The 54319-nt window shown below is 59.4% G+C and carries 62 protein-coding genes (1 of these 62 cut by a window edge); 24 read left to right on the top strand and 38 right to left on the bottom strand.

The annotated features are described in order from the left end of the window. From MWU38_RS00310 to argB, 5 genes are all read right to left on the bottom strand, one after another. Window positions 1-42 carry the beginning of a MarC family protein gene (locus tag MWU38_RS00310; protein ID WP_247270030.1) on the bottom strand. 585 nt of this gene lie to the left of the window's left edge, so only the first 42 of its 627 coding nucleotides appear in the window; its start codon is at window positions 40-42; its stop codon lies off the left edge, out of view. A 19-nt stretch (window positions 43-61) separates the two neighbouring features. Continuing rightward, the gene (locus tag MWU38_RS00305; protein WP_247269838.1) at window positions 62-826 is read right to left on the bottom strand and encodes a hypothetical protein; all 765 of its coding nucleotides are present in this window, start codon (window positions 824-826) and stop codon (window positions 62-64) included. A gap of 26 nt (window positions 827-852) precedes the next feature. Continuing rightward, complete coding sequence (folD, locus tag MWU38_RS00300; RefSeq protein WP_247269837.1) at window positions 853-1746, bottom strand: bifunctional methylenetetrahydrofolate dehydrogenase/methenyltetrahydrofolate cyclohydrolase FolD; 894 nt, start codon at window positions 1744-1746, stop codon at window positions 853-855. After that, the gene (locus MWU38_RS00295; RefSeq protein WP_247269836.1) at window positions 1743-2039 is read right to left on the bottom strand and encodes a YggT family protein; all 297 of its coding nucleotides are present in this window, start codon (window positions 2037-2039) and stop codon (window positions 1743-1745) included. The genes folD and MWU38_RS00295 overlap by 4 nt, the downstream gene beginning before the upstream one ends. A gap of 146 nt (window positions 2040-2185) precedes the next feature. Next, a complete protein-coding gene (gene argB, locus MWU38_RS00290; RefSeq protein ID WP_247269835.1) occupies window positions 2186-3091 on the bottom strand; it encodes an acetylglutamate kinase in 906 nt (301 codons plus the stop codon). A gap of 213 nt (window positions 3092-3304) precedes the next feature. Here argB and MWU38_RS00285 point away from each other — a divergent pair, with 213 nt between their 5' ends. From MWU38_RS00285 to MWU38_RS00270, 4 genes are all read left to right on the top strand, one after another. Next, the gene (locus tag MWU38_RS00285; RefSeq protein ID WP_247269834.1) at window positions 3305-3655 is read left to right on the top strand and encodes a DUF2282 domain-containing protein; all 351 of its coding nucleotides are present in this window, start codon (window positions 3305-3307) and stop codon (window positions 3653-3655) included. A gap of 204 nt (window positions 3656-3859) precedes the next feature. Continuing rightward, complete coding sequence (locus MWU38_RS00280) at window positions 3860-4321, top strand: hypothetical protein (RefSeq protein ID WP_247269833.1); 462 nt, start codon at window positions 3860-3862, stop codon at window positions 4319-4321. A gap of 68 nt (window positions 4322-4389) precedes the next feature. After that, window positions 4390-4770 (top strand): hypothetical protein, encoded by a 381-nt coding sequence (locus tag MWU38_RS00275; RefSeq protein WP_247269832.1) that lies wholly within the window; start codon window positions 4390-4392, stop codon window positions 4768-4770. A gap of 91 nt (window positions 4771-4861) precedes the next feature. Beyond that, complete coding sequence (locus MWU38_RS00270; RefSeq protein WP_247269831.1) at window positions 4862-5548, top strand: hypothetical protein; 687 nt, start codon at window positions 4862-4864, stop codon at window positions 5546-5548. A gap of 151 nt (window positions 5549-5699) precedes the next feature. Here the strand turns inward: MWU38_RS00270 and MWU38_RS00265 are convergent, their stop codons facing one another. The 5 genes from MWU38_RS00265 to MWU38_RS00245 all read right to left on the bottom strand — a co-directional run bounded on the left by MWU38_RS00265 (window position 5700) and on the right by MWU38_RS00245 (window position 7693). Continuing rightward, window positions 5700-6005: a hypothetical protein gene (locus MWU38_RS00265; protein ID WP_247269830.1), complete on the bottom strand. Its 306-nt coding sequence runs from the start codon at window positions 6003-6005 to the stop codon at window positions 5700-5702. A 63-nt stretch (window positions 6006-6068) separates the two neighbouring features. After that, window positions 6069-6353, bottom strand: coding sequence for a hypothetical protein (locus MWU38_RS00260; protein ID WP_247269829.1), 285 nt, complete (start codon window positions 6351-6353; stop codon window positions 6069-6071). Window positions 6354-6608: 255 nt separating this feature from the next. Continuing rightward, window positions 6609-6839 carry a hypothetical protein gene (locus MWU38_RS00255; protein ID WP_247269828.1) on the bottom strand — a complete coding sequence of 77 codons (231 nt, stop codon included), beginning with the start codon at window positions 6837-6839 and terminating at the stop codon, window positions 6609-6611. Window positions 6840-6889: 50 nt separating this feature from the next. Next, window positions 6890-7144 carry a YdcH family protein gene (locus MWU38_RS00250; protein WP_247269827.1) on the bottom strand — a complete coding sequence of 85 codons (255 nt, stop codon included), beginning with the start codon at window positions 7142-7144 and terminating at the stop codon, window positions 6890-6892. A gap of 252 nt (window positions 7145-7396) precedes the next feature. After that, a complete protein-coding gene (locus MWU38_RS00245; protein WP_247269826.1) occupies window positions 7397-7693 on the bottom strand; it encodes a DUF1294 domain-containing protein in 297 nt (98 codons plus the stop codon). Between the two features lie 124 nt (window positions 7694-7817). Between MWU38_RS00245 and MWU38_RS00240 the strand changes: the two genes are divergently transcribed. Both MWU38_RS00240 and MWU38_RS00235 read left to right on the top strand, forming a co-directional pair. Beyond that, window positions 7818-8786, top strand: a complete 969-nt coding sequence (locus MWU38_RS00240; RefSeq protein WP_247269825.1) for a hypothetical protein — start codon at window positions 7818-7820, stop codon at window positions 8784-8786. Next, on the top strand, window positions 8764-9177 hold the full coding sequence (locus MWU38_RS00235) for a DUF559 domain-containing protein (RefSeq protein ID WP_348646851.1): 414 nt from the start codon (window positions 8764-8766) through the stop codon (window positions 9175-9177). Before MWU38_RS00240 ends, MWU38_RS00235 begins: the two co-directional genes overlap by 23 nt. A 146-nt stretch (window positions 9178-9323) precedes the next feature. On the opposite strand, the gene MWU38_RS00230 is transcribed toward MWU38_RS00235, so the two are convergent. The 3 genes from MWU38_RS00230 to MWU38_RS00220 all read right to left on the bottom strand — a co-directional run bounded on the left by MWU38_RS00230 (window position 9324) and on the right by MWU38_RS00220 (window position 11413). After that, a complete protein-coding gene (locus MWU38_RS00230; RefSeq protein ID WP_247269823.1) occupies window positions 9324-9497 on the bottom strand; it encodes a hypothetical protein in 174 nt (57 codons plus the stop codon). 245 nt (window positions 9498-9742) lie between these two features. Then, complete coding sequence (locus MWU38_RS00225) at window positions 9743-10342, bottom strand: hypothetical protein (RefSeq protein WP_247269822.1); 600 nt, start codon at window positions 10340-10342, stop codon at window positions 9743-9745. 30 nt (window positions 10343-10372) lie between these two features. Then, window positions 10373-11413 (bottom strand): ribonucleotide-diphosphate reductase subunit beta, encoded by a 1041-nt coding sequence (locus MWU38_RS00220; protein ID WP_247269821.1) that lies wholly within the window; start codon window positions 11411-11413, stop codon window positions 10373-10375. Between the two features lie 298 nt (window positions 11414-11711). Between MWU38_RS00220 and MWU38_RS00215 the strand changes: the two genes are divergently transcribed. The 5 genes from MWU38_RS00215 to MWU38_RS00195 all read left to right on the top strand — a co-directional run bounded on the left by MWU38_RS00215 (window position 11712) and on the right by MWU38_RS00195 (window position 15191). After that, complete coding sequence (locus tag MWU38_RS00215; protein ID WP_247269820.1) at window positions 11712-12257, top strand: hypothetical protein; 546 nt, start codon at window positions 11712-11714, stop codon at window positions 12255-12257. A 140-nt stretch (window positions 12258-12397) separates the two neighbouring features. Next, entirely contained in the window at window positions 12398-13069 is a 672-nt protein-coding gene (locus tag MWU38_RS00210; RefSeq protein ID WP_247269819.1) for a CDP-alcohol phosphatidyltransferase family protein, read from the top strand. After that, a complete protein-coding gene (locus tag MWU38_RS00205) occupies window positions 13066-13677 on the top strand; it encodes a lysophospholipid acyltransferase family protein (RefSeq protein WP_247269818.1) in 612 nt (203 codons plus the stop codon). The genes MWU38_RS00210 and MWU38_RS00205 overlap by 4 nt, the downstream gene beginning before the upstream one ends. After that, complete coding sequence (locus MWU38_RS00200; RefSeq protein ID WP_247269817.1) at window positions 13674-14633, top strand: phosphatidate cytidylyltransferase; 960 nt, start codon at window positions 13674-13676, stop codon at window positions 14631-14633. The genes MWU38_RS00205 and MWU38_RS00200 overlap by 4 nt, the downstream gene beginning before the upstream one ends. A 12-nt stretch (window positions 14634-14645) precedes the next feature. Continuing rightward, window positions 14646-15191 carry a hypothetical protein gene (locus MWU38_RS00195; protein WP_247269816.1) on the top strand — a complete coding sequence of 182 codons (546 nt, stop codon included), beginning with the start codon at window positions 14646-14648 and terminating at the stop codon, window positions 15189-15191. Here the strand turns inward: MWU38_RS00195 and MWU38_RS00190 are convergent. From MWU38_RS00190 to MWU38_RS00160, 7 genes are all read right to left on the bottom strand, one after another. Next, window positions 15188-16543 (bottom strand): GntP family permease, encoded by a 1356-nt coding sequence (locus MWU38_RS00190; protein WP_247269815.1) that lies wholly within the window; start codon window positions 16541-16543, stop codon window positions 15188-15190. The genes MWU38_RS00195 and MWU38_RS00190 overlap by 4 nt on opposite strands. A gap of 43 nt (window positions 16544-16586) precedes the next feature. Beyond that, the gene (locus MWU38_RS00185; protein ID WP_247269814.1) at window positions 16587-16874 is read right to left on the bottom strand and encodes a hypothetical protein; all 288 of its coding nucleotides are present in this window, start codon (window positions 16872-16874) and stop codon (window positions 16587-16589) included. 13 nt (window positions 16875-16887) lie between these two features. Further along, on the bottom strand, window positions 16888-17073 hold the full coding sequence (locus MWU38_RS00180) for a hypothetical protein (protein ID WP_247269813.1): 186 nt from the start codon (window positions 17071-17073) through the stop codon (window positions 16888-16890). A gap of 82 nt (window positions 17074-17155) precedes the next feature. Beyond that, window positions 17156-17521: a PilZ domain-containing protein gene (locus MWU38_RS00175; protein WP_247269812.1), complete on the bottom strand. Its 366-nt coding sequence runs from the start codon at window positions 17519-17521 to the stop codon at window positions 17156-17158. Between the two features lie 170 nt (window positions 17522-17691). Then, a complete protein-coding gene (locus MWU38_RS00170; RefSeq protein ID WP_247269811.1) occupies window positions 17692-19710 on the bottom strand; it encodes a ribonucleoside-diphosphate reductase subunit alpha in 2019 nt (672 codons plus the stop codon). Between the two features lie 529 nt (window positions 19711-20239). Further along, complete coding sequence (locus tag MWU38_RS00165; protein ID WP_247269810.1) at window positions 20240-21166, bottom strand: alpha/beta hydrolase; 927 nt, start codon at window positions 21164-21166, stop codon at window positions 20240-20242. 67 nt (window positions 21167-21233) lie between these two features. Then, window positions 21234-22238: a TraB/GumN family protein gene (locus MWU38_RS00160; RefSeq protein WP_247269809.1), complete on the bottom strand. Its 1005-nt coding sequence runs from the start codon at window positions 22236-22238 to the stop codon at window positions 21234-21236. Window positions 22239-22569: 331 nt separating this feature from the next. Between MWU38_RS00160 and MWU38_RS00155 the strand changes: the two genes are divergently transcribed. Both MWU38_RS00155 and MWU38_RS00150 read left to right on the top strand, forming a co-directional pair. After that, window positions 22570-23061, top strand: a complete 492-nt coding sequence (locus MWU38_RS00155; RefSeq protein WP_247269808.1) for a hypothetical protein — start codon at window positions 22570-22572, stop codon at window positions 23059-23061. 28 nt (window positions 23062-23089) lie between these two features. Further along, window positions 23090-23332 carry a hypothetical protein gene (locus MWU38_RS00150; protein WP_247269807.1) on the top strand — a complete coding sequence of 81 codons (243 nt, stop codon included), beginning with the start codon at window positions 23090-23092 and terminating at the stop codon, window positions 23330-23332. A 63-nt stretch (window positions 23333-23395) separates the two neighbouring features. On the opposite strand, the gene nadB is transcribed toward MWU38_RS00150, so the two are convergent. The 3 genes from nadB to MWU38_RS00135 all read right to left on the bottom strand — a co-directional run bounded on the left by nadB (window position 23396) and on the right by MWU38_RS00135 (window position 27100). Next, a complete protein-coding gene (gene nadB / locus MWU38_RS00145) occupies window positions 23396-25009 on the bottom strand; it encodes an L-aspartate oxidase (protein ID WP_247269806.1) in 1614 nt (537 codons plus the stop codon). 58 nt (window positions 25010-25067) lie between these two features. Beyond that, window positions 25068-26063: an acyltransferase gene (locus tag MWU38_RS00140; protein WP_247269805.1), complete on the bottom strand. Its 996-nt coding sequence runs from the start codon at window positions 26061-26063 to the stop codon at window positions 25068-25070. Between the two features lie 89 nt (window positions 26064-26152). Next, a complete protein-coding gene (locus tag MWU38_RS00135) occupies window positions 26153-27100 on the bottom strand; it encodes an ABC transporter ATP-binding protein (protein ID WP_247269804.1) in 948 nt (315 codons plus the stop codon). A 117-nt stretch (window positions 27101-27217) separates the two neighbouring features. Between MWU38_RS00135 and MWU38_RS00130 the strand changes: the two genes are divergently transcribed. The 4 genes from MWU38_RS00130 to MWU38_RS00115 all read left to right on the top strand — a co-directional run bounded on the left by MWU38_RS00130 (window position 27218) and on the right by MWU38_RS00115 (window position 29279). Further along, on the top strand, window positions 27218-27793 hold the full coding sequence (locus tag MWU38_RS00130; protein ID WP_247269803.1) for a DUF4402 domain-containing protein: 576 nt from the start codon (window positions 27218-27220) through the stop codon (window positions 27791-27793). A 72-nt stretch (window positions 27794-27865) separates the two neighbouring features. Next, entirely contained in the window at window positions 27866-28108 is a 243-nt protein-coding gene (locus MWU38_RS00125; protein ID WP_247269802.1) for a zinc-finger domain-containing protein, read from the top strand. 68 nt (window positions 28109-28176) lie between these two features. Next, on the top strand, window positions 28177-28722 hold the full coding sequence (locus MWU38_RS00120; RefSeq protein ID WP_247269801.1) for a DUF4402 domain-containing protein: 546 nt from the start codon (window positions 28177-28179) through the stop codon (window positions 28720-28722). A 92-nt stretch (window positions 28723-28814) separates the two neighbouring features. Further along, the gene (locus MWU38_RS00115; RefSeq protein WP_247269800.1) at window positions 28815-29279 is read left to right on the top strand and encodes a hypothetical protein; all 465 of its coding nucleotides are present in this window, start codon (window positions 28815-28817) and stop codon (window positions 29277-29279) included. 120 nt (window positions 29280-29399) lie between these two features. On the opposite strand, the gene MWU38_RS00110 is transcribed toward MWU38_RS00115, so the two are convergent. Then, on the bottom strand, window positions 29400-30446 hold the full coding sequence (locus MWU38_RS00110) for a nitronate monooxygenase family protein (protein WP_281494451.1): 1047 nt from the start codon (window positions 30444-30446) through the stop codon (window positions 29400-29402). Between the two features lie 18 nt (window positions 30447-30464). Here MWU38_RS00110 and MWU38_RS00105 point away from each other — a divergent pair, with 18 nt between their 5' ends. After that, window positions 30465-31430, top strand: coding sequence for an oxidoreductase (locus MWU38_RS00105; RefSeq protein WP_247269798.1), 966 nt, complete (start codon window positions 30465-30467; stop codon window positions 31428-31430). On the opposite strand, the gene nth is transcribed toward MWU38_RS00105, so the two are convergent. The 6 genes from nth to MWU38_RS00075 form a co-directional block, all read right to left on the bottom strand. After that, the gene (gene nth, locus MWU38_RS00100) at window positions 31404-32093 is read right to left on the bottom strand and encodes an endonuclease III (RefSeq protein ID WP_247269797.1); all 690 of its coding nucleotides are present in this window, start codon (window positions 32091-32093) and stop codon (window positions 31404-31406) included. The genes MWU38_RS00105 and nth overlap by 27 nt on opposite strands. Before the next feature lie 87 nt (window positions 32094-32180). Beyond that, on the bottom strand, window positions 32181-33131 hold the full coding sequence (locus MWU38_RS00095) for an alpha/beta hydrolase (RefSeq protein ID WP_247269796.1): 951 nt from the start codon (window positions 33129-33131) through the stop codon (window positions 32181-32183). 52 nt (window positions 33132-33183) lie between these two features. After that, complete coding sequence (locus MWU38_RS00090) at window positions 33184-33897, bottom strand: endonuclease III (protein WP_247269795.1); 714 nt, start codon at window positions 33895-33897, stop codon at window positions 33184-33186. Window positions 33898-33908: 11 nt separating this feature from the next. After that, complete coding sequence (locus MWU38_RS00085; protein ID WP_247269794.1) at window positions 33909-34520, bottom strand: YceI family protein; 612 nt, start codon at window positions 34518-34520, stop codon at window positions 33909-33911. Between the two features lie 71 nt (window positions 34521-34591). Further along, a complete protein-coding gene (gene guaA / locus MWU38_RS00080; RefSeq protein WP_247269793.1) occupies window positions 34592-36166 on the bottom strand; it encodes a glutamine-hydrolyzing GMP synthase in 1575 nt (524 codons plus the stop codon). Window positions 36167-36730: 564 nt separating this feature from the next. Continuing rightward, window positions 36731-38290, bottom strand: coding sequence for a class I adenylate-forming enzyme family protein (locus MWU38_RS00075; RefSeq protein ID WP_247269792.1), 1560 nt, complete (start codon window positions 38288-38290; stop codon window positions 36731-36733). A 120-nt stretch (window positions 38291-38410) separates the two neighbouring features. Here MWU38_RS00075 and MWU38_RS00070 point away from each other — a divergent pair, with 120 nt between their 5' ends. After that, window positions 38411-39382, top strand: a complete 972-nt coding sequence (locus MWU38_RS00070; RefSeq protein WP_247269791.1) for a PIG-L family deacetylase — start codon at window positions 38411-38413, stop codon at window positions 39380-39382. 3 nt (window positions 39383-39385) lie between these two features. Here MWU38_RS00070 and MWU38_RS00065 read toward each other — a convergent pair whose 3' ends face one another. Then, window positions 39386-40090, bottom strand: coding sequence for a zinc transporter (locus tag MWU38_RS00065; protein ID WP_247269790.1), 705 nt, complete (start codon window positions 40088-40090; stop codon window positions 39386-39388). A gap of 122 nt (window positions 40091-40212) precedes the next feature. Here MWU38_RS00065 and gyrB point away from each other — a divergent pair, with 122 nt between their 5' ends. From gyrB to MWU38_RS00050, 3 genes are read left to right on the top strand one after another with little or no spacing between them, the layout of a single operon-like run. After that, complete coding sequence (gene gyrB / locus MWU38_RS00060; protein WP_247269789.1) at window positions 40213-42759, top strand: DNA topoisomerase (ATP-hydrolyzing) subunit B; 2547 nt, start codon at window positions 40213-40215, stop codon at window positions 42757-42759. A gap of 46 nt (window positions 42760-42805) precedes the next feature. After that, complete coding sequence (locus MWU38_RS00055) at window positions 42806-44005, top strand: AI-2E family transporter (RefSeq protein ID WP_247269788.1); 1200 nt, start codon at window positions 42806-42808, stop codon at window positions 44003-44005. A 3-nt stretch (window positions 44006-44008) separates the two neighbouring features. Next, the gene (locus tag MWU38_RS00050) at window positions 44009-44797 is read left to right on the top strand and encodes a M50 family metallopeptidase (RefSeq protein WP_247269787.1); all 789 of its coding nucleotides are present in this window, start codon (window positions 44009-44011) and stop codon (window positions 44795-44797) included. A gap of 24 nt (window positions 44798-44821) precedes the next feature. Here MWU38_RS00050 and MWU38_RS00045 read toward each other — a convergent pair whose 3' ends face one another. The 6 genes from MWU38_RS00045 to MWU38_RS00020 form a co-directional block, all read right to left on the bottom strand. Then, the gene (locus MWU38_RS00045; protein ID WP_247269786.1) at window positions 44822-45463 is read right to left on the bottom strand and encodes a hypothetical protein; all 642 of its coding nucleotides are present in this window, start codon (window positions 45461-45463) and stop codon (window positions 44822-44824) included. A gap of 156 nt (window positions 45464-45619) precedes the next feature. Next, on the bottom strand, window positions 45620-46249 hold the full coding sequence (locus MWU38_RS00040) for a lysophospholipid acyltransferase family protein (protein ID WP_247269785.1): 630 nt from the start codon (window positions 46247-46249) through the stop codon (window positions 45620-45622). 64 nt (window positions 46250-46313) lie between these two features. Then, window positions 46314-46958: a hypothetical protein gene (locus MWU38_RS00035; protein WP_247269784.1), complete on the bottom strand. Its 645-nt coding sequence runs from the start codon at window positions 46956-46958 to the stop codon at window positions 46314-46316. Continuing rightward, window positions 46958-48565, bottom strand: a complete 1608-nt coding sequence (locus MWU38_RS00030) for a carboxyl transferase domain-containing protein (RefSeq protein ID WP_247269783.1) — start codon at window positions 48563-48565, stop codon at window positions 46958-46960. Before MWU38_RS00030 ends, MWU38_RS00035 begins: the two co-directional genes overlap by 1 nt. Before the next feature lie 9 nt (window positions 48566-48574). Continuing rightward, complete coding sequence (locus tag MWU38_RS00025; protein ID WP_247269782.1) at window positions 48575-48877, bottom strand: alkylphosphonate utilization protein; 303 nt, start codon at window positions 48875-48877, stop codon at window positions 48575-48577. After that, window positions 48874-50043, bottom strand: coding sequence for an isovaleryl-CoA dehydrogenase (locus MWU38_RS00020; protein WP_247269781.1), 1170 nt, complete (start codon window positions 50041-50043; stop codon window positions 48874-48876). The genes MWU38_RS00025 and MWU38_RS00020 overlap by 4 nt, the downstream gene beginning before the upstream one ends. A 133-nt stretch (window positions 50044-50176) precedes the next feature. Here MWU38_RS00020 and MWU38_RS00015 point away from each other — a divergent pair, with 133 nt between their 5' ends. Both MWU38_RS00015 and MWU38_RS00010 read left to right on the top strand, forming a co-directional pair. Continuing rightward, window positions 50177-50965, top strand: a complete 789-nt coding sequence (locus tag MWU38_RS00015; protein WP_247269780.1) for an ATP-binding cassette domain-containing protein — start codon at window positions 50177-50179, stop codon at window positions 50963-50965. Continuing rightward, the gene (locus MWU38_RS00010; protein ID WP_247269779.1) at window positions 50962-52500 is read left to right on the top strand and encodes an ABC transporter permease/substrate-binding protein; all 1539 of its coding nucleotides are present in this window, start codon (window positions 50962-50964) and stop codon (window positions 52498-52500) included. Before MWU38_RS00015 ends, MWU38_RS00010 begins: the two co-directional genes overlap by 4 nt. Here MWU38_RS00010 and MWU38_RS14965 read toward each other — a convergent pair. Continuing rightward, window positions 52497-54319 (bottom strand): SAM-dependent methyltransferase (locus tag MWU38_RS14965; RefSeq protein ID WP_348646850.1); only part of this gene is annotated, 1823 nt, incomplete at its 5' end. The genes MWU38_RS00010 and MWU38_RS14965 overlap by 4 nt on opposite strands.

Below are 54319 nucleotides of genomic sequence, written 5' to 3'. Positions count from 1 at the left end.
TACAAAAAGCGTCACAAAGGCAGAGATAAAAAGTTCAGAAATCATCAGCCGCCCTTGCCCATCATTCGCTTGGGGATGCAAGGTTTTCTTCGATTGCCATCACCCATTCGCCATCGAAATAATAGTCGGCGGTCACGTATTTGGTGCCGCCCTCGCGGTGCTCCCAGCGCCAGCGAAGCGTGCCATCGCGAGAGATCTGCGCTGCTGATGCGCCGCCCTCACCTGCCGGAATGGGAGGCGGCGGCGGAGTTGGCTCGCCTTCGCGCGGACAGGTGGCCACAAGGCCCTGCACCACATCCAGAGCGGTCACCACGATATCACCATCCTCGAACTGTTTGCGCGGCGGTGGCTGCGGAACATCAGGGCCGGCTGCATCGTAGGTCCATTTGTAAGCACCATCGGGCTGGCGCGCCCAGGTGGTGACATAATTGCCGACCACTCCGGCTTCATCGACATAGCGCCCTTGCGAAAGCGCGAGTGAACCATCGCAGCTTTTCACCACGAGGCGCGGCCCCCATTGCGGCTCCACACCTGCGGCTGCGAGCCGATCGGCCACAGCTTGCGCTGACACCACGCCATCGGGCGTATGCATTTGCGCGCCGGGGGCTGCATATTCCAGCATGGCGGATGCAAACCCTTGCGCCTTGGCAGCCTTTGCATAAGCGATCTCGGTAGAGACAATCGTGCTTGGCTGAGCCTTGCCGGGAGCAGTTGCGAGCACGCGGTCTATCACCTTTTCGGATGGACCGCGCGGGGCAGACGAGGCACACGCGCCCAGCCCCACCGCGAGTGCTGCGATCATGCCGAATGTGAACGCCTGCTTCATGTGTAGTCTCCTCGGTTGTGAGGCTCCTAGATACCCTCGGGAACGCTTAACCCAGCATTGCGGTGTGCTGCGACGAGGGTGTTGCGAAGGAGCACGGCGATGGTCATCGGGCCAACGCCGCCCGGGACAGGCGTAATCGCGCTCGCCACTTCGCTTGCCTCGTCAAAGGCGACATCACCCACAAGCTTGCCTTTGTCCTTGCCCGGTTCAGGCGGCAGGCGGTTGATGCCAACGTCAATTACGGTCGCGCCGGGTTTGAGCCATTCCTTGCGCACCATGTTCGGGCGACCGACCGCAGCGACCACGATGTCTGCGCGCGCGACCACCCCGGCCAGATCTTTCGTCCGGCTGTGCGCGATGGTGACGGTGGCGTTCGCATCGAGCAGCAGCTGCGCCATCGGCTTGCCCACAATGTTCGAACGGCCAATGACGACAGCCTCAAGACCAGACAGATCGCCCAATTGGTCGGTTAAAAGCATCATGCAGCCAAGCGGCGTGCAAGGCACAAAGCCCGACTGCCCGACGCTCAAACGCCCTGCGTTGATCACATGAAAGCCATCGACGTCCTTGTCAGGGCTGATCGAGGCGATGATGGATTGTTCATCAAGGTGATCGGGAAGCGGGAGTTGCACCAGAATACCGTCGACCGCATCGTCGTGGTTGAGCTTTTCGACCAGTGCCAACAGCGTCTCTTCGCTGGTGTCATCGGGCAGGCGATGCTCAAAGCTTTCCATATTGGCAGCAAGGGTCGCCTTGCCTTTGGAGCCGACATAGACCTGGCTTGCGGGATCATCGCCGACCAGAACCACCGCGAGCCCGGGCTTGCGCCCTGCTTCGTTCGCAAAATCGAGTGCATGGGCGCCGACCCGTTCGCGAAGGCGCGCAGCGAAAGCTTTGCCGTCAATCCGCGCTGCGGTCATAGCGAGCGCCCGATCGAGCTGAGTACGATGAGGACGATCTGCGCCACCACGATCACAACCAGAGGCGAAAGATCAAGCGCGCCGGTTTGCGGCATGATGTTGCGCACGGGGCGCAGAACCGGCTCCATCAGGCGATTGATCGATTCGTAAACCTGCGCCAGAAACTGGTTCGATTGGTTCACCACGTTGAAGGCGAACAGCAATCCGATGACGAATTGCACGATCACCAGCATGACAAAGACATTTACCAGCAGTGATATGATCTGAATGAGCGTGTCGATGAGCGTTGGCATTGGGTTGTTATACCTTGTCGATTTACGCGAGGCAGAATTGGCCGCCCGCGCCCGTTTGAGTCCCTTGGCTGGCGTATTAGCCGACTAACACGCCCTTTTCTAGTGGTGGCCCTTGCTCCGGTAAAAAGCCGTCAGTCACTCAACCGTTAAGCACGCACCAGTGTTCCCGCGCCGCGTGCGGTGAAGAATTCCAGCAGCATTGCGTGGGGCACCCGCCCGTCGAGCACAACCGCCGCTTCGCAACCCGAATTGACCGCCGTCACACAAGTTTCGAGCTTGGGCACCATGCCCCCGTTGACAACGCCATTGCGAATGAGCCTTGCAACATCGCCCGGCTCAAGATCGCTCAAAAGCTTTCCGTCACCATCGAGCACCCCTGCCACATCGGTCAGCAGGAACAGCCGCGCCGCGCCAAGCGCCGCCGCAATCGCGCCCGCCATCGTGTCGGCGTTGATGTTATAGGTCGCGCCGTCTTCGCCCCCGGCAATTGGTGCAATCACAGGGATCATGCCGGCGTTGACTGCCGTGTCGATGACCGAGGTATCGACATGGGCAGGTTCGCCAACAAAGCCCAGATCCACCGCGCGCTCGATCAGGCTTTCGGGGTCTTTGGTCGTCCGGCTTACCTTGCGCGCCGTCACGAGCCCGCCGTCCTTGCCCGACAGGCCCAGCGCCTTGCCGCCTGCGCTCGAGAGCCAGCCGACGAGTTCCTTGTTGATTGCGCCTGAAAGGACCATTTCGGCAACTTTCGCGGTCGCTTCGTCTGTGACGCGAAGACCATCGACAAAGGTCGTCTCAACCCCCAGCCGTTTGAGCATATCGCCGATTTGCGGACCGCCGCCATGGACGACAACCGGGTTGATGCCCACCGCTTTCAACAGCACGATGTCTTCGGCAAAATCGCGCGCGGCCTTTGGATCGCCCATTGCGTGCCCGCCATACTTCACCACGAAAGTGCGGCCAGCGTAACGCTGAAAATACGGCAGCGCCTCAATCAGAACCTCGGTTTTCGCAAGGTCTACCCTTGCATCATTGCCCTTGGATGGAGCCATGGATTTGTCTCGCTTTATCGCGCAGCGCGCCGCTGCCTCAATTCGCACCGGCGCTTAGCGGTTTGGGAGGGTTGAGGAAAGCGTCTGTGACGTTCGCTATCAATTTTTGCCAATCGGACTGTAACCGTTTAGCTTCGCCTCGCGAATTTGCCGGCAAGGCCCCTATCAGGTTTTGCCAAAAGGGGTCTTCGCAAATTGGACGGAGGACAGATTATGAACACGGCGCGTATTAAAGGGTCTATCGCACTGGCAGCGGCCGCAGGCTTGGCCGCGGCTTGCGGTGGCGGGGCAGAGGCTCCGGCATCAACCAGCGAAGAGGGCGCAGCGAACACCGAGGCAGAGGCTATGGCGGCCGCTGGCGAGGGCGAAAAAGAGAAATGCTATGGTATCTCGCTCGCTGGTCAGAACAGCTGTGCAGCGGCGCCGGGCATGAGTTGTCAGGGCACTTCGGTGATTGATTACCAAGGCAATGCGTGGACCTATGTCGATGCGGGCACGTGCGAAAGCATAGAGCGGCCCGACGGCACATTCGGCTCGCTCGAAGAGACCGAGAACATCGGCTAACCGCCCCCCTAAATAGTTTGATACAAGGGCTGCTCAAGCGAAAGCTGGGCGGCCCTTTTTCATGTGCTTGCCCCTTCTCATTTGACCTTCGCGTGCTAGCATTCGCGTTCCATGCCGCGCGCTCCATCCCGCCCCCGATTTCGCAGACGCCCCCGGCATAGCTCTTCTGGCACTAAACGGCGGCGTCTTGTGTGGCGCGTCCCTGTGCTCGCCGCCATTGCCATTGGGCTGTGGTGGTTTGCGGTTCACCCTGCTGTGACCGAACACGGTTGGGTGCGCGTCACTGATCCTTTTGCCCTTTGCGGCGAAGGCAATCGCGCAGCTGGCTGCGTTATTGATGGCGATACACTTTTCCTCGGCTCGCGCCCCAACCACCGCCGCATCCGCCTTACCGGCTTTGATGCGCCCGAACTCAATGGCGCATGCGAGGAAGAGGTCCTGCTCGCCCGCGCTGCCCGCCTGCGGCTTTACCAATGGCTCCAAGAAGGCGCGTTCGAATGGGACGGCGCCGATGAGCCACCGCGCGACCAATATGGCAGGGAACTGCGCGCCGCACGCCGCCAAACCGAAGGCGGTCACGAAACATTGGCCGATGCGATGATTGAAAGCGGCCTTGCTTCGCCAAGCGGCTGGGGAACAAGCCCGGTCGACTGGTGCGCAAAATAGCTTCCATCACTGCGTAGCTTTGCTTAGACTGCCCCAATTCGAAGACGGCCATCAACGGGGGATCAGACATGACCGAACCAGTAAAACCAGACGACAACCGCCAAGTTGCACCCAATTCAGGGTTCGATTTCAATCAGCCGACGATTATTTCGCTGTGCTATCTTGCAAGCTTTATCACCGGCATCACCGGACTTGTCGGCATCGTTCTGGCTCACGTGTGGCAGAACGAAAACCAGCCGGCGTGGGCTGCATCGCACTTTGATTATCTCATCCGCACGTTCTGGTTCGGCTTTGCCGGCTTCGTTGTCGCAGGCGTCCTGTCGGTCGTCTTTATCGGTATCCTTCTTATGCCATTGATCGCCGTCTGGGTTGGTGTGCGCAGCGTTCTGAGCCTGCTCAAGGCGCAGCGTCAGGAACCCATGCCCGATCCCAAGACCCTGCTTTTCTAGGCATCGCATAGCACTCGCAGCGCCGAACGCGGATTGCGCTGTCGGTTTCGGGCTCTAGGCAAGCGGCAGCCTTGCGCTATACCGCTTGCCTATGAGGCATTTTACCAAATTCGCCGCCCCACTGTGCGCAGGCATCACACTCGCATCCTGCGGGGCTGAACCGACAGGCCCTGTCCCACCATCGCCTCAAGACGAGTTCTGGCAGGCCCTCTCCAGCCATTGCGGCAAGGCCTATGCCGGCGGCCTTGTGAGCGAGGATGCAGCGGATGCGGACTTCGTCGGCGCTGACATGATTATGCACGTATCGGAATGCTCAGACGATCGCATCGCAGTGCCCTTCCATGTGCAGTTGGACGGCGAATGGGACCGCTCGCGCACATGGGTAATCACCCGCACCTTTGTGCCTCATATGAACGGTGAAGGCGAAACGCCCATCGGCCTGCGGCTCAAGCACGATCACCGTCACGAGGACGGCGAGGAAGACAAACTCACCCAATATGGCGGGGACACCGTCGATGAAGGCACAGCGCGCGCTCAGAGCTTTCCCGTCGATCAATACAGCGTCGATATGTTCAAGGCTCAGGGCTATGATGCCTCGGTCACAAATGTCTGGTCAGTTGAGGTCGATCCAGCGGGCGGTGACATTGCGACATTCGCCTATCAGCTCAAGCGCACCAAGGAGGGCGGCGCGCCCGAAGATCGCCTGTTCCGCGTGGAGTTCGACCTTACCCGAGAAGTCGAGCCGCCAGAGCCTGCGTGGGGACACGGGGGAGAGTAGCACCTGCTCCTTGCTCGGATAATGCCGGATACATCCGCACCCCGAACCTGCCTTTTCTGCTTCGAAAAAACATAACGCGCGCCGAGCGGAAAGGGCTGGCGCGCGCTGTTATGTATTATTGGGCGAGCCAGGCTCGCACCGGTGAAGTGGCTTACATATCGTCCAGCTCAGGCGGCTCTTCGTCAATATCGCGAAATTCGGCGTTTTCTTCATCACCAAGATCAGCCGTGTTGGGGCTGGTGCCATCCGGATTGGCTTCCTCGATGCCAGGCACAGCTTCTTCGATCTGCTCGCCGGTGATATCGTTGGTTGCAGGCTCACCCACACTGTCTGGCCTGTCATCGGAGCCAGCATTCACGCTGTCAGCCTCGCTCGTGCAGGCGCCAAGGCCAAGCGCAAGACCAGCAGCCATCGCGGTAGCGCGGGCGAGATCAGATTTGCGAAACGGGACATTCATGAGCAATTCCTTTGTCGATTGCCAGATTAGGTGAAATTCTGGAGTAAGAGCGCGCATCGCGCCTTATTGGTATTCGATATTGTTGGTCGGTTCGGCGCCCGATGGCGGGGTCGGTTCTTCGGTGTTCGTGTCGCCGTAGACGTCTTCACCCGGCACGGCGGTCGAAGGCTCGGCATCGCCATTTGGGTTTCCAGCGCCAACGCCAGGAGCTGTCGCATCGACGACAGTGCTCTCTTCAACGGGCGCCTCTTCGATGACCTCCGGCTCGGTGTTGCAACCAGCAAGGCCAAGACAAACCGGCGCTGCAATCAGGATTGCAAGGGGGGCTTTGGTTTGCGTTTTAGTCATCGCCTTGAGGACCTTTCGTGTCTGCGGTTGCAGCTACTACGCCCGGACCATCATTTGCGTTCCGAGAAATCGCGCAGGTCGGGAAAGGTTGCGATGACAAACCGGGTTCATGAGCGCGATTTTCGCGGCGCGATGAACCGGTAAAAAAGATGAACCTCCCGAACATAAAGCGGCGCGCGCTTTTGTCCGGGAGGCCCTTAATGTCTGGACTTTTAATGGGGCAGGTCAGAACGCCTGCAAAGCGTTTGCTTACGCTTATTGCTCACTCATCTCTTCGCCTTCCGCTTCGGGATCGACGTTCTTCATCGGTGTCTCGGGCAGGTCGACGGGCACTTCGCCTTCCTGCGGATCGGCAACCTGCAATTCGCCGCCGCCCACATCTTCGGCATCGACTTCGTAGGTCGTTTCTTCGGCCTCCTGCGCACAGGCGGCAAGAGCGAGCGCAGATACAGCAAGAGCGGGCACGGCGGCTTTCAGGATGGACATGGCGTTATTCCTTTCAATGCGTTGGTCGAAAATGGCATTTACCGATCATTCTAAACCGCCTCGCGCGCTTTGCCAACGATAGCGGTGATCTGGTCCAGCAACGAAAGGCGCTGTTTCTTGAGCGTTTCAAACCGCTCATCGCTCGCCGCATCGGTTTCTGCTTCGATCCGGTGCACTTCGCGGTTCACCTCGTGATACTCCTCGGCAAGGCGGGCAAAATGCGCGTCCTCGCCTTTAAGCTTCGTGATAAGATCGCGGTCGCGTTTGAAGATTTCGGTGAGCTCGTTTGGTGTGTGCTGTGACATTTTGGGCCTCCCTTTGGTGATGTGGGCAAGATTAGGCGCGCGGGGCCTGTTGGAAATTGATCTGTATCAATCCCCTGAGAAATCGCGCGAAATCACACGTTTTGAGACACTTGAGACAGTGTTCAGGGGCAGAAAAGACTGTCGCCCGCAGCGCACCGTTTGAGGAGGGCAAAACAATTGGGGCGGGCGCTTCGTCATGGGCTGTGAGTTAGCGTGCGGCGGAACCTGTAGGAAAGCTCACCCCCCACTCGGCTACCAGAAGAACACGACCGCAAAGACCGCTGTCAGAAGCTGCAGGAATGCAATGGTGTGCAAATGGCGGTTAAAGGGCTGCTTTCGCGTCTTGTGCCGGAAAAGCGCGCGCCCCGCATATGCCCCGCCAATCCCGCCAAAGAATGCCAGATTGAGCAAAGCCGCTTCAGAAATGCGCCGCGCCCCGTTTTCCGCCAGCGACTTATCAATTCCAAACGCCGCGAAGCTTGCGAAATTCATTGCGAGAAGCGCGGTGATGATGTTGGCCGGATCAAGCAACCAATGAAGATCGATCATCCACGCAAGGTGGCCTGCAAAGCTGTAGGAAAGATAAACTCTTCAGGCCCATCGCCAAATTCGATGCTTTTTCTTGGCCCCGTTATGAAGTATCCATAGCCGCGCAATTGGGGGGATAATATAAATGCGTTTTTCAGCACACCTGGTCGTGGGTCTTGCCGCCTGCATTGGCCTTGCCAGTCTTTCTGCGCAATCGGGACTTGGCGCTAGCAGTCTCAAGGCGGATGGCCTTAACTATGAAAGCGAAGTGCAGGCGATTTATCTGGGCGATTTTGCCAATGCGCGGCTGGAGCCAGAGGGAAACGCCTACGCCTTCCTTTTGCAAAACTACATCGACGCCTTTTCGCGCAAATGCCCGCGCGCTTTGCCGGCTAACAGGGTTGAAATCACTGCGCAGCGATGCGTGGCGGATCGCGTGACGCGCAACGGTTTTGGCGTCGAAGTCAGCCGCACCTGCGCACAGTATCAAACCTACGGCACGGGCCGCTTTGCCGATCCTGCGCTGATGGAGATCTCTGGCAGGCTGGAAAGGAAACAGTCGCGCGAAATCCTTGGCTCGATCATCCCCCAGCGCGGGGACCCGGGTGCGCAAACGCGGCGAATGACGGATGTCGCGCTCGCCGCGCAAGGCGATATGGACCGGCTGCTGACACAGAATTCCTGCACGAGTGCCGCGCTTAAACGGTTTCAGGCGAACCTGCAAAGGTTCGGGTCTGGCAGCGCGCCCTTGCGATTGGCCAACGGGGCAACGCTTGCCTCGACCAGAGGCGGCGGGGGCGCTTATGTTCCTTCCAATTATGGCAAGTTGGTAGATGCGCTGATTGCAGAAAATTCGCGTGGGTGGATGTTCAACCGCTATATGCGGGGCAGTGTGTCGAACGTGTCCGTCACCCGGAAAGACTCCGCAGGGCGCCCCTTGTCGATCAGCGCGCGATACCGCTTTAACCAGATGGGCACTCCATCCAGCGGATCTGTCAGAGTGGAATACCGCGAGGGGAGGCCCGCCTGCCTCTATTTCTTCGACGCGCCCAGCACCTGCCGCGTCCCAAGCCCCGGCGTTGTAACGGCCTATGAGAAAGGGGAATATCGGTAGGGGGATGAGCCAGAGGCCGGGCAAATCCAAATCTATAAGCCATCATCCGTCGATGCCTAACTGGCACCCCAGAAACACTCGGCGCGCGCGGACCCTGCGCCGCGAAGCCACGCCTGCGGAACACCTCGCCCGCAGGCAGCAAGGCGCAAAATTTAGCCGGCAAATGCCGGTCGGGCCGTATTATGCTGACTTTCTGTGCCGCGAACTTAATCTGGTGATCGAACTCGACGGCCACAGCCATGACGTCGCGCCTGAGCGGGATGCGGCTCGCGATCAGTGGATGAAAGCCAAGGGCTACACCGTCCTACGTTTCACCAATGCCGAAGTGCACGAAAACACCGATGGCGTAGTCCAAGCGATAAGCGCCAAGATTAGAGAAATGCGCAAGTAATCCCTCCCGCCTGCGGGAGGGAAAGCGAGACTTAGCCAGGCGTAGCCGAGGTTAGTCGCAGCAGGGTGGGATGTATTGCTAGCTCCGATCAAGCCAAGCCCACCCCTAACCCCTCCCGCAAGCAGGAGGGGGAAGGGCAAGGCCAATCACCAGAAGAAAACGATTAGAAACGCACCAATCGGAAAGGTGAGCATGGCAGGCCAGAACCAATCGCTCTCGACCACGCGCTGAACAGGAGAGAGACGCATCCCGCTCTCGCTCCACTCGACTTCGCCAATCTTTCTTGGCTTGCTCTGGTTGAGTTTCTCGATTTCGCTCATGGCGGACGGATAGCAAGGATTGCTAAGCGAAAGGTGAACTGCCCGCCAGCAGCAGGGTAGGCACTTCGCCGATGGCTCCGACCAAGCCAAGCCCACCCCTAACCCCTCCCGCAAGCGGGAGGGGGAAGTGCAAGGCCAATCACCAGAAGCAAACGATTAGAAACCCACCAATCGGAAAGGTGAGGATCGCAGGCCAGAACCAGTCGTTCCCGCCTACGGGACGCGTTCAAGGGGGGCAAAGGATCTCACTCTTGCGACATCTCCGCATTGGCTGCGAGATTCTCACCAAGAAGTAAGACCTGAGACTGTGCCAGTAGCCCTCCCCAAAGAAGCATCCCGAGGGCCAGCACGGCGAAAACACCTACGTCTGCACGATCGTCTTCAGGATTGTATGATGTGGCCACCACCGACTTGAGGATCGGTTCACCGTTAATCGAAACAAAAACGAACACATGGACCCAGAATATGAGGCGATCTGTCGCTTCTTTCGACGGCGTTCCTATCGGGAAACCGACACCGACATTCGAAACCAATAAGGAAACAAAAAGGATGCTCAGAGAAGCAAGAAGGACTGATACGATAAAGCTCGCCAGCTTGGCTTTCCGATAGACGAAGTTTGAAACGCAAGCGAACGAAACAGCTACGCCAAGGCTTGTCAGGGACGCGAACATATATGCCAGCGACGATCTACCATCGCCTGGATAAACGACTTCGGGGATTTTCAGCCATGGTATGAGCAGAAAAGCTCCTAGACCAGACAGCGCTCCGAAAATTGTCACGGTGGTTGCAATCGGGCTTCTAAAGAACTCTCCCTTTGCTTGCTCGAAGAAAGTGCCAAGTGCCATTTTCTTGATTACAGCCGCTACTCCGCAGCCTCACTCCGCCGCTTCGAACATATCCGGACCATCGTCCTCCGGCGCTTCTTCATTCGCAACTTTCGCCTTTTGGCGATTGTCGAAGCTGGACCATACGGTGTTCCAGTCGCCTTTGGTTGCGCCTTTGGAATATTCGGTTGCGCGCGCTTCGAAGAAGTTGGCGTGCTCGACGCCGTTCAGAAGCGGGCTGAGCCATGGCAGCGGGTGCTCGTCGATCATGTAGATCGGTTGCAGCTTCAATTGGCCCAGACGCCAGTCGGCGATGTAGCGGATGTATTTCTTGATGTCTTTCGCGGTCATGCCCTCAACCGGGCCCATTTCGAAGGCGAGGTCGATGAACGCATCTTCGAGGCGCACCGTCTTTTGACAGATGTCGATGATGTCTTCCTTCACCGCTTTGGTCAGGCAGTCGCGCTCTTCACAAAACGTGTGGAACATCTTGATGATGCCTTCGCAGTGCAGCGTCTCATCACGCACTGACCAGCTAACGATCTGGCCCATACCCTTCATCTTGTTGAAGCGAGGGAAGTTCATCAGCATGGCGAAGCTCGCAAACAGTTGCAGCCCTTCGGTAAAGCCGCCGAACATGGCGAGCGTGCGGGCGATATCCTCGTCGGTGTCGACGCTGAACTGGTGCATGTAATTGTGCTTGTCGGCCATTTCCTCATAATCGAGGAAGGCGGAATATTCGCTCTCAGGCATGCCGATGGTATCGAGCAGGTGCGAATAGGCCGCGATGTGCACCGTCTCCATATTGGAGAAGGCGGCGAGCATCATCTTGATCTCGGTCGGCTTGAACACACGGCCATATTTGTCGTGATAGCAATCCTGCACCTCGACATCGGCCTGAGTGAAGAATCGGAAGATCTGCGTGAGCAGATTGCGCTCATGATCGGTCAGGTTCTGCGCCCAGTCGCGGCAGTCCTCGCCCAGAGGCACTTCCTCGGGCATCCAGTGGATCTGCTGCTGGCGTTTCCAGAACTCGTAAGCCCATGGGTATTCGAACGGCTTGTAGGTGTTACGGGCTTCGAGCAACGACATCTTGTGTATCCCTGTTTCCTGAGTGGCTGACCCATATAGGTGAACCAGCTACGAATCTTAAGGCAAGCACGTATGATTGTTCGGGGATAAACCGTGCAAAATCTGAGTCGGGGCGATTGGCCTCCCCTCGCCCCGAGGGCGGCTTGCAAGCTGTGCATCATCTTAACATGCACGCCGCGCAATTGCAGCTATTTCGGAACAATCGGGGCCCCTTACCCATTGTTTAGGTGAAGCCGCGCCGCTCTTCCCCCCGCTTTTCAGGCGGCGCCCAAGCAAACACGAATCACAGGAGATTCTCATGGCACTGGACGACAATCCGATCAAAGGGCCCTTCCCAACCGGCGACAGCCGCAACATCACGCTCACACAAGGCAGCAATCCGATGGAGCCCGAGCGCACCGGCCCGCAGGAGCCGATTTTTCGCGAAGACGGCGCGCCTCGCAGCGTGATTGGCCAGTATGAGCAGACCGAGCTTAGGCCGGGTGCTGATGCGCCCGCGCCAAACACCAATCCGCAATTTGTGCATCTTGGTAACGAGACGCCCGGTCAGTTGATCGCCTCGCTTACGCCGGAATCAGAGACGACAAGCGCGATGAACGGTCTTTTGGACAAAGTGCGCCATGCCTATGGCCTCGACCAGGATGAAAGCGCGTCCGATGCCCGCGATCAGGTAACGACGCAGGTTAACATCGGTTCGACCGCAGAACCGTATTCGCTGCAACAAGAACCGGAGCCGGACGCCTCTGACTACACCTTTGGCGTGAAAGGCGGCGGGCTGGTGGAGCCTGTGCTGCAGGAAGATTGGAACCCGGCGGAGCGTAACAGCGACGATCTGTCGAGGTAGACAACCGGATAACCCCGGCAAGAGCCGTCCGCACCATTTGGTGCCGGGCGGCTTTTGTTATGGGAAACAAGCTTTTGTTTAATCCTTGCCCGCGATAGACTGACCCTCGATGAGGGTAATCGGGGCAGGGGATCGCACCAGTGACAGTTGAGAACAGGCGTCCATTGGCAACGCGCAGTGCCGGATGGGCAAAGGCATTGGCCAAGGGTTTGGCAAGCGCAGGCCTTACCCCCAATGCCATATCGGTGATCGGAATTTTCTTTGCTGCTGCCGGTGGTTGGGCATTTATCGCCGCACCCAATGGCAGCCCGTGGCTCTGGCTTGGCGCGGGCCTGGGCATTCAACTCAGGCTGCTTGCCAATATGCTCGACGGGCTGGTTGCGGTCGAACAGGGGAAGGGTTCGGCGACGGGCCCGCTCTACAATGAATTTCCCGACCGGATTGAGGACGCGCTGCTGCTGATCGCGGCGGGTTATGCCTGCGGTGTACCGGAGCTGGGATACGGGGCGACGGTTCTTGCCTTTGGCACAGCCTACATCCGCGCGCTGGGCGGGTCGCTCGGGTTTGAGCAGGATTTTGTCGGCCCCATGGCAAAACAGCACCGGATGTTTGTGCTGACTTTGGCGGCTATTGCGTGCTTCTTCTGGCCTTCGCCAGTGGTCGGAAGCTTCGTGCTCGCTGGCCCGCTTGCGATGATATTGGGGCTTTGGCTGATAGGGTGTGGCGCCGCGCTTACCTGCGCCATCCGCCTCCACCGCATCGCCGATCTGCTGCGCGCCGCGAAAGGATCTTTCCGGGAGGCGGGCGAATGATCGCGCGTCTGGTGGGAGAGGCGCTGTTCGGCGCGGCCAGGTTTCTGGTCGGGGGCGGGGCGCGTTGGGCAGGATGCGAACCTTCAACGCGCCAACGCATCTATTTCGCCAATCACGCAAGCCACATGGACACGATCATCGTGTGCGGCGCGCTGCCGGGGTATTTGCGCGCGGTGACGCATCCCGTCGCGGCGGCCGATTACTGGGGAGGCGGTCCGGTGCAGCGGTTTGTCGCGCTCAAGGTGTTGAATGCGGTGCTGGTCGAGCGCACCGGCAGCAAAGACCCGCTCGCCCCGTTGCGCGAAGTGCTCGATACTGGCGAATCGCTTATCATCTTCCCCGAAGGCACACGGCGCGCCGAAGCGTTGCCCGGTGCATTCAAGTCGGGGCTTTATCACCTGGCGAAAAGCTTTCCGCAGGCCGAGCTTGTGCCCGTCTATCTGACAAATCTCGCACGCGCTTATCCGAAAGGCGCGATCCTGCCCGCTCCTATCAGTTCGACCGCGCATTTCGGTGCGCCGATCAAACTTGAAGAAGGCGAGGCCAAGGCCGCTTTCCTCGACCGCGCCCAAAAAGCGATCATTGAACTGTCGGGAGCCGACGCATGATGCCTGACCTCAACCTTACGATTAACCCTACGATGGCGACGCTTTTCGGCGGAGTTTTTGCCCTTTTGTTCGCGTCCTCGTGCATCGGCTTTGTCCTTTCACGCCGCGTCACCAGCGAGGGCGGCATCGCAACGGTCGCGAACCTGAACCAGCGCATCAAGGCATGGTGGTTCATGATTGCGATTTTCGCGGTCGCTTTCGTGTTTGGCAAAGGGGTGACCGTCGTCCTGTTCGCGCTGACCAGCTTCTTCGTGCTGCGCGAATTTTTGTCGATCACACCAACGCGGGCAGAAGACCACACCGCAACTGTGGCGGCATTCTACCTCTTTATCCCGCTTCAGTATTGGCTGATCTATACCGATTGGCAGTCGCTCTTTTCGATCCTGATCCCGGTCTGGGCGTTCCTGCTACTGCCGCTCCTCGCGGTGCTCAAAGGCGAAACCGCCGACTTCCTTACACGAAGTGCAAAGATCCAATGGGCGCTCATGCTTGGCGTCTATTGCATCAGCCACGCGCCCGCGCTGCTGCTGCTCGACATTCCGGGTTACTCCGACAATTTCCTGCTGCTCTTCTTCCTTATCACCGTCGTCCAGATTTCCGACGTGCTGCAATATGTGTTCGGCAAGCTTTTCGGCAAACACAAGGTCGCCCCGCGCGTGAGCCCTGCGAAGACGTGGGAGGGACTTATTGGCGGAGGGCTTTCCGCCGCCGCGATTGGCGCCGCGCTGTTCTGGATTACGCCTTTTGCGCCTTGGGAGGCCGGGCTTCTCGCGCTCACAATCGTGTTTGCAGGCTTTGCCGGAGGGCTGGTGCTTTCGGCAGTGAAGCGCTCGCTCGGCGCAAAGGATTGGGGCACCATGATCGAAGGGCACGGCGGGGCGCTCGACCGGATGGATTCGGTGAGTTTTGCAGCGCCCGTCTTCTTCCACCTCGTCCACTATTTCTTCGTGCCATAGGCTGTCGCCGCGATGATCGCGCTTGTCGCCATCTGGGCTTTTGCCGAAGCGGTCCTGTTCTTTATCGTCGCCGATGTGCCCATCATGGCGCTCGGCATCAGGAGCGGTGTCCGAAAGGCAATGCTCGCTGCATTGGTTGCGGCGGTGTCGGCGGCCCTTGGCGGCGCGGCCTTGTGGCTGTGGGCGAGCACCCATCCCAAGGATGTGATCGAGCTCATGCTTGTCCTTCCCGGCATTGACGCCGCGCTTGTCGCGCAAACGCATGACGATTGGGCGCTGGGCGGCATGATCGCGATGACTATCGGCAGCTTTTCAGGCGTTCCCTACAAACTCTACGCGCTTGCCGCGGGGTCAACGGGCGCAGGGACCGGTGCACTGGCGCTCTTCGCCCTTGCCTCAATCATCGCGCGATTGCCGCGCTTCGTGCTGGTCGCTCTTGTCGCAGGCTGGGCTGGTCCACGCATGGTGCAACGCTTTGGTAAGCGGCCGGTGTGGACCGCCTTCTTCATGGGATGGGCGGCATTTTACGCGCTTTATTGGAGCGCGATGGGTTTCTAACCCATCCCCATCGCAAGACCCGTCGCCGCCAGCGTTGCAAGGATCGGCACCAGCACCGTCACCACAAACACGTCCTTATACGCCTGGCGGTGGGTCAGTTGGGTGATGGTCAGCATCGCGATGACCGCGCCACAATGCGGGAGCGAATCGAGACCGCCGCTTGCCATGGCGGCCAGGCGATGAAGCTCTTCCGGATCGAGGCCCAGCGCCAGAAACGGCTCGGCCAGCGTGGTCATGAAGATCTGCAATCCGCCAGAGGATGAGCCGGTGATCCCGGCCACCGTGCTGGAGGCAGCAAAGACAGAGAGATGCGGCGGGAGGCCCGAGCCGACGACTGCCTGTGTGAACAAGGCAAACCCCTGCGTTTGTGCAACCACCCCGCCAAATCCGATCACCGAGGCGGTCGCCATAAGCGGAAGGATCGCATCCTGCGTACCCGTTCCCATGATCTGCAACGGGTTTTTGCGCACCAGCGGGAAGACAAGCACAGCGACAACGCTTGCAAAGATCAGAGCCATCGACGGCCACAAGATCGGCTGCGAACTGGCAAAACTGACCCAGGCGGCCTCGATTCCGGCGCTTTGTGCCAGGCGCGGGGCGAGGATGGTCGCGATCACCAGCACCAGCGGGAAGGCCGCGAGCAGCGGGTGCGGCACGTCTTTCTCGATCTCTGTCAAATCAGGGATGACATCGCGCGGCCCTGCCTCAAACCCTTCGCCAGCAGCCGCCGCCTTCACGCGTTCGCGTTCCAGATAGATCATGCCGACAACGAACATGATCGCCCCGCCGAACAGGCCAAGCACGGGCGCTGCAAACAGGTCGGTGCCAAGTGCAAGCGTGGGAATGACATTCTGGATTGAAGGCGTGCCGGGAAGCGCGGTGAGCGTGAATGTCCCCGCGCCAAGCGCAAGCGCGCCGCAGAACAGGCGCTTGGGAATGTTGGCCTCCTTCATCAGCCTCAAGCCCAGCGGATAGGAGGCGAAGATCACCACGAACACCACCACGCCCCCATAGGTGAGAAGCGCGCAGGCAAGGACGATGATCCAGAGCGCGCGGTGAGCGCCAAGCAATCGCACCAGCGCCATCGCCACAGAGGTCGCCGCGTGGGCATCGCCCATGATCTTGCCGAACACCGCGCCTGCTGCAAACAGCAGGAAGAACCGCCCGGCAAAGGTGAACGCGCCGAGGTCTGACAGCAGGAAGCTTTGCGTCAGGCTTTCGGCAAAGGGCAGGCCGTTGGTGAGAATGACCAATATCGCCCCGAGGACCGAGGCAAAGATGATGTTGACGTCACGAAGCGCAAGCCAAATGAGCAGGGTGATCCCTGCGAGCAATCCAAGTATTCCGAGCACTGCCTCGCTCCCGTTTCAAATTGTTCTGTTCTCTCTTGCAGCGTCAGTCCCTGCTCTTCTTTGAGCCAAAGAAACTGCCCCCGCCCAAAACGGTCACGCCAAGGAAGAAGCCAAAGTCATACCAGCCCCCTTTGTTTGGCACGGCATAGACCGCGATGTCGGGACTGAAGAGCGAGCCGATGAAGCTCCACGGGAAGATGAAGCCATGCCATACCCCCCAAAGGAAACCGGGCGTGTCCGGCTCGGTGCTGACGCCTGCGTCAATCTGGCTGGCGCATGCAGACAACGCGAGAGCGAGCGCAGCGGTGATGAGAATTCGGGTGGCTTTCATGATGAGCGCTTGCTCACATGCTGGCCGCTGCGACAACCGCCAGCCACATGAATGGCAAGGTGATCGCGCCCATCGCCATGTGCAGGCGCCCCGCATTGGCGCTGTGCCCTTCGGGTCCGCGCGACAGGCGCCGTCCGTTGATGATGAAGCCCAACAGGAAAATCGTTCCTGCAATTCCGATCCAAATTTCCGGTGCCATCAGCCCTCTCCTCCTGCGACAGAAGGAAGCGTGACACATTTTTCAGGGAAGTGCGAGGGGGGTGGTGCTTTGCTCCCTCGCGTCAGATGATCCGGCGAACCGGATAGACCCGTCCATCCAGGAGCGGCGCGCGGCGAGCAAGGTCCCATTCCTGTCTGATGAGGTGGCGGTAAACCCGGTCAGGCAAAAGTTGCAAGAATTCCAAACCCACGCGGTCACCCTGTCGCCACGCGACTTCGGCGCGGATTGGTCCGGTCCCTTCGATAAAAAGGCTCACATGCGCGCCGAGGCTCATCCCGCCAACCAGATCATCGACGCGGCATCCCCCTTGCGAGATATCGCGATATTCGATCTCGAATTCCTGTCCGCGCGCGGTCTTGCACGTGCCAACGGCGCTGATCTGGCTGCGCTCGAAATCTCGGGCAGCGGAAGCTCTGCTGGCGAACATGGCGCGGGGGGTCTCCTGTAACGGCGGGCGAACGCAAAGTGTACGCCAACAGCGTTAGGCAGGCTTTGCCGCCAAGCTACGTCAAAGCCCCGAGGCAAACAGACAAGAGAAACAAAAACCCCCGCCAAAGCGCTGGGCCTGGCGGGGGTCTTTGTGCTTGTCGAGGAGCCTTACTGGCAGCTCAAGCATTCCTCATAGTCGGTTTGCTCGGCGCTCAGCTCGAATTTTGCCGCGTCCGCCGTGTTGTCGGCTTCAACGCCTCCGGCAAAGCCTGCGCGCTGGACCGATTTCGAGCGGAGATAATAAAGCGACTTGATGCCTTTCTCCCACGCCTGGAAGTGCAGCATCATAAGGTCCCATTTGTCGACGTCAGCCGGGATGAACAGGTTCAGCGATTGCGCCTGATCGACATAAGGGCTGCGGTCGGCTGCGAATTCGAGCAGCCAGCGCTGGTCGATCTCGAAACTGGTCTTGAAGCTCGCCTTTTCCTCGGCGGTGAGGAAATCGAGGTGCTGGACGCTGCCGCCCTTTTCAAGGATCGAGTTCCACACATTGGTCGAGTTCTTGCTCTTCTTGTCGAGCAGTTTCTCAAGATAGGGGTTCTTCACGATGAAAGAGCCCGAGAGCGTCTTGTGGGTGTAGATGTTCGCCGGGATCGGCTCGATGCAGGCAGAGGTGCCGCCGCAAATGATCGAGATCGAGGCGGTTGGCGCAATTGCCATCTTGCAGCTGAAACGCTCCATCGCGCCCATGTCGGCCGCATCGGGGCAAGGGCCACGCTCTTGCGCCAGAAGCATGGAGGCTTCCGAAGCTTTCGCCTGAATATGCTTGAACATTTTAAGGTTCATGGCCTTCGCCATCGCGCTTTCAAAGCCAAGCCCCTTCGATTGCAGGAAGGAGTGGAAGCCCATCACACCAAGGCCGACCGAACGCTCACGCATGGCAGAGTATTTCGCGCGCGCCATTTCCGGCGGTGCGCGGTCGATATAGTCCTGAAGCACGTTGTCGAGCATCCGCATCACGTCTTCGATGAACTGCTTGTCGCCGTTCCACTCATCCCATTTTTCAAGGTTGAGCGATGAAAGGCAGCACACAGCCGTGCGGTCATTGCCGAGGTGGTCAATGCCGGTGGGCAAAGTGATTTCAGAGCACAGGTTCGAGGTCGAAACCTTGAGGCCAAGCTCACGGTGGTGCTTTGGCATCATGCGGTTCACCGTGTCGTTGAACACGATGTAAGGTTCGCCCGTTGCGAGGCGGGTTTCGACCAGCTTCTGGAACAGCGAACGCGCATCGACTTTACCACGCACTTCGCCGGTCTTGGGTGATTTCAGTTCAAACTCGGCCCCGTCGCGCACCGCTTCCATGAAGTCATCGGTGAGCAGCACGCCGTGGTGCAGGTTCAGCGCCTTGCGGTTGAAGTCGCCAGAGGGTTTGCGGATTTCGAGGAATTCCTCGATCTCCGGGTGCGAGATATCGAGATAGCACGCAGCCGAACCACGGCGCAGCGAGCCTTGCGAAATCGCCAGAGTGAGCGAATCCATCACCCGCACGAACGGAATGATGCCGCTGGTCTTGCCGTTGAGGCCCACAGGCTCGCCAATGCCGCGCACATTGCCCCAATAGGTGCCAATGCCGCCGCCTTTGGAGGCGAGCCACACGTTTTCGTTCCAGGTGTTCACAATCCCGTCGAGGCTGTCGCTCACCGAGTTGAGATAGCACGAAATCGGTAGCCCCCGGCTGGTGCCGCCATTGGACAGCACCGGCGTTGCAGGCATGAACCACAGGTTCGAGATGTAGTCATAAAGCCGCTGCGCGTGCTTGGCATCGTCGGCATAGGCATCGGCCACGCGCGCGAACAGATCCTGATACTTTTCGCCGGGCAGCAGGTAGCGGTCGGTCAGCGTTTCCTTGCCGAACTCGGTAAGGTTGGCATCGCGGCTTTCGTCGATCTGGATATCGAAGCGGCGGTCGTTGACCTTCTTGCTGTCATCTGCGGCAGCTTTGGCCGCGCTTGCCACAGCGTTGCCCAGCGCTTCTGCGCTTTTCTCCGCGATAAGAGCGTCGCTGCCTTTGTCGGATTTTTCCATTGTCACAGCCTTACCTGCATTCGTGCTTGCCTTTTCCTGTGTGTCGGCCACGTCAACGCCTTCTGCTTCATTCAGCACTTCGTCACCCGCTTTAAATTCCATGATCGCCCCGTTCTATTTCACTCGAATCGGGAGCTTTTGACCCGTATAGCGCAAAAGCTCATTTGTTCCGATTCTGTTCCGCACCGTGTTATCGACATCTTTTGCCCGTGTTTTGCGCAGGCACACTCACAGCAAGCGCACGCACAGGCAGTCCCTTCAAACCGTCTCGATCAGCCCTCAAAAAACCCGTTCGCAGCGACTCCTTCCCCGTGCCGCCCCTTGTGCCTAATGCCCGGGAGCGTGCCTGAAAGCGAGGATGCGCACTACAATTTGGGGGTCCATTGCGAACCGAACCACCAGATAGTGAATCAGAAGCGGAATCGGGTCAACGGCCTTTTAACTATGATTCTGCACCGAACCCGATCACATATTTATGTTGCAGTGCAGCGAAGCGCCGGAAAAGCTTGAGTCGCGACTTCCGCAACCCCCAAAGTGAATCTGTGAAGAAAAATTTGGTGATTGAATCATGTGAATCAATCCTTGAATCTTTCGCAAACGGGCTTGCAATATTGTTGCTGCTAGCCCGCCCCTATGCTGGCTCTGGGGCTGATTCAGGCGCCTTCTCGCTCGCCGCGCGGGCGTGATCGGCGATGTGCCCTGCCAATGGCTCGATCAGCTCGATCGGCAGATCATGGCCCCACCCCGGAATGGTGACGAGCTTGGCCCCCGCAATATGTTTTGCCGTATCCTGACCACCTTCAAGCTTGACCAGCGGATCCCCCTCTCCGTGAAGGACGAGCGTTGGAGCGGTCACACTTGCGAGGCGCGAACGGCGGCAGCCATCATCGATGATCGCCGCGAGTTGCCGCGGAAGCCCTGCGGGATAGACGCTGCGCCGGATGGTCGCGAGAATACGCTCTTTCGCGCGCTCATCGTCCGCAGGATATCCGGGCGATCCGATATTGCGCGAAATGTTAAGGCCGTGCGCCACCAGATCGTCTTCCTCCATTGATTTGATCGGAGCAACAAGCGCGTCCATCGCGTGTTTTTCCGCCACGGGAAGCGAGCTGTTGCCGGTGGTCGACATGATCGAGGTGAGCGACAAGAGGCGCTCGGGATGATTGATCGCGGTAAGCTGCGCAATCATGCCGCCCATGCTGGCCCCGACGATATGCGCCTTCCCGATGTCCAGAGCGGTCAGGAGGCCAACCGCATCATCGGCCATCGCCTCCAGCGTGTAGGGCACCTTGGCGGGCCAACCGATCTTCTGGCGAATGATCTGCCAGGCTAGCTTTGGCGGCTTTGCGCCTTCAAACTTCTGGCTAAGGCCAATGTCGCGGTTGTCATATCGGATGACGCGAAAACCGTGCCCGACCAGCGTTTCGACCAGTTCATCGGGCCACAAGGTCATCTGCGCGCCTAGTCCCATGATCAGCAGGATCGTTTCGCGCGATGGATCACCGTGGTCTTCGTAAAAAAGTTCGATGCCTGTGTTGGGCGTGGTGATGGTGGGCATGGGTGCAGCGGTTCCTTTGGTTTCTTCCGGCAACCTACAATGCAGACCTGCGCCGCAAGAGCAAGGGTTAGCCTTCGGGAGAGGCCGCGGCCTTCCCCCGCCAGTCAGGCCCGCCGATGAGGAAATTCTGCGCCTCAAGCTGGTCGAGGACGCCGTCGGGCTCGGCCAATACGCGCAAGGGCACCACGGCAAGCGTCACGCCCGGCTGCTCGGACGCATCGGCAATCATGCCCACCCATTGCCCGCGGATCTCATCGCCAAGCTCATCGTCCGCCCACGGCCAGCAAGTGCCCAGCGCCACTTCGAGCGGGTTCGCCATGACGGCAGGAATATCGAAGCTGCGCCAATCCTCACCACGCTTTTGAATGATCGCTTGCCCCGCCTCGGTCGCGCTCATCGCAGCTTCCAGGCAGGGGATGTGGCTTGTGGGCGGAGCGTCTGCAAGGTTGTCGAGCAGGTCTTCGCCGCGAAACCGCTCTGGCCGGGTGACAGGCACATCGGCCTTGCTCGCCGCTTTTTTCACGATGTCGGTTGCGTCCTTGGTCGTCTCATCATCGAAGTCGAGCCTCCGCGCGAGGAGGTCAAAGCCGGTCATCAGGAACGAGCGACGATCATAGTCGATGTCGTATTCCGCCTCGAGGCTTGCGAGCCGGGCACGCTGCGCATCGTCCAGATAATCGGCAGCCACCCCCTTATCAGGAAGCTTTGTGAACTTGCCCCCGCGAAAGAGCAGGCGAAACACATCGCCGGGTGAAAACTTGGGCGCGCCGCGCACGATCACGCGGTCAGCTTCGCGTGTGGCACTCTCGAGCCGGTCGGGAAACCAGGGCGTCGATTTGGGGACGGCGCGGATTTCGCCCACGAGGATGACCGCGCCCGCCTCGGTTTCGATCGTCCACATCGGCGCGCCAGCGGCTTTTGCGGTGACGATTATCTGGTTGTCGGAAAGGGGCGCATCTGAAGCAGGGCCCTGCGATGCCGGATCCTGGGCTGCGAGAGGAGCTGCGAGGGTAGCTGCGGCGAGGCCAGCGCCAGCCAGCGCGATTGCGAGGGGTCTGATCATAACGTTCATCTAGGCCGCTCTTTCTTTCTGTGTGCTGTATATCAGGAACACTAGCACATGAGAGCGATAGAGCCGCGCGCGGCCCGCGACCTATTAGTTGGCTTTACGAAAAGCGGCCTGCCCCCTTCCCCCCCTTTAAGGGTCGCAAGAGAGCGGCTGTGGGTCCTTCATCGGACCTGCGGCCGCTCTTTTTCGTAGGGTGCAGTTTGACTGCCGCTGCCGGGCCGGTGCGCCCCTACACTTGCACTAGCACACCCGGTCGATACGCCGCGCCGCGCTGCCTGCCTACTGTCTCTCCTCGACCCGATCGCATCCGTTTCGAGGGAAGGATACACCGCAAATGTCCGAAGAACCGCAGCTCGATTGCCCCAGCGCGCCGTTCGATCATCCCGAGGCAAAGCTTCTTGGCGTGGTGCTCGAAGAGGATGGCGAGGCGCAGGTTGCCTATACTCACAAGGGCGCAGAGCTTCCCGATGATTTCGATGCTGACGAGCTTGGAATTGACCCCGGCCATGCGCTGCGTTTTTCGGCCCCTTGCGCGAACAGTGGCTGTGGCCAGTGGCGCGACGGGGGATGCGGGCTTGGCAAGGCGATCCTCGAACAATTGCAGCCCGTGGTGGATGTAGCGCCTGCTTGCACGCTGCGCGCCACCTGCCGCTGGTTTGCCGAAAACGGCACGCAAAGCTGCCTTCGCTGCCCGCAAGTTACCACCAAAGCGCCAAGTTCTGCCTCTGTGCGCGTTGCACCGCGCACCCCCATCGGACCGCAGCGTCCTTCCCTAATCCCGTCACCCACTCAACGCCCGGGCAGTGGGGCCACGGTTCACGCATGATTGTCCGGGTTCACCATTGGAGAAGACCATGAAAACCAGCAAGAAAGCTGCCCGTATCGGCAGCGATCAACTTGCAGCCGGCATTGCCGCTGCATCTGCGAATGCAAAGTCGCGCGTCCAAATGCTCAGCGGTCAGGAAACTGACGGCGTTTCGGGCGGCATCGGCAGCATCATCGACGTGATCGGCAGCGGCACGGTGACTCAAGGCATGACACCGCCTGACAATGATCCGTGGGGCAGCAGCAGCGACCCTTACGGCCTCGACGACTGATCGTATTGAGGCAATGGGAGAGCGGTCGCGGGCCACAAGCGGGCCTCGCGGCCGCTCGATTCTTTAAGGCACCAGCACCGTATCGCGCACCGTGGCTTTCAGGCCCGGATAATCGAGTGTGTAATGCAGGCCCCGGCTTTCCTTGCGGGCGAGCGCCGAGGTGACGATGAGTTCGGCCGATTGCAGCAGATTGCGCAGTTCGATGAGGTCGGTCGTCACCACAAAGCTGCCGTAATAATCCTCGACCTCCTGGCGCAGGAGAGCAATGCGATTGGCCGCGCGCTCTAGCCGCTTTGTGGTGCGCACAATGCCGACATAGTTCCACATAAAGCGCCGGATCTCGGTCCAGTTCTGCTTGATCACCACCTGCTCATCCGAATCCGACACGCGGCTTTCATCCCATGGGAGGATGGCGGGAGGCTCGGGCAATTCGTCCCACATGGTAAGAATGTCGGAGGCCGCCGCTTCGCCGAACACGAAGCATTCGAGCAGGCTATTTGACGCGAGACGGTTCGCGCCGTGGAGGCCGCTTTCCGTGCACTCGCCCGCAGCCCAAAGGCCGGGCAGATCGGTGCGCGCGAACAGGTCCACCACGATCCCGCCGCAGGTGTAGTGCTGCGCAGGGACGACGGGGATCGGTTCCTTGGTCATATCAATGCCAAGACCCATCAGCTTGTCATAAATCGTCGGGAAGTGTTCGCGCACGAATTCAGGCGGCTGGTGACTGATATCGAGATGCACGTAGTCGAGGCCAAATCGCTTGATCTGGTCGTCGATCGCGCGCGCAACCACATCGCGGGGCGCCAATTCCATGCGGTCGGCGTCATATTCGGTCATGAAGCGGTGCCCGGTTTCCGGGTGCTTCAAATGCCCGCCCTCGCCGCGCACGGCCTCTGTGATGAGGAAGTTTTTGACTTCGAGATTGTAGAGGCAGGTGGGGTGAAACTGCATCATCTCCATGTTCGAGACGCGCGCCCCTGCCCGCCATGCCATGGCGATGCCGTCTCCGGTCGCGCCTCTTGGCGCGGTGGAGAATTGATACACCCGGCCAGCCCCGCCCGCCGCCATGATCGTGGCGCGCGCGACGTGGCGTTCGACCCAGCCGGTTTCTTCATTGAGCGCATAAACGCCCCAGACATGGCCGCCGCCCGAATAGCGTTCGCGGTTGCGGTCGGTGATCAGGTCAATCGCGGTGCGACCGCCCAGCATGGTGATGTTGGGATTGGCTTCAGCCGCTCTGAGCAGAGCCGATTGCACCGCCCATCCGGTTGCATCGTCGACATGGACGATACGGCGGTGCGAGTGCCCGCCTTCGCGCGTCAGGTGCAGATCACCCGAGTCTTTGTTAAACGGCACGCCCAGCTCGACCAGCCGGTCGATGCTTTCCGGCGCGCGCTCGATCACGAATTCCACCGCCTCACGGTCATTCAAACCAGCGCCTGCGACCATCGTGTCGCGTACGTGGTTTTCGAAAGTGTCGCCTGCATCAAGCACAGCGGCGATCCCGCCCTGCGCCCATGCGGTCGATCCGCCGGTGAGCGAGCCTTTGGCAAGGACCAGAACCCGCAGGCGTGTCGCAAGCTCCAACGCTGCGGTCAGCCCGGCGGCTCCCGATCCGATGATGATTACATCATATGCGCTTGTTTCAGCCGCATTTGCATCCGCTTGCTTAGTCATGCCCAAGCGCAATGACGCGGGCAGCGGCGGCTGGCAAGAGGTCTAAGCGCAAGACCGGCTAGGCTGCGCTTTGCACCGCCCTTGATTGAAAGACCGAAAAGCCCCTTTGACACAAAGCGGTCAGCGGGTTTTCGATGCGTCGGTGGACAAGAACACCGACCCAGCAGGAAAGCGCCATGACAACGACAAACGTCGCAGGTCCGGGCAGATAAGGCGCCACCAGAACCGAGCAGATTTGCAATGTTATCAACTGGGAGAGGTAAATCGCATAGGAAGCGTCAGCCAATAACGTGGGCAGCTTTATTTCAGGCAGATACCCATCAAGCGAGCGAGCGCCTGCGACAATCGCCACACACGGTATGAAGACAGAAAATATCCAAACATCGGTAAAATGCGGAGTGATCGCAAGGCCTGCAAATCCGGCAAAACTCATCCATACAGGCAACCGCCAGTTGAACCTGGCAAGAGCCATGCCAGCGACGAAGAGCAACAGGAGATGGCTTGCGAAATAGGCCAGGTAAGGCGGCAGATTGAACCATTGCGTGCTTTGCGAGAACAGGCCCAGAACGAGTGCTGCGACCCAAAACCGCATCTTTTCCGGCAGTAGTAAGATGCCTGCAAAAACAAGATAGAAGAACATCTCGTAATTGAGCGACCACCCCGGCTCCAGCAAAGGCGAGCGCATGACACCCGTAACAGGGTCCGGACTCGGCAGGAACAGTAGCGACCCGGCCAAATGCTCAAGGTTCCAACTTGGCAGGAACCCGATCCAGCAAATCGTCATCACCCAGTAAAGCGGGGCGATGCGCAAAAAGCGCCTTTTCATGAACGCGGCCGGCCGGGTGGTGCGGCCTTGCGTTGATGTGACCATCACAAAGCCCGAAATGATAAAGAAGATGGCGACGCCGTGCCGGAGCCAATGGAAAAACACTTCATCCTCGACCGGGACCAGCGCATAGTTGAAGATATGCTCGGCCACCACCATCACCGCCGCGACCGCGCGCAGGTAATGGATCGAGAGGTAATGCCCTCCTCCCTTGGCCGAAGCGTTCATGTGAGCTGTTGCCACCATGGGCGAGGGCTTAGCTCAAAGCCCGTGAAAATTGCGTTTACCCGGGCAAAGCCTGTTCCGGCAAACGTCGCCTAGCTTGCGCTGGTCAATTGCACGAAGACGTCTTCGAGGTCGGCCTCTCTGGTGGTGACATCCTCGATCGTGAGGCCCTGCGCCTGAAGAATGGCGAGCACTTGCCCTGCGCTCATCTCGTCCTTGTCATAGGTTATTTCCACGCCACGCTCACCGGTGAGTTCAACCTTGTGAAACGCATCATGCGTGGGCGCAGCTGGCACGTCATTGGCAAGCGTCACCGCAACGATCTTCTCGCGCGCCATATTGATGAGGTCGGCGGTGGGCTTGTGCGCGATGAGTTCACCGTGGTTGATGATCGCAATCTCGTCGCACAGCTCCTCAGCCTCTTCGAGATAGTGCGTGGTGAGCACGATGGTGACCCCCTCATCGTTGAGCTCTTTCACAAGCTCCCACAACTGCCGGCGAAGATCGACATCGACACCTGCGGTGGGTTCATCAAGGACAAGGATCGGGGGCGAATGGACCATCGCCTTGGCCACCAACAACCGCCGCTTCATCCCCCCTGAAAGCGTGCGGGCATAGGCATCGCGCTTGTCGGCAAGCCGCACCGCCTCCAGCAATTCCTCGCTGCGCCGGTCCTTGGCCCCGATGCCGTAAAAGCCGCCCTGGTTTTCGAGCACTTCATAGGGCGTGAAAAAAGGATCGAAGACAATTTCCTGCGGCACGATCCCGATGGCGCGGCTTGCATTGCGACGCTGCTCGTCAATGTCAAAGCCCCAGATTTCGGCCGAGCCGCTGGTCTTGTTAACGAGGCCGGCAAGAATATTGATCAGCGTCGATTTGCCCGCCCCATTGGGACCAAGAAGGCCAAAGATCGACCCTTCGGGCACATCAAAACTGACACCCTTCAATGCCAATTTTCCTTCTGCCTCAGCCCCTTTTGCGCCCTTGGGCGCGGCATAGCGTTTGGCGAGATTGTCGATGCGGATGGCTGGAGCATTCATACCCATAGCCAATAAAGCGGGTGATGAGGGACGCAAGGGGGCGTAAAAAGTAAATGGACCGGTAACTCTCTTTGGTCAGCTTCTGCGCATAACCGGCGATCTATAGGCCAGGGTGTAATGGAAAAGACCGGCACATCGCTTTTGCGCAAAAGCGCACGCACCATGCGCCTCGCCTCCGCCTCGCTGGCGGCGATGGCAGCGCTGTGCCTCGCGCCGCATGGGGCAGTTGCGGAAACGACAACCACGACCGCCAACACCGAAATCGTAATCGACACGCGCCTTGTGAAGCTGGCCGATCTCGACTTCGGGGAGATCATTCCGGGCGATACAGGCGGAACGATCACACTTTCGCCTGCTGGCGCGGTTTCGACCTCGGGCTCGGTCATATCGGCGGGCGGCAACCCGCAATCCGCAGAATTCCGCATGACGCGGCGCCTGTTCATCGACTTTCCGACCTATGTCGGTCCGGCTGGCACCGACAGCATCGAGCTTGCCCACACATCGCTGCCGGGGCAAACCATGACCTTGCGCGATTTCACCACCGATTATAACCGCACAGTGATTTTCGGACTGCCGGGTTATTTCTTTCTGACCGAATATGATTTTCGGGTCGCGGGCACTCTGGATGTTGGCGCCAATCAGCAACCGGGCACCTATCTCGGCACATTTACCGTCACCATCGATTACAACTAACCCGGCATACAGCGCCTTTGCGTATGGATTGGGGAGTTGAAAACAAACCAGACTGAGATTATCGGGCGGGATATGGCAGAACTCATTCCTGAGACAATCAAAGTCGACACCCGGCGCGTTTCCTGCGACGGGGCAAGCTCTATTCGCGCAGGGAGCGGATACCGTCCCGCAGCTCTCGGCCACCCGCTTGTTTACATGGAAATTGACGACAGCGGCTATGTCGATTGCGGCTATTGCGACCGGCGTTTTGTCCTTCGCGGCGGACCAGCCGATGAAGGCCCAGCGAATACAGGCGACGAAAAGACAGCCGCCTGATTTTTAAAGATAGTTAATTGTTTGCACCTAGAGACCGCTCATCAGGAACGGTTGGGTCGCGAATAAACATGCACAGCTTCAAACGTATTGCAGGCCTGCTGGGAGCCATTCTCGGCCTATGGATGCTGCCTGCAAATGCGCTCGCACAGGAAACGCAAACAGCCGACACACAGGCGTTTCTCGTCACTCCCTTAAGCTTCGTCAAACAAACCGATCTCGATTTCGGCGACATCATCCCCGGCAATAGCGATGGCGAAATTGTCATGGATTCGGCCGGAAACGTAAGCACCACAGGCGGTATCATTCAGATCGACGGCACCCAGGAGCCGGCGCGTTTCTGGGGCTATGGCCAGTTCCTTCAGACGGTTTTAATCAATGTGAACGCCAATCAGCACATCCTCACCCGATCAGGCGGTACGGAAACGCTGGTGATGGATGCGATCCTTATCGGCAGCCAGCCTCCGATTATCATCAACACCAATCCGCGCCGCTTTCGCATCGTTAATCCCGATGGTTATTTCACCTTCACGATCGCAGGCCGCTTGCAAGTGCCTTCGAACACCGTGCCGGGCTTTTACGAGGGGCAGTTTGCGCTCACCCTCGAATATGAGTGAGGGGTAACGGCACGCGGCCGGCCCCACCTGCGGTCAGCGCAGGTTCAGTGATATGCTACCATGGTTCCATGACCGGCAATCAGGAGTGTGTCATGATTCGTTTTAACGCCGCCACCGCCAGCGCCGCTTTTTGCGGGGCAGCCGCCCTCACCTTGCTCACCGGTGCGCCAGCAATGGCTGGCGACGCATCGCCTGACGAGGCTGGGCAAGAGCTTTCCAAAGGCGAAGCGCGTCTTGCCAAAATGCTCGAAGGGCGCGAGGCCGGCGAGCCGGTCAATTGCATCAACAGCCTTGCCCATCAGCGCGTCACCACCATCGACGATACAGCCTATGTCTATGGCCGTGGCAAGACGATCTATGTGCAGCGGACAACAAGGCCGCAGGATATCGACCGCGACGATGTGCTTGTCCTCGAGCGGTTCAGCGGTTCCCAGCTTTGCCGTCAGGATATCGCCAACACGGTCGAACGCTATTCGGGCTTCTTTACCGGCGCGGTGCGGTTTGAGGATTTCGTCCCTTACACGCGCGTAGAACAAGCATCCGAAGGCGCGCGCTAATTCGCCATAGCGGGGCGCAGCCAGAAAATAGCGCCGATCATAATCGCACACCCATAAGAAAAGCGGGCCGGGACCAAATGTCCCGACCCGCCCGGTTCCTATCTTGCCAAATGCGCGCTTTTAAGCGGCAAGCATTGCGCCCATACGCTTTGTGATGATCTCTTCGGCCTCCGCCATGATGCCGTCGATCAATTCCTTGCAAGTGGGAATGTCGTTGATGAGGCCCGCGACCATGCCGCACGACCATGCGCCCTTGTCCATTTCGCCTTCCATCATGATCGACGGATAAACACCCGCGACCTCTGGCAGGATGTCCTCAAACTTGAGATCATCGCCGAGCTCTTTTTCCTTCTCCAGGAGCCGCTGGACCGCATCATTGTTCAGTACGCGCTCGGTATTGCGGAGCGGGCGCATGACAAGGCGCGTGTCGAGTTCGGATGCGGCGACGATCGCCTTTTTCACGTTTTCGTGCACGGGGGCTTCTTTGGTGGCGATAAAGCGCGTGCCCATGTTCATTCCCTGTGCACCCATGGCGAGCGATGCCACCAGGCTGCGGCCATCGGCCATGCCGCCTGAGGAAACGAATGGGATTTCCAGCTCGTCCGCGGCGCGCGGCAGAAGGATAAAGTTTGGCACATCGTCTTCGCCAGGGTGACCGCCGCACTCGAAACCATCGACCGACACCGCATCGCAGCCGATTTCCTGCGCTTTCAGGGAGTGGCGCACGCTGGTGCATTTGTGGATCACCTTGACGCCTGCATCCTTGAGGTGAGGCAGCACTTCCTGCGGGTTGCGGCCAGCGGTTTCGACCACTTTAACGCCGCCCTCGATGATGGCTTTGACAAGTCCGGGATAATCGGGCGGTGTAAGCGAAGGCAGAAAAGTCAGGTTTACGCCGAATGGCTTGTCGGTCATGTCCTTGCAACGCGCGATCTCATTGGCGAGCTTTTCGGGCGTGCCTTGCGTCAGGCCGGTGATGATGCCCAGGCCCCCTGCATTTGACACAGCCGCCGCCATTTCGGCAAAGCCGACAAAGTGCATTCCGCCCTGGATAATCGGGTGCTCAATGCCGAACATTTCGGTGATCGCGGTCTTCATACTTTCAGTCTCCCTCGCAATGTTTGAACTTTGGGCTAGACTGGTAGCCTCAGCCGACCCTTTCTCCAAGACATGGATGTGATGAAAATGACCTCGCAACAGACACCTATTGGCTCTCCATTTGGCATGCGCTCCACCGCGAAGGAGGTCGTTGCCGGCATTGACCTTACGGGAAAGCGGGTTCTGGTGACCGGCGGCTATTCAGGCATCGGCACAGAAACGGTTCGCGCTTTGGCGCAAGCGGGCGCAAAAATTTGTGTCGGCGCGAGGCGACCTGTGGAGGCGCAAGAAGTTCTGGACGATATCGGGGGCGATATTCTGGTCCTCGCGCTCGATCTGTCGGACCCTCATTCCATCGATTCGTTCGCAGCCGAGCTTGCAAACCACTGGTTCGAAATCGACATTTTCATCAATAACGCGGCAATCATGGCAAGCCCGCTGATGCGTGACGAGCGCGGCTATGAAATGCAGTTTTCGACCAATCATCTGGGCCATTTTCACCTGACTGCGAGGGTTTGGCCATTGCTCAAGGCGGCGGGCTCTGCGCGGGTTGTCTGCCTCTCCTCGATCGGTCACCGCCTCAATGCGCTCGACCTCGACGATCTTGATTGGAAGCGGCGTGATTATGACAAATGGTCCGCCTATGGCGCGGCGAAGAGCGCCAATGCCCTGTTTGCACTCCACCTCGATAAATTGGGCGAACCCCACGGTATTCGCGCCTTTGCCGTTCATCCCGGCGGCATCGCCACACCGCTGCAACGCCACCTGACGATGGATGAGCAAAAAGCGATGGGGTGGTACGATGATGAAGGCAATACGCACGCCATGTTCAAATCCACCGAGGAAGGCGCCTCAACCACCGTTTGGGCCGCTACATCCCCACTTTTAGAGGGCATGGGCGGCGTCTATTGCGAGGATTGCGAGGTCGGCGAAATGGTGGGCGAGGAGCCACCGCGATCCTCGGGCGTCTATCCGCATATCCGCGATGAAGCCTTGGCAAAGGCGCTTTGGGAAAAATCCGAAGAGCTAACCGGCGTCAGCTTCCCCGGCTGATTGGCCCCGTGCAATTGGTCCCGTTTCGCACAGGTCGCTGACCACGCAGATATCGCATTTGGGAATGCGCGCGCGGCACACTTTCTTGCCAAACTGGATGAGCCAGAAATGCCCGTCACGCATTGCCCATTGTGGCGAGCGTTCTTCCAGTTGCTGGGCGGTTTTATCGGCGGTCCTGGCCTTTGTCAGGCCGATGCGATTGCACACCCGGTGGACATGGGTGTCGACCGCGATGGTGTCCTGCCCGAAGGTAAAACTCATGACGATGTCAGCGCATTTGCGACCAATGCCGGGCAGGCTCATCAGCCCTTCGCGCGTATCCGGCACCACGCCGCCATGCTCTTCGATAAGCGCGGTGCAAAACTTGCGAATGTTCTTCGTCTTGTTGTTGTAGAGCCCGCACGGTTTGATCGCCTCGCGGATGGCATCATCCTCCAACGCAAGCATCGCCTCAGGCGTGCGGGCAAGCTTGAACAAAGCCTTGGTCGCGGCCGCGGTATTGCGGTCAAGCGACTGCGCAGACAGCATGCAGGAGATGCACGAGCGAAAGGCATCGGGTTGACCCTTAGGGCCTTTGGCATTCCTGGTGCGACCCGGCATGGCGTCTGCAAGCTTGCGGTAAACCTGTTCGACTTGATCAGCGTTCAGCATCACGGCCTTCATATGGCGCGGCGGCGGGAAACCTGAGCAGGAATTTTGCCAAAGCCCCAAGGAGCCACGGGGCAAAGTTGCCATACCATGCGGCCAAGATCATCCACCGGCTTTGAAATGGCGCAGCAGGAACGCAATCGCAGGCTCGATTTCATCAGCGAACTCTTCGCTACCATGGCTGGCGCCATCGACCTTTCTCAATGTAATCTCTGCACCTGAAAACCGGGCCTCAACCACTTTTTTCAGGCGATCAGATTGCAGCGGCGACACCACGGGGTCCTGCGTACCGTGCGCCAGCAGGATTGGCGGGATCGGGGCATTGGGCGGCGCGGTCTGAACGATGTCCACCGGGCTCGCCGCGCGCGCCTTGGCAAGATTATCAGCGACCGGTTCACCGATAAGACGATTTTCCGGAGTGGGCTGGCCAAATTCCTCATTGCCACCGGGCACATTATCGGCCTCGCGATCTGCCGCGATCTGTGTGAGGTCTGATGGTGCAAACCACGCAACGATCGCTGCGGTCGGTGCGATTGGCCCACCTTCTGAAAGGCCGAATTCGGGCGCCCCGGAAAGACCCGCCATCAAAGCCAGATGAGCGCCCGAAGATTCTCCCCAATAGGCAATCTGATCGGTGGTGTAGCCATAATCCGCCGCCTGCTCGCGCAGGAACCGCGCGGCCGCGCGAACATCCTCCAATTGAGCAGGCCAAATCGCATCGGTCGAATAACGCATATTGATTGTTGCAACCGCGATGCCAGCCTTCATCAAAGCGTCGATGCGGCCAAACCGATCCAGACGATCCTTGTCATCGCGTCGCCATTGGCCACCGTGAATAAATACAAGCAGCGGCGGATCGGTGACATCCGCTGGCACATACAAGTCCAATGTATTGCGCTCATGCGGGCCATAGGAAAGGTCGGTCTTTGGTTTCATATCGGCTCTTTGCTCCTCGATTGCAGTGTCGTTCGAAGGGCTATCCGCGGTGGAACAGGACACCAGAAGCGCAGCGCTCATAATGGCGCAAAATGTCATCGGCTTTGAGAGAGGCATCAGGGGCGCTCCTGTCAACGAACAGCCAGACCGCACGGCATGGTGTGCTCTATCAACCGCGCGCAACCTGAGGGGTTCCCATCTCGCAGTCTTCGTGCACCGGACATCCCTCGCACTTGGGCGAACGCGGCCGGCAGAACGTCTGGCCCAGTTTCTTCAGGAGCAAATGGTGCTCATCCATATCGGCGGCGGACCATTCGCCCGGCACAATCGGCATAAGCGCGTCATAGGTTTTCGCTGTGTCCGCTTTGAGAGGAACCACGCCCATGCGCTGCATGATGCGGCGATGGTGGCCGTCGATAACCATCGCTTTGCGGTCGAAGCTCGATGCGTTCATCACCCCGGCGGAGTTCTTGCGCGCAACGCCGGGCAGCGTCTCAAGCCATGCCATCGCCTTTCCCAAAGGCAGGTTTGAAAGGTGGGCAAGGCTGACACTTCCCCGCTCGGCAATGATCGCCCGAAGGCACGCCCTTAGCCGCTTGGCCGCAACCGAGGGAAAGCTCTGCCGCTGAAGCCGTTTTTCGAGAGCCTCCTCGGAAAGCTCCGCTACCGCCTCCCACGAACCAAACTCGGCCAAAAGTCCATCGGTCGAGGCGTTTGAGGCAGCGGTCTTGGTTTGCGCTCCGATTACCCCGTGCACCAGAACCCATTCAGGGCTGCGCCGTTTCTCAGGGGGGCGAATGATGCGCCCGAACCGCTCGATCAATGCTTCTTGGCTGCGACGCAAGATATCCGTTCGTTGGTCGCCACCCAGATCAAGCTGCATGCAGCAGCCTCTTACCGCTGGAAAGCGATCGAGAAGGTCACGGGCACAACAGGCGTGATCGAATCGAGCCCGGCAAGCTCCTGAAGCTCGGCCAATTCATCGGCGAGTTCGAACCGGCCCGCTTCGATAATAACGGGCTTATCGGTGACTGCGATCACGCGGTCCGGTCCCGCGCGCGTCACGCTGACCTCGGCCTGAAACGGCGCTTCGACGCCCGCAAGCGAGAGCGTGCCATCGAGCGTCGTATCGGCGCTTTCGCCAACCGCAAGAGCCTCAAAGGAAGCCGGGTCCACCTTGGCGGTCACGGTTGCTTTGGGATTGTCGGCAACCGAGAAGAAAATGTCGCGCATGCGTTCGTTGCGAATATCGACACCGGTGGAAACGGAAGCGAGATCAATCTCGACCATGGCCTCGCCCGCGCCCGTGACCGAGCCGGTTACCGTTTCAAAGGTATTGGTCTCGGCAATTTCGCCCTGTTTGATCGAAACGTAGGAAAGTCTGGAAGCGGCGCTATCAACTTCCCATGCGCCCTCGATGACGGGGGCAGGCTCTTCGCTGGCGGTCTGCCCGCAAGCAGCGAGGGTAAGGAGCGAGGCAAAAGCGGCAGTGCGAATGGCGTTCATGGTCATAGTCCGTTTGACAATTGGCTTTGATCTATCGCTATCAGAATGCGCAAAACCCGCAAAGGTTGCCGCTATTCCCACTCAATCGTGCCGGGAGGTTTCGACGTGTAATCGTAAACCACGCGGTTGATGCCCTTCACTTCGTTCACGATACGCGTTGCAACTTGCGTCAGGAAAGCGGCGTCAAAGGGATAGACGTCGGCGGTCATTCCGTCGGTGCTGGTCACCGCGCGAAGGCCGCAGACGCTGTCATAGGTGCGGCCATCGCCCATCACGCCCACGGTCTTTACCGGAAGCAGCACGGCGAACGCTTGCCAGATTGCGTCGTAGAGGCCGGCGTTGCGGATTTCTTCGAGGTAGATCGCATCTGCTTTGCGAAGGATATCGCAGCGTTCCTTGGTAACCTCGCCCGGAATACGGATCGCAAGGCCAGGGCCCGGAAACGGGTGACGCCCGACGAAGGCTTCGGGAAGGCCAAGTTCACGGCCCAAATCGCGCACTTCGTCCTTGAAAAGTTCGCGCAAAGGCTCGACCAGCTTCATATTCATGCGCTCTGGAAGGCCGCCGACATTGTGGTGGCTTTTGATCGTGACCGATGGTCCGCCGGTGAAGGATACGCTCTCGATCACGTCGGGGTAGAGCGTGCCTTGCGCAAGGAAATCCGCGCCGCCGACTTTCTTGGCCTCTGCCTCGAACAGGTCGATGAATGCCCCGCCGATGAATTTGCGCTTTTTCTCAGGGTCGGTGACGCCTGAAAGGCCAGCCAGGAAGGTTTCCTCGGCATCCACGGCGACCAACGGAATGTTGTAATGGTCGCGGAAGAGCGAGACGACTTGTTCAGTCTCGTTCAGGCGCATGAGGCCGTGGTCGACGTAAACGCAGGTAAGCTGGTCGCCGATTGCCTCGTGGATGAGGACGGCTGCGACCGCCGAATCGACACCGCCCGAAAGCCCGCAGATCACACGGCCATCCCCGACCTGCTCGCGGATTTCTTCGATCTTGGTCTTGCGGAACTCGGCCATGGTCCAGTCGCCTGCAAGGCCGCAGACATGGCGCACGAAGTTGGCAAGCAGCCGCCCGCCATCGGGCGTGTGAACAACCTCGGGGTGGAATTGAGTGCCGTAATACTTGCGCTTTTCATCGGCGATCACCGCAAACGGGGCGCCGTCCGAGGTTGCGACGATCTCGAAGCCGTCTGCAAATTGCGTGACCTTGTCGCCGTGGCTCATCCAGACCTGATGGCGCTCACCCTCGGCCCAAAGGCCATCGAAAAGGGCGCATTCCTTGGTGACAGTGAGGTACGCGCGGCCAAATTCGCCGCCTTCTCCGGTTTCGTGACCGGGACGCACTTCGCCGCCCAGCTGGTGGCTCATCACCTGTTGACCATAACAAATGCCAAGGATCGGAACGCCCGCATCGAACAGGCTTTGCGGTGCGCGTGGAGAGCCATCGTCGCACACACTTGCCGGACCACCGGAAAGGATTATGCCCTTGGGATTGAGCCGTTCGAAAGCCTCTTCGGCCATGGTGAATGGAGCGATTTCGGAATAGACACCCGCCTCGCGGACGCGGCGCGCGATGAGCTGGGTGACTTGGCTGCCGAAATCGACGATCAGGATCGAATCTGGAAGATGGTCTGCTTGCATAAATGCGCCGTTACGGCAGCGTGCCGCTTACTGTCCAGCACCAGCTGTGGGTGAGCGGCGACATCGCTTGTGCCCGACCCTTCGCTGTGTTGCGTATTTTGCAACTTATTTTCATATTTTAGCATTTGAGTTTCACGCTATCGAACACCATAAATTGTGCAGCGCAGCACTGCCAGCCTCTTCTCTTCTCCAAACTGGCAGGCGCGCATATGACGGCACCGAAGTTTCCCCCCCGATGCTTCGTGTCGTCAATTCGCTTGCCGCAAGGCTGGCAGCCAGATTGAAGCGCGCCTTTGGGCAGTCGGGATGTCTTCCAGCACCCCGGTCTTCCACCCCACAGGCTCCCGCGCTGAAACAGCGTTCCCCTCGCTGAGGTTGCCCGCTTTGATGGTTGGTTTCGATGCTCGTGTGGTGCCTTTTAAAGCGCACCGAGATCTGCGAGCGCCGGGACCACGTTGCAAGGCGCTTTGCTGCTTTTACGCAGCGAGCGAGACGCGGCCACCACTCTCTCCCTCTCCCAATGGTGGCCGCGTCTCAAAGCGCAGGTCGTAAAGCTTTAACGCTCTAATCTCCAATCCTTGCCGCTGCCTCTTCGCGAAGTTCGCTTTTCAGAAGCTTGCCGATGTGGCTGCGCGGCATTTCCTCGATTGCATAAAGCGCAGAAAGCCGCTGCGTCTTGCCAAGCCGCGCATTGACGCTGGCGAGGATGGCATCGGTGTCGCGCGCGCCCTTGCCCAGCACCACGAAGCCAACCGGCGTCTCGCCCCATGCCCTTGACGGGACACCGATCACCGCCGCTTCGGCAACGTCGTCTTCGCTGGCAAGCTCGTTTTCGAGGTCAATCGGATAGATGTTGAAGCCGCCGGAGATAATCATGTCCTTGGAACGACCCACAAGCTCGACAAAACCGTCTTCATCGACGCGGGCGATGTCGCCCATGCGCATCCACACATCGCCGTTTTCATCGACATATTGCGCTTCTGAGGTTTTACCGGGCTGGTTCTTGTATCCGCTCATCATGGTGGCGGACCGACCGATGAGGTTGCCCGCAGTGCCCGGCGGCACCTCATTGTCCTTGTCATCAAGCACCTTCAACTCGCTTCCCGGAGCAGGGCGCCCGACCGTGTGCAGCTTGTCGGGAAATTCGTGCGCTTGCAAAAGGCACACGACACCCCCTTCGGTCATCGAATAAATCTCGACAAGCGCGCCGGGCATCCGCGCGAGCACTTCGCGCTTCAGCTCGGCAGAAAATGGCGCCGAGGTGCAGTATTTGAGGATAAGCGAGGACAGATCGTAATCGTCAAAACCTTCAAAATCCATCAACCGCTGATATTGGACAGGCACCAGCATGGTGATCGTCGTGCGGTCCTTTGACGCGTTTTCGAGCCAGCGCGCACAATCGAACTTGCCCATCACCCGGACGGTGCCACCAGCCAGAAGGACCGGCAGGAAACCGACCATCGTCGTGTTGGAATAAAGCGGTGTCGAGGCAAGCGAGCGGACCGGAAAACCGCCTTCGAGATAGGACAGGGCGGTCGAGGCAAATTGCAGCCAGCGCATCTTGTGCGAATGGACGATGCCCTTGGGGATACCGGTGGTGCCGCTCGAATAGATGATATTGAACGAATCGCTTGGCGAAGGCTTGTAATCGGGGGCACGGCTTCCGGGAGGGGCCATCCATGTGTCGATGGCTTCCAATGGCACGCGGATCAGGTCTGCCATGAAATCAGGGCCCAGCTCCGCCGCCTTGGCATCATCAATGAACAGGTGGCGCGCGCCAGAATCCCTGGCCATCCCTTCGAGCTGATCGGGCGAGGCGCTGGTGGTGAGCGGCGCGGCGACCCCGCCTGCGCGAACCGCGGCGAGGAATACGAGAGCGTAATTCACGCTGCTGGTGCCAAGGATGGCGACCGATTGACCACGTTCAAGCCCCGTTTCGATCAGCCGCGCGGCAAGCCTTTCGACCTCTCCGACAAGTTCGGCCCAGGCGAGTTCGCGCGCGTCATCGACGATGGCGATCGCATCGGGCTGTGCCTTCGACCACATCTGTAATGTTTCGGAGAAAGAGCCAAAGGGTTCGGCCAGGCGGGCGCTCATCATGGCGCTGATCGTGTTGTCATTCATGGCGCGGATGATTGCGTTGATGCCCCCTCCTTCGCAAGAGGTTTTGCGCAATTCACACTCATATGGTGCCGAATTCTTTACCCCTTTGCCGCACACCATAAGCGCAAGGAGTGATAGACGATGCTGCGACCAGAAGAGCTGAGTAAACCCGTCATGCGCATGCTAGCGTGCACCGTTGCCGCACTTGCGACTGTCGCACCTGCTACCGCGCAAGATGTGGCCAAGCCGTCAATCGTCGGCACGGAAGAGACGCTTGAGGACGGGCAGGTGGTAACCCGCCTTACCCCCGGCGCCGCGCCGCGCGCGCTGCAGGATAACAGGCGCAGCGATAATGCCGCGCCTGACGATCCCCCTTCCCCGCCCGAAAGCAGGCAGGACGCGCCTTCCGTTCTTGCCATCGTCTCCCATCCCGATGATGAAATCGTCTTTGCGCCTGTCCTTGCACGGATCGCCCGCGAAGGAGGCGAGGTCACGCTCGTTTTTGCCACCAGCGGCGATCAGGGCCCCGGCACAAGCGGGCTTGAGGCGGGCGATGCGCTTGCCTCCTTGCGCGAGGACGAAGGGCGCTGCGCCGCCTTCGCGCTCGGGCTGGAAGAACCGATCTACTGGCGCTTTGGCGACGGGACGCTGGCTGCGAACGCGCGCAATACGCAAGACGCGATGCGCGATATGGGCGAGCGCATCGCCGGCCTCATCGCACTGCACGATCCCAGTGTGATCATGACATGGGGCCCTGATGGCGGCTATGGCCATGCGGACCATCGCATCACGTCAAGCGCGGTGACACAAGTGGTTCAAGCGATGGGTCCGGATCGCCCCGATCTGCTCTATGCCGCCTTCGTTGCAGGCGAACAGGAAGGGGGCGATGACGATGCGCCTCCAGGCTTTGAAGGCTGGGCGCGCACGCACCCCTCGCTCATCACCGACCGCATTGCCTATGAACCTTTTGACCTCGACGCTGCGATGGCGGCGGTCAATTGTTATGAGAGCCAGTTTGACGCAACTGCCCGCGAGACGCTGGCGGGCACGCTTCACCAACGGGTCTGGCGCGGGCAGGTGTCGTTTCGCCTTGCCTTCGCGAAGCCTCGCTAGAATCTAGCCCCCGCCAAGAGAGCCGAGCGAAAACGCGAGGATCACGCCGATCGCTGTCGCAATACCGGCCCATTGGCTGTCTTCGCGATAGGCCTTTGGGAACACCTCTGTCGCAAGGCTGGCCACGACCGCTCCGGCAGCGAAAGAGCGGATAAGCGCAAGCGTGCCTTCGCCTGCTGTATCGAGCAGCACATTACCTGTAACCGCTGCGACGGAGAGGATTGCGGCCGTGACCGCCCAGATCCCCACGATGCGGCGCTTGCTCCATCCGCTGTCGCGCATATCGCGCGCACCGCCAGCGGCTTCGGGAAGGTTCGAGAGCAGGATCGAACCTGCAAGCGCTGCGACTTCCATCGGTCCTGCGGCGATGAGAGCTACGCCCAGAGCAAGATTTTCCGGGATGCCGTCAAGCGTAATCGCGGCAAGCAGGCCGCCTCCTGAATCCTCGCCTATCGTGTTCGCGATCAATTGGTCGACAAGCACGAACACCAACGCGCCTGCGCCTACCCCTGCCATGGCGTGCAGGACCGAGCTTTGTTCGATAGCAGGTTCGATCAGTTCGGTGGTGACCGACAACAGCAGCGCGCCGCCCGCAATGGCGACGAGGAACCCCTCCATTTTATCACCCAGCCGCCCGTACACGCCCCATAAGGCGCCGATAATCAAGGCCCCGCTGACGACTGCGATCACTATAAAAACCATGGTCATCGCACGATAATGCGCGAGGGCCCGTCAGCGTTCCACGTTGGCGATGCTCTACGCGGTGGAAAAGCACGGCTCCCGCACCGTCACAGCTTGGGTTTTTGCGCCCAAATGCCTATATATTCGGCATGGAAGACACTTCTAACAACGAACCGCAAACCCGATCCGCCCCTGAGAAACAAAAGGGCGAATATGGCGCTGATTCCATTAAGGTTTTGAAAGGCCTCGATGCGGTGCGCAAACGGCCGGGCATGTATATCGGCGACACCGATGATGGTTCGGGCCTGCATCACATGGTGTTCGAGGTGTCGGATAACGCCATCGACGAAGCGCTCGCGGGGCATTGCGACCTTGTTCTGATCGAACTGAACCCCGATGGCAGCGTCTCTGTCGAAGACAACGGCCGCGGCATTCCGGTGGGCATGCACAAGGAAGAAGGCGTCTCCGCTGCCGAAGTTATCATGACGCAGCTTCACGCGGGCGGTAAGTTTGAGAACACTTCCGACGACAACGCCTACAAGGTCTCCGGCGGCCTTCACGGTGTGGGTGTTTCGGTGGTGAACGCCCTTTCCGAATGGCTTGAACTCAAAATCTGGCGCGAGGGCAAAGAGCACTGGATGCGCTTTGAGCATGGCGACGCGGTGAACAGCCTCGAAGTCAAAGGCGATGCGCCAAAGGTAGAGCAGAACCCCGACGATAATGGCTTTAAGAAAGGCACGCGCGTCACCTTCCACCACTCAAACGACACGTTTAAGAACGTCACCGAATACGATTTCGACAAGCTTGAGCACCGCTACCGCGAACTTGCCTTTCTCAATTCAGGTGTGCGCATTCTCTTACGCGATAAACGCCATGAAGAACCGATTGAGCACGACCTGTTCTACGAGGGTGGGATTGCGGCCTTCGTCAAATATCTCGACCGCAATAAGGATGCTTTGATCTCTGAGCCTATCTCTGTCTCGGCGGAGAAAGAGGGGATTGGCATCGACGTCGCTCTGGAGTGGAACGACAGCTATTACGAAAACGTCCTGTGCTTTACCAATAACATCCCGCAGCGCGACGGCGGCACGCACCTGGCGGCTTTCCGGGCGGCTCTGACGCGGACGCTCAATGGCTATGCCGACCGCGAGGGGCTCTTGAAGAAAGAGAAAGTCTCGCTTTCAGGCGAAGACATGCGCGAAGGGCTGACCGCGATTGTCAGCGTGAAACTGCCCGACCCCAAATTCTCCTCTCAGACCAAGGACAAGCTCGTCTCATCCGAGGTGCGACAGCCTCTGGAATCGCTGATGAGCGAAAAGATGACCGAGTGGCTGGAGGAAAACCCAGCCGACGCAAAGGCGATCATCCAGAAGATCATCGACGCGGCCGCTGCTCGCGAGGCGGCAAAACGCGCCCGCGAAATGAGCCGTAAAGGCGCGATGAGCGTCGCGAGCCTGCCCGGCAAACTCTCGGACTGCCGCGAGCGCGATGCGACCAAGGCCGAAATCTTCCTCGTCGAGGGTGATTCGGCAGGTGGCTCAGCCAAGGGTGGACGCGACAGCCAGTATCAGGCGATCCTTCCGCTCAAGGGTAAAATCCTGAACGTCGAGCGCGCGCGTTTCGACCGGATCATTTCCTCGAAAGAGGTCGGCACTCTCATCCAGGCGATGGGCACCGGCATTCGCGATGAGTTTAACCTTGAAAAGCTGCGCTATCACAAGATCGTGATCATGACCGACGCCGACGTCGACGGGGCGCACATTCGCACGCTGTTGCTCACCTTCTTCCATCGCCAGATGCCTGAAATCATCAAGGCCGGACACCTCTACATCGCCCAACCGCCACTCTTCAAAGTCGCCAAGGGCAAGAGCGAGGTTTATCTCAAAGACGAAGGCGCGCTCGACCGCTATCTGGTCGATGCAGGGCTACAGGGTCGCATTCTCGAAACCTCTGGTGGCGCACGTTCGGGCGAAGACCTGCGCGCGCTGGTCGACGGGGCGCTGCGTTTCAAGAACATGATCGCATTTGTCCCGCGCCGTTATGACAGCGGCATCATCGAGCAGATGGCCCTGTCCGGCGCGCTTGAGCCGGGATTGTCCGATGCCGATCAGTTCAAGGCGCTCGAAGAAACCGCCAGAAAGCTCGAATCGGGCGATCAGGACGCGAAATGGAGCGTGCGCGTGCTTGAAAGCGGCACCGTTCAATTTTCGCGTCTGTGGCGCGGCGTCACCGATGTGCACGAAATCGAAGGCCGCTTCCTTACCTCGACCGAGGCGCACAAACTCCACTCCATCGCCGCTGATCAGGCCGATGCCTATGGCGCACCGGTACGCTTTACAAAGGCAGGCGAGGAAAGCGAGCCGGAGCCGGCTGCCGAAGGCGATGAGGATGCAGGCGATGATACCGCCACCCTTGCCGAAGGCGCGATCACACGGCCCAGCCAATTGCTCGAAGCCGTCCTTGCAGCAGGGCGCAAAGGCCTCTCGATCAGCCGCTACAAGGGTCTGGGCGAGATGAACCCCGAACAGCTTTGGGAAACCACGCTCGACCCGGAAAACCGCATCCTCTTGCAGGTGAAGGTCGAGGACGCCGATGTGACCGACGAGATTTTCACCCGACTGATGGGCGATGTGGTCGAACCGCGCCGCGAGTTCATTCAGGATAATGCCTTGAGTGTCGCCAATCTGGACGTGTAATTCAGCCTCTTGATGTTTGGGGCATTTGCTCCGACATCAAGGGAATATGTCAGAAGCTGAACCCAACGACACGACCGCGCTCGAACATTGGAGCTTTCTCCTTATTCTGGCGGCGGTTTCCATACTGCTCGTCTGGGTAACGTGGCCCTTTCTTGGCCCGCTCATGTGGGCAACCCTGGCCGCGATCATGTTTCAGCCGCTGTACAAGTGGTCGCTCAAAAAAACGCGCGGGCGGCGCAATCTGGCGGCGGTCCTCTCGCTTGTGGTGATCTTCGTCGCAGTGCTTTTGCCTGCGGCGTGGCTGGGCTCGGTTGTCGTTAGTGAAACGATCAATCTCATCAACGAATTGCAAGCCAACCCCATCGACATCAGAGCATGGGTGGACGAAGTTTACGCCATGCTCCCCGAACCGGTTCAGCGTTTTGCGGCCGACAACGGGTTTTCCGATTTTTCCGCCATGCAGGACCGGCTGGAGGAATTGCTGGGTGAGAGCGCCGGGCTGATCGCAAGCGAGGCGATTTCCATCGGTAGCGGCGCGCTCGGCTTCTTTTTGAGCTTCGCCATCGGGCTTTATGTCCTGTTCTTCCTTCTGCGCGATGGTTCGCGCATCGGTGAAACACTGGTCCATTCCGCCCCGCTGGAGCGCGAAATTGCCGAGAGGCTGGCCGAACGGTTCCTCGGTATCGTGCGCGCCGTCATCAAGGGATCGGGCGTTGTCGGCGTCGTTCAGGGCACGATCGGCGGCATTGTTCTTGCCATTGCCGGCGTTCCCTCTTCGCTGCTGCTTGGCGTGATGATGGCGATCCTTGCGTTGATCCCGGCGGTCGGTACCGCGCTTGTCTGGATACCCGCCGGCATCTGGCTGATCGTGATCGGAGAGGTGTGGCAGGGTGTGTTCGTGCTGGGGGCTGGCGCGATCATCATTTCAAGTGTCGATAATGTCCTTCGCCCAATCCTCGTGGGCCGCGACACCGGCATCCCCGACTGGATCATATTGGTGACAACCCTTGGCGGTATTTCGCTTGCCGGGTTCTCGGGCATTGTGCTTGGCCCGCTGGTCGCAGGGATGTTCCTTGCCAGCTGGTCCATCCTGCAAGAACAACGCGCCGAAGACGAAGAGGCGTTGGAACGCTATCGCATGCGCGTGGGCGTTGATGGCCGCGCGCGCAGTGATGAAGAGATGGAGCAGATCGAGCGTCTGTCCGACAATGACCCTGCAACACCTGCGCAAACGCAGGACGCCTGAACGATGCGTCCGATGGTCACACCGGGTAGTCAGGCAGAGGAAGTGGGCCGCCTTATTCTGGCAGGTTTTATCGTCATCGCGTTGCCATCACTGCCGTTTGGCAATTACCTCGTTTACCCCTTCACCATCCTCACCACCTGGTTTCACGAGATGGGGCATGGCCTCACTGCGCGTGTCATGGGGCAGGATTTCGTGCGGCTCCAGATATTCGCCAATGGCTCCGGCCTTGCGGAAAGCCAGGTTGTGAGCGACGCATCGGCACTGCTTCGTGCCAGTATCGCTGCCGGAGGGCCGCTTGCCCCGACATTCGTTGGCGCAGGACTGATCCTCGCAAGCGCGCATCCCAAATTGTGGCGCCCGGCGCTTTGGGGGCTGTCGGCTGCGATCTTTGCCTCGGTGATCCTCTATGTGCGCTCAACCACCGGCTTTGCAGTGTTGCCGCTCATTGCCCTGACGCTGGCGCTGATCGCGTGGAAAGCATCGGGCGGGGTCAATCGCTTTACCCTGCAATTCCTCGGACTTCTGGGCGCGATGAGCATGCTCAATGACTACAAGTATTTCTTCACCGAAAGCGTGGTGATCGACGGGCGGCCCATGCTCTCGGACACTGGCCAGATCGAAGCCGCGCTGTGGCTGCCGCACTGGGTGTGGGCTGCGCTCATCCTGCTGACATCGGCGGGCATGGTGGGGGCGAGCCTGAAATACGCGCTCAATGACAAACGCCGCTTGGCACAGCGGCCTTCGCGTCCTGCCAATGTGCTGCAATTCAAGCGGACAGATCGCAAGCGTTAAGCCCCGCGCACGGGTCCAAGCCTTTTACGAGGCAGCAACCCGGATCATGTTGACGCCCTTCGCCTCGTCGCCCGCTTCACCCGAAAGCCCGATGAAGATCGTATCGACAATGCGCGCGAGCTTTTCCTCGCTGAGCTTCTCACCAAGGTAGATAAGCGAATCGGGAATGGTGTAATTGGACACCATCTGATTGATCAGGGACAGCGTTTCATCAATCGAAAGCCCGGCGAAATATCCTTCGGCCTGCGCCTGAACGATAACCTCGCTCAAATAGTGGTCGGCAAGGTCGACGTAGGAACGCACCTTTTCGAAATTGGCAGCGCCCATCTCGCATAGCATGGTGAAGTTTTCAGGATCATCGCGCCAGCGTTGACGCGATATCACGAAACGCTTGCGGAAGAATTCATACATCTTGCGCGTCGGCGGAAGATCGGTGGCAAGCACCTCTTCCATGACTTTCATATGCGGGGCGAGCCAGATCGCGGCGACCGCATCGAACAGGTCATCATAGTCTGCAAACACCCATTCAAACCGGCTGCGCGACAGGCCGCTTTCGGTGTGCGCAACAGCATAGGAGATCTCGCACCCCCGCTGCTTGACGAGGTCAAGCACCAGTGCCGCGATGCGATCGCGTTCCTTCTGGCGGGTTTCTTCGGTCATAGGCATGACTGGGGGATGTCTCCTGACTGGAGACGTAGATAGGGAAGCTGTGCGAAGGCTTAAAGGCATAATATCACAAATCTGGTAGGGTGCCGCGCGGGGGCAGCGCGGGTTGTTTGGTAAAAGCTGCAGGGGCAGCCCTTGTTCCGGCCCGCTTGGGGATCAGAACTCGTTTTTGCCCGCGATAATGTCTTTGGCCTGCTGTTCCAGCACCTTATACCGCTCAAGATCGGGGATTTTGGAGCGGAACCATTCCGCGATTTTGAGGAGGTCTTCGCCGTAATTGCCCGTTGGCATGATCGGCTGGCTGAACCCGATGGTGCGCTTGTCATTGTCGGCATAGGCCAAAACGATAGGGACACCTGCCGCCTTGGCGATGTTGTAAAAGCCCGATTTCCACTTGCCATCCGAGCTGCGGGTCCCTTCGGCGGCGATGACAAGGTTCAATTCAGCGCGGCGTGCGAATTCCTCTTTCATCTGTTGGATGGTCCCGCCCGGCTTGCTGCGATCAACCGAGATGCCGCCCATATCGAGCATGAAATTGCGCATCGCACCTTTGAACAGCGTGTGCTTTCCCATGAAGTTGGGCTGCACTTTCTCTTCCTTGGTCGCGCCTGCGAAGAACACAAAGTCCCAGTTCGAGGTGTGCGGCGCGCCAGCTATGACGCATTTCTTCACCTCGGTGGGAAAGCGCTCGACGATCCGCCAGCCCTTGAGCCAGTAGAAAAACAGGATGATCCGGTTCACCACGCGCGAGAGCAGCGTGACATTGCGGGTTTCGTTATGTTTCAAGCGTTGATCTCACTTCTCTCTCGCCGACCTGCCTAGCAGTTACGTTGCGGAAAGCGAGAAGGATTTAGTCGGTGGTCGAGCCAGAGATTACGATCATCCTTCCAATCGAAGGCTGAAAGATTGTGAACAGGTAAACACCCCACCAATCCATTCCCGCCTCGAAATAGCTGTCGACTTCTGACAAGTCCGCACCGCTCCAATCATAGATATATATCTTCTCGCTCGGTGGGAGGATAACGCCTGTTGACTCTCTGAATAGCCGCTGTGCCTTGGCTCGGCCTCCAAAGAGCGAATACGGAGGCTGCGAGAAAGCAAAAGCGTACTCGCCCGCGTCATGGAAGTCAGGTATGCTACTTGCCCGTGACCTGATACGCTTGATACGCGCGTCATCGTATCGAAGGTTCTCGACCTCACCTACATCCTGCACATAACCCGAACCGCGCTGAATAAGACTTAGATCTCTAGGATTGCACCATTGTCCCAAGAATTGACTGCGGTCGAGCTTGCGCTCAGCCAGCAATTCTAGAGCTTCTGCATTTTCTTTCGGTAAATGCCATTCGCGCGGCTCATTGGCGTCTGCCAAGTGCGCATCAATCGCCAAAAGACGAGAGCTCCGATTAGGCCCTGCGCTGTCGAAGAAGGAATATTTGAGTACAACTCCAATCTTCTTAAGCTCGCAAAAAATCTTTGGCGTAGGAATTCGTCGCATCACATCCTGAACACACCGAACTGAGGCCGCTCGGCAATCGGAGCCTCCAGTGTCGCCGCGAACGCCAGCCCGAGCACATCGCGCGTCTGCACCGGATCAATCACACCGTCATCCCACAGCCTTGCGGTGGCGTAATAGGGATTGCCCTCGTCCTCGTACTTCTGGCGGATCGGGGCTTTGAAGGCCTCGGCCTCTTCCTCGCTCCATTTGTCGGCGTCGCGGTGGACGGTGGCTAGCACGGATGCCGCTTGCTCTCCGCCCATTACCGAAATGCGCGCATTGGGCCAGGTGAAGAGGAAGCGCGGGGAGTAGGCTCTGCCTGCCATTCCGTAATTGCCTGCGCCAAAGCTGCCGCCGATGACCACGGTGATCTTGGGCACGGTCGCGGTCGCAACGGCTGTCACGAGCTTTGCGCCATGCTTGGCGATGCCTTCCGCCTCATATTTGCCGCCGACCATGAAGCCGCTGATGTTCTGGAGGAACAGAAGCGGGATGCGCCGCTGGCAGGCAAGCTCGATAAAGTGCGCGCCTTTCTGCGCGCTTTCGGAAAACAGCACGCCATTGTTGGCGATGATGCCCACCGGCATCCCCCAAATATGCGCAAAACCGCACACCAGCGTCGAGCCATAGTGCGCCTTGAACTCGTGGAACTCTGACCCGTCCACCAGCCGCGCAATCACTTCTTTCACATCGTAAGGCGCACGCACATCGTCGGGCACGATGGAATAAAGATCGTCCGCGTCAAACTTGGGCGGGCGCGGGTCTTTCAAGGCGATGTCTTTGGCCGCACCCGTGTTCGCGCCGAGCTGTGAGACGATATCGCGCACGATGGTGAGTGCGTGTTCGTCATTCTCGGCCAAGTGATCGACAACGCCCGACTTCTTGGCATGCAGGTCGCCGCCGCCAAGGTCCTCGGCGCTGATCTCCTCCCCCGTCGCCGCCTTCACCAGCGGGGGCCCAGCGAGGAAGATCGTGCCTTGATTGCGGACAATCACCGTCTCATCTGACATGGCCGGGACATAGGCCCCGCCCGCGGTGCAAGAGCCCATCACGCAGGCAATCTGCGGGATGCCAGCGGCGGACATATTCGCCTGATTGAAGAAGATGCGCCCGAAGTGATCGCGGTCGGGAAAGACCTCGGCCTGATGCGGCAGGTTCGCGCCCCCGCTATCGACGAGGTAGATGCACGGCAGGCGGTTCTCCATCGCGATCTCTTGCGCGCGAAGGTGCTTCTTCACCGTCAGCGGGTAGTAAGTGCCGCCCTTCACCGTTGCATCATTGCACACGATCATCACTTGGCGACCCGAAACGCGCCCGATCCCGCAGATGATCGAGGCGGCGTTCACATCGCCCTCATACATCCCGTTTGCGGCAAGCTGACCGATCTCGAGGAAGGGCGAACCCGGATCGAGCAGCCGCTCCACCCGCTCACGCGGCAACAGTTTCCCGCGCGACACATGGCGCTCGCGGCTACGCTCCGGCCCGCCGAGCGATGCCTTGGCGACGGCCTCGCGCAGGTCAGTGGCAAGAGCTTTGTTGTGTTCGGCGCGCGCTTTCGCATCAGGCGCTTCATTGTCGAGCTTGGTGGTGAGTACAGGTGCAGTCATTGTCGGACCCTATCGCTTTTTCACGAATTCGGCACGCAGGACGAGGCCCTTGATACCTGGATGTTTGCAGTCGATTTCCTGCGTGTCACCGGTCAGCCGGATCGATTTAATCAGTGTGCCTCGCTTCAACGTTTTCCCTGCGCCTTTGACTTCAAGATCCTTGATCAGAGTCACTTGATCCCCGTCGGCCAACAGATTGCCCACCGCATCGCGCACCTCGACGGTGTTTTCAGCAGCCTCGCGCGCGGCGAGTTCGCTGGCGGGGATCCACTCGCCGCTCACTTCGTCATAGACGAAATCTTCGTCGCTCATCCACCAGCCCCGATCAGCTCGCGCCCGATCAGCATCCGGCGGATTTCATTTGTGCCGGCACCGATATCGAGCAGCTTCGCATCGCGCATGTAACGCTCGACCGGCCAATCGGTGGTGTAGCCTGCGCCGCCAAGGGCCTGCACCGCTTCGGCTGCGACCTTGAACGAGTTTTCGCTCGCATAAAGGATCGCGCCGGCTGCATCGAAGCGGGTGGTCTGGTTCGCATCGCACGCCTTGGCGACGGCATAGACATAAGCCCGTGCGGTCTGGAGCGCGACATACATATCGGCGATCTTGCCCTGCATCAGCTGGAACGAGCCGATGGGTTTGCCGAATTGCTTGCGCTCGCGAACATAAGGGATGACCGTGTCGAGGCAGGCCTGCATGATGCCGATCGAAAGCCCGGCGAGAACAACGCGCTCATAGTCGAGACCGCTCATCAAAACGCCCACCCCGCCGTTCAAGGGCCCCATGATATTCTCTTCGGGCACTTCGCAATTGTCGAAGACGAGCTCTGCGGTGGGAGAGCCGCGCATTCCGACTTTCTCGATTCTTTGACCGATGGAAAAACCGGGCATGCCTTTTTCAATGAGGAACGCCGTGATCCCGCGCGAGCCCGCCGCGCCGTCGGTCTTGGCGTAAACCACAAGCGTGTCCGCCTCGCTCGCATTGGTGATCCAGAATTTGGTGCCGTTGAGCACATAACCGCCCTGAACCGCGTCGGCCTTCAGCTTCATCGAAACCACGTCCGAGCCCGCGCCCGCTTCCGACATGGCGAGGCTGCCCACATGCTCGCCGCTGATGAGTTTGGGGAGGTACTTTGCCTTCTGCTCTGGATTGGCCCAGCGGCGGATCTGGTTGATGCAAAGGTTGGAGTGCGCGCCATAGGAAAGTGACAGGGACGCGCTCGCCCGCGCGACTTCCTCAACCGCGATCACATGCTCGATATAGCCAAGGCCAAGCCCGCCGTCTTCCTCGTCCACGGTGATCCCGTGCATCCCCAGATCGCCCATCGCGCGCCAGACTTCCTCGCGCGGGAAATAGTCTTCGCGGTCGATCTTGTCGCCCAAGGGCATGAGTTGTTCATCGACGAAACGCCCGACACTTGTCCGGATCATTTCGGCAGATTCGCCCAGCTGGAAATCGAAATCAGGGGTGGCTCGCATCAGTGCTCTCTCACAAACTCGTGTTCAATTATTGCGCGTCTTAGCAATTATCTTGGGTCACGCCAATGTTGCTATAGCACCGCGATGCGGGCACTACAGAGGCTTAATGCTCAAGGGGCGGCAATTACCAATCATGTCTGCACACGATGAAAGCGCTGGCGGTGCGCTTATCCGGTTTGAAAATGCACAGCGCCGCTATGGCGAGGTTGTGGCCGTGGGCGGGGTAACGCTGGATATCGCGGCGGGCAGTTTTGTGGCGCTTGTCGGCTCGTCGGGTTCGGGCAAATCGACGCTGCTTAAAATGGTCAACACTCTGGTCGAGCCCACCGGGGGCCGCGTCCTGTTTGCAGGCGATGATGTGACCACCGTGCCCCAGGCGCAATTGCGCCGCCGCGTGGGATATGTGTTCCAGGGGATCGGGCTTTTCCCGCATTACACGGTTGCCGAAAACATCGCGATGGGGCCGCGGCTGGCGGGCGAAAAACTGGGAGAAGAGCGCATCGCCGAATTGCTCGAACTGGTCGAACTTGAGAGCGATATGGCAAGCCGTATGCCCGACGAATTGTCCGGCGGTCAGCGTCAGCGGGTCGGCGTTGCGCGGGCGCTTGCCAATGACCCTGAAATTCTCATCATGGACGAACCTTTCGGCGCGCTCGACCCGATTACGCGCGATGCACTGGGCGAGAAGGTGCGCGAACTTCACGTAAAGCTTGGCCTCACCACGGTCATGGTGACGCACGATATGGCCGAGGCGCTGTTGCTCGCCGACCGCGTGCTGGTGATGAGCGCAGGCGAGGTTGTCGCAGATGAAAGCCCGCGCGCGCTTCTGGGCGGCGCTGGCGGAGAGGTGGCGCAAAGCCTCGTCGCGGTGCCGCGCGAACAGGCGGAAAGATTGGCACATATGGAGGATAACACTCCATGAGCGAGATTTTCGACATAATGCTGGGGCTGGGCGACAAATTTGCCGCCCATATCGTGCTCGCCGCGTCGGCCATCGGGCTTGGCATTCTGGTGGCGCTGCCGCTGGCGATCTGGGCGAGCCGTTCGCCAACGGTTGCGCGCATCACTCTTGGTTTTGCTAGCCTTGTGCAGACCATTCCGGCGCTGGCTTTGCTCGCGCTGTTTTTCCCGATCCTGCTGTCCTTGCGCGCCGTATTCGGAGAGGATTTGCCGACGCTGGGCTTTCTGCCGGCGCTGCTGGCACTGGCGCTCTACGCGCTGCTTCCGATTTTAAGGAACGCTGTCACCGCGCAGGCCAATCTCGACCCGCAATTGCTGGAAGCGGCGGATGGTGTGGGCATGACCGGCTGGCAGAAACTGCGCCTTGTCGAAGCGCCCTTGTCCGCGCCTTTCATCATGGCGGGCATCCGCACGGCGAGCGTTTGGACCATCGGCGCGGCAACGCTTTCGACCACGATCGGCCAGCCGGGATTGGGCGACCCGATTTTCGCAGGTTTGCAAACGCAAAACTGGGCACTGGTGGTGGCAGGCTGCCTCGCCAGCGCAGGGCTCGCATTGGCCGCCGATGCGCTGCTTGGCATGGTCGAGCGCGGACTTGCCAACCGCCAGAAATGGCAGTGGGCCGCAGGTCTTCTGGGCGTGGCGCTTGGCCTTGGCGCGGCGCTTTATGCGCAAGGCGGGGGCGAGGACGAGGACACGATCATCATCGCCTCGAAACAGTTTTCCGAAAACCTGATCCTCTCGCGCCTTATCGGATCGCAGTTGGAAGAGGCAGGCTATAGCGTTGCCTATCGCGACGGGCTGGGTTCAGCCGTGGTGCACAGCGCGGTCGCCTCATCCAGCGTCGATATATCGGTCGATTACACCGGCACGATCTGGACCAACGAGATGAAGCGCACCGACAACCCGGGGCGCGAGGCGATGTATGAAACCATCGTCCAATGGGAGCGCGAAAACACCGGCATCGGTATCCTGGGTCGTCTGGGCTTTGAAAACGCATACGCCTTTGCGATGCGTGCCGATCGGGCGGCGCAGCTGGGGGCGACAACCCTTGAAGATATCGTGCCGATTGCGCCTCAACTGACCTTTGGCGGAGACCCTGAATTCTTCGAACGGCCCGAATGGAAGGCGGTGCGCGATGCCTATGGTTTGCGAGTGGGCGAGACACGCAATTTCTCGCCGACTTTCATGTATAATGCGCTCAAATCCGGCGAGGCCGATGCGATAAGTGCCTATACCTCCGACGGGCGGCTTGCGGTGGATCGTTTCGTCATCCTCGAGGACCCGCGCGAAGCTTTGCCGAGCTATGATGCGATGGTGATGCTTTCGCCGCGCATTAAAGATGACGCGGCGTTGATCGAGGCGCTCACGCCGCTGGTGGGCGCGATCCCGGTGGAACTGATGCGCGAGGCGAATTATTCGGTCGACCGCGAGGACGAGGAAAAAGTCACTCCCGATGTGGCGGCCGAGCGGTTGGCGGAGAAGATCGGGCTCTAGCTGAACCCGACGCCATCGGGCCAGCGGCGGCCGCAAATTCCCATCACCTTGAACAAGGTTCCCATTTGCCCGTCGTCGACAAGCCGGTCGTATTGGCGTTTGAGCACAGCCTTTTGCGATGGGTTTTTCATCTGCAGCGCCTCGAGCCGCAGGTCGATGCCCATAGCGCGCAGCCAGTCGCCCTGCATCTCGACACCCATGAGGTCGGCGCCATTGGCCTTGGCGACATGACCCAGCATTTCGAAATCGACATGCGTGGTGAGGTCGGCCTGGCCGGGGTGGGCGAACACGTCGACTTTCTTGTGGTCCTTCAACGCTTGCAAGGTGGATCCCGAACGCAGCTCGAACGGGCCATAGTCGATGATGAGCGCAGCGCCGCCCTGATTTTTGAGCCTCGTCGCGATCTCCTCCATCAATGCAGAGGCGGCCGCGCTCGTCTCGATCATCGTGCCCTGACTTGCGCTTTTCCAGCTTCTGGGGACGATCGTATCCATCGGTTTGTCGCCTGCGACGAAGACAAATTCGTCGTTCTCGCCAAGCCCGATCATGCGTTCATGCCAGCCATTGGCCGAGCGGATGAGCTGGTGCACGGGAAGCGCATCGAAAAACTCGTTGCCCACAATCAACAGCGGGGCATCGTCCGGCAGGGTTGAAAGGTCATCGTGGTGGATGACATCGGGGAAGGCGTCGCGCTGGAGTTTGCGCAAGGCGGGCGAGGTTTCGACCATGTGGAGCACGGGCGCAAAGTCATAGCGCGCTGCGGCTCGCAAAGCGTCTTTCGATAACGTGCCGCGGCCCGGCCCAAGCTCGACAAAGTGGATGTGCTTCCTCGCGCCCATTTTAACCCACAGGTCGGCAAACCACAGGCCGATAAGCTCGCCGAACATCTGGCTTACCTCGGGCGCGGTGATGAAGTCGCCTTCCTCGCCCAGAGGATCGCGGCTGGTGTAATAGCGCGCGTTGCTTTCGGCCATGTAGTGCGCGAGGCTGATCGGGCCGGTTTCGCGGATGAGGCGACGGAAAGTGTCGCCAAGGTTTGCAGCCTTTTTGGCCGCCTCGGCGAGGCTTTTGGCTTCGGCTTCCTTGGCCTTGGCTTCCTTGGCCTTTCTGGCAGCTTCTGCTTCTGCTTCTGCCTTTTCCTTCGCCTTTTTCTCGGCGAGCGCCTTTTTTCTGGCCTGCTCTTTCGCCTTGCGCTCCGCCTCGGCTTTTTCCCTGGCCTTGCGCTCCGCCTCGGCAGCGGCCTTCTTCTCGGCTTCGGCTTTTGCCTTGGCCTCTGCCTCAGCTTTAGCTTTCGCCGCAGCCTCTGCCTTGGCTTTCTTCTCTGCCTCCTTGCGCGCGCGTTCTTCCGCTTCCCGCTTCGCTTTGGCTTCCGCTTCCCGCTTCGCTTTGGCTTCGGCTTCCCGCTTCGCTTTTGCTTCGGCCTCTGCCTTAGCCTTGGCTTCCGCTTCGCGCTTGGCTTTCTCTTCGGCTTCCTTCTTCGCCTTGGCCTCCGCTTCGCGTTTTGCCTTGGCCTCAGCCTCTGCTTTGGCTTTCGCCTCCCCTTCCTTCCTGGCTTTCGCTTCAGCCTCGCGTTTCGCTTTTGCCTCAGCCTCTGCTTTGGCCTTCGCCTCGGCGGCCGCTTTGCGCTCCGCTTCCCGCTTCGCTTTTTCTTCAGCAGCCGCTTTTGCGCGCGCCTCTGCCTCTGCCTTGGCTTTGCGCTTGGCTTCTTCGCGAGCGTGTTCTCGGGCCTTTTGCTCAGCTTCGCGGCGGGCCTTTGCCTCAGCTTCGCGTTTCGCCTTGGCCTCCGCTTCTGCCTTGGCCTCCGCTTCTGCCTTGGCCT

The organism is Qipengyuania sp. S6317L1, assembly GCF_023015615.1.
Classification (GTDB): domain Bacteria; phylum Pseudomonadota; class Alphaproteobacteria; order Sphingomonadales; family Sphingomonadaceae; genus Erythrobacter.
Note: the sequence above shows the minus strand (reverse complement) of the source record. Positions and strands in the feature narration are given on the sequence as shown.

Excerpts from the sequence above, each read along its gene's own strand:
- MWU38_RS00305 (WP_247269838.1), bottom strand. The coding sequence starts at position 826 with ATGAAGCAGGCGTTCACATTCGGCATGATCGCAGCACTCGCGGTGGGG.
- folD (WP_247269837.1), bottom strand. The coding sequence starts at position 1,746 with ATGACCGCAGCGCGGATTGACGGCAAAGCTTTCGCTGCGCGCCTTCGC.
- MWU38_RS00295 (WP_247269836.1), bottom strand. The coding sequence starts at position 2,039 with ATGCCAACGCTCATCGACACGCTCATTCAGATCATATCACTGCTGGTA.
- argB (WP_247269835.1), bottom strand. The coding sequence starts at position 3,091 with ATGGCTCCATCCAAGGGCAATGATGCAAGGGTAGACCTTGCGAAAACC.
- MWU38_RS00285 (WP_247269834.1), top strand. The coding sequence starts at position 3,305 with ATGAACACGGCGCGTATTAAAGGGTCTATCGCACTGGCAGCGGCCGCA.
- MWU38_RS00275 (WP_247269832.1), top strand. The coding sequence starts at position 4,390 with ATGACCGAACCAGTAAAACCAGACGACAACCGCCAAGTTGCACCCAAT.
- MWU38_RS00270 (WP_247269831.1), top strand. The coding sequence starts at position 4,862 with ATGAGGCATTTTACCAAATTCGCCGCCCCACTGTGCGCAGGCATCACA.
- MWU38_RS00265 (WP_247269830.1), bottom strand. The coding sequence starts at position 6,005 with ATGAATGTCCCGTTTCGCAAATCTGATCTCGCCCGCGCTACCGCGATG.
- MWU38_RS00260 (WP_247269829.1), bottom strand. The coding sequence starts at position 6,353 with ATGACTAAAACGCAAACCAAAGCCCCCCTTGCAATCCTGATTGCAGCG.
- MWU38_RS00255 (WP_247269828.1), bottom strand. The coding sequence starts at position 6,839 with ATGTCCATCCTGAAAGCCGCCGTGCCCGCTCTTGCTGTATCTGCGCTC.
- MWU38_RS00250 (WP_247269827.1), bottom strand. The coding sequence starts at position 7,144 with ATGTCACAGCACACACCAAACGAGCTCACCGAAATCTTCAAACGCGAC.
- MWU38_RS00245 (WP_247269826.1), bottom strand. The coding sequence starts at position 7,693 with ATGATCGATCTTCATTGGTTGCTTGATCCGGCCAACATCATCACCGCG.
- MWU38_RS00240 (WP_247269825.1), top strand. The coding sequence starts at position 7,818 with ATGCGTTTTTCAGCACACCTGGTCGTGGGTCTTGCCGCCTGCATTGGC.
- MWU38_RS00235 (WP_348646851.1), top strand. The coding sequence starts at position 8,764 with ATGAGAAAGGGGAATATCGGTAGGGGGATGAGCCAGAGGCCGGGCAAA.
- MWU38_RS00230 (WP_247269823.1), bottom strand. The coding sequence starts at position 9,497 with ATGAGCGAAATCGAGAAACTCAACCAGAGCAAGCCAAGAAAGATTGGC.
- MWU38_RS00225 (WP_247269822.1), bottom strand. The coding sequence starts at position 10,342 with ATGGCACTTGGCACTTTCTTCGAGCAAGCAAAGGGAGAGTTCTTTAGA.
- MWU38_RS00220 (WP_247269821.1), bottom strand. The coding sequence starts at position 11,413 with ATGTCGTTGCTCGAAGCCCGTAACACCTACAAGCCGTTCGAATACCCA.
- MWU38_RS00215 (WP_247269820.1), top strand. The coding sequence starts at position 11,712 with ATGGCACTGGACGACAATCCGATCAAAGGGCCCTTCCCAACCGGCGAC.
- MWU38_RS00205 (WP_247269818.1), top strand. The coding sequence starts at position 13,066 with ATGATCGCGCGTCTGGTGGGAGAGGCGCTGTTCGGCGCGGCCAGGTTT.
- MWU38_RS00200 (WP_247269817.1), top strand. The coding sequence starts at position 13,674 with ATGATGCCTGACCTCAACCTTACGATTAACCCTACGATGGCGACGCTT.
- MWU38_RS00195 (WP_247269816.1), top strand. The coding sequence starts at position 14,646 with ATGATCGCGCTTGTCGCCATCTGGGCTTTTGCCGAAGCGGTCCTGTTC.
- MWU38_RS00185 (WP_247269814.1), bottom strand. The coding sequence starts at position 16,874 with ATGAAAGCCACCCGAATTCTCATCACCGCTGCGCTCGCTCTCGCGTTG.
- MWU38_RS00180 (WP_247269813.1), bottom strand. The coding sequence starts at position 17,073 with ATGGCACCGGAAATTTGGATCGGAATTGCAGGAACGATTTTCCTGTTG.
- MWU38_RS00175 (WP_247269812.1), bottom strand. The coding sequence starts at position 17,521 with ATGTTCGCCAGCAGAGCTTCCGCTGCCCGAGATTTCGAGCGCAGCCAG.
- MWU38_RS00170 (WP_247269811.1), bottom strand. The coding sequence starts at position 19,710 with ATGGAATTTAAAGCGGGTGACGAAGTGCTGAATGAAGCAGAAGGCGTT.
- MWU38_RS00165 (WP_247269810.1), bottom strand. The coding sequence starts at position 21,166 with ATGCCCACCATCACCACGCCCAACACAGGCATCGAACTTTTTTACGAA.
- MWU38_RS00160 (WP_247269809.1), bottom strand. The coding sequence starts at position 22,238 with ATGAACGTTATGATCAGACCCCTCGCAATCGCGCTGGCTGGCGCTGGC.
- MWU38_RS00155 (WP_247269808.1), top strand. The coding sequence starts at position 22,570 with ATGTCCGAAGAACCGCAGCTCGATTGCCCCAGCGCGCCGTTCGATCAT.
- MWU38_RS00150 (WP_247269807.1), top strand. The coding sequence starts at position 23,090 with ATGAAAACCAGCAAGAAAGCTGCCCGTATCGGCAGCGATCAACTTGCA.
- nadB (WP_247269806.1), bottom strand. The coding sequence starts at position 25,009 with ATGACTAAGCAAGCGGATGCAAATGCGGCTGAAACAAGCGCATATGAT.
- MWU38_RS00140 (WP_247269805.1), bottom strand. The coding sequence starts at position 26,063 with ATGAACGCTTCGGCCAAGGGAGGAGGGCATTACCTCTCGATCCATTAC.
- MWU38_RS00135 (WP_247269804.1), bottom strand. The coding sequence starts at position 27,100 with ATGAATGCTCCAGCCATCCGCATCGACAATCTCGCCAAACGCTATGCC.
- MWU38_RS00130 (WP_247269803.1), top strand. The coding sequence starts at position 27,218 with ATGGAAAAGACCGGCACATCGCTTTTGCGCAAAAGCGCACGCACCATG.
- MWU38_RS00125 (WP_247269802.1), top strand. The coding sequence starts at position 27,866 with ATGGCAGAACTCATTCCTGAGACAATCAAAGTCGACACCCGGCGCGTT.
- MWU38_RS00120 (WP_247269801.1), top strand. The coding sequence starts at position 28,177 with ATGCACAGCTTCAAACGTATTGCAGGCCTGCTGGGAGCCATTCTCGGC.
- MWU38_RS00115 (WP_247269800.1), top strand. The coding sequence starts at position 28,815 with ATGATTCGTTTTAACGCCGCCACCGCCAGCGCCGCTTTTTGCGGGGCA.
- MWU38_RS00105 (WP_247269798.1), top strand. The coding sequence starts at position 30,465 with ATGACCTCGCAACAGACACCTATTGGCTCTCCATTTGGCATGCGCTCC.
- nth (WP_247269797.1), bottom strand. The coding sequence starts at position 32,093 with ATGAAGGCCGTGATGCTGAACGCTGATCAAGTCGAACAGGTTTACCGC.
- MWU38_RS00095 (WP_247269796.1), bottom strand. The coding sequence starts at position 33,131 with ATGCCTCTCTCAAAGCCGATGACATTTTGCGCCATTATGAGCGCTGCG.
- MWU38_RS00090 (WP_247269795.1), bottom strand. The coding sequence starts at position 33,897 with ATGCAGCTTGATCTGGGTGGCGACCAACGAACGGATATCTTGCGTCGC.
- MWU38_RS00085 (WP_247269794.1), bottom strand. The coding sequence starts at position 34,520 with ATGAACGCCATTCGCACTGCCGCTTTTGCCTCGCTCCTTACCCTCGCT.
- guaA (WP_247269793.1), bottom strand. The coding sequence starts at position 36,166 with ATGCAAGCAGACCATCTTCCAGATTCGATCCTGATCGTCGATTTCGGC.
- MWU38_RS00075 (WP_247269792.1), bottom strand. The coding sequence starts at position 38,290 with ATGAATGACAACACGATCAGCGCCATGATGAGCGCCCGCCTGGCCGAA.
- MWU38_RS00070 (WP_247269791.1), top strand. The coding sequence starts at position 38,411 with ATGCTGCGACCAGAAGAGCTGAGTAAACCCGTCATGCGCATGCTAGCG.
- MWU38_RS00065 (WP_247269790.1), bottom strand. The coding sequence starts at position 40,090 with ATGACCATGGTTTTTATAGTGATCGCAGTCGTCAGCGGGGCCTTGATT.
- gyrB (WP_247269789.1), top strand. The coding sequence starts at position 40,213 with ATGGAAGACACTTCTAACAACGAACCGCAAACCCGATCCGCCCCTGAG.
- MWU38_RS00055 (WP_247269788.1), top strand. The coding sequence starts at position 42,806 with ATGTCAGAAGCTGAACCCAACGACACGACCGCGCTCGAACATTGGAGC.
- MWU38_RS00050 (WP_247269787.1), top strand. The coding sequence starts at position 44,009 with ATGCGTCCGATGGTCACACCGGGTAGTCAGGCAGAGGAAGTGGGCCGC.
- MWU38_RS00045 (WP_247269786.1), bottom strand. The coding sequence starts at position 45,463 with ATGCCTATGACCGAAGAAACCCGCCAGAAGGAACGCGATCGCATCGCG.
- MWU38_RS00035 (WP_247269784.1), bottom strand. The coding sequence starts at position 46,958 with ATGCGACGAATTCCTACGCCAAAGATTTTTTGCGAGCTTAAGAAGATT.
- MWU38_RS00030 (WP_247269783.1), bottom strand. The coding sequence starts at position 48,565 with ATGACTGCACCTGTACTCACCACCAAGCTCGACAATGAAGCGCCTGAT.
- MWU38_RS00025 (WP_247269782.1), bottom strand. The coding sequence starts at position 48,877 with ATGAGCGACGAAGATTTCGTCTATGACGAAGTGAGCGGCGAGTGGATC.
- MWU38_RS00020 (WP_247269781.1), bottom strand. The coding sequence starts at position 50,043 with ATGCGAGCCACCCCTGATTTCGATTTCCAGCTGGGCGAATCTGCCGAA.
- MWU38_RS00015 (WP_247269780.1), top strand. The coding sequence starts at position 50,177 with ATGTCTGCACACGATGAAAGCGCTGGCGGTGCGCTTATCCGGTTTGAA.
- MWU38_RS00010 (WP_247269779.1), top strand. The coding sequence starts at position 50,962 with ATGAGCGAGATTTTCGACATAATGCTGGGGCTGGGCGACAAATTTGCC.